General features: G+C 72.6%; 54 protein-coding genes (1 of these 54 cut by a window edge). 11 read left to right on the plus strand and 43 right to left on the minus strand.

Features of this window, described 5'->3' with window-relative positions:
* Positions 1 to 142: 142 nt before the first annotated feature.
* Entirely contained in the window at positions 143 to 709 is a 567-nt protein-coding gene (locus tag DAE25_RS20865; protein WP_107768049.1) for a TetR/AcrR family transcriptional regulator, read from the minus strand.
* A 54-nt stretch (positions 710 to 763) separates the two neighbouring features.
* On the opposite strand from DAE25_RS20865, the gene DAE25_RS20870 reads away from it, so the two are divergent.
* From DAE25_RS20870 to DAE25_RS20880, 3 genes are read left to right on the plus strand one after another with little or no spacing between them, the layout of a single operon-like run.
* Positions 764 to 1252, plus strand: coding sequence for an FBP domain-containing protein (locus tag DAE25_RS20870; RefSeq protein ID WP_107768050.1), 489 nt, complete (start codon positions 764 to 766; stop codon positions 1250 to 1252).
* A gap of 52 nt (positions 1253 to 1304) precedes the next feature.
* Complete coding sequence (locus DAE25_RS20875) at positions 1305 to 2645, plus strand: TrkH family potassium uptake protein (protein WP_234411178.1); 1341 nt, start codon at positions 1305 to 1307, stop codon at positions 2643 to 2645.
* Positions 2638 to 3309 (plus strand): potassium channel family protein, encoded by a 672-nt coding sequence (locus tag DAE25_RS20880; protein WP_234411179.1) that lies wholly within the window; start codon positions 2638 to 2640, stop codon positions 3307 to 3309. The genes DAE25_RS20875 and DAE25_RS20880 overlap by 8 nt, the downstream gene beginning before the upstream one ends.
* A gap of 19 nt (positions 3310 to 3328) precedes the next feature.
* On the opposite strand, the gene DAE25_RS20885 is transcribed toward DAE25_RS20880, so the two are convergent.
* The 5 genes from DAE25_RS20885 to hisD are packed head-to-tail and all read right to left on the minus strand — an operon-like array spanning position 3329 to position 7711.
* Positions 3329 to 3970 (minus strand): hemerythrin domain-containing protein, encoded by a 642-nt coding sequence (locus tag DAE25_RS20885; protein ID WP_107768052.1) that lies wholly within the window; start codon positions 3968 to 3970, stop codon positions 3329 to 3331.
* 57 nt (positions 3971 to 4027) lie between these two features.
* Positions 4028 to 4666 (minus strand): imidazole glycerol phosphate synthase subunit HisH, encoded by a 639-nt coding sequence (hisH, locus tag DAE25_RS20890; protein ID WP_056885421.1) that lies wholly within the window; start codon positions 4664 to 4666, stop codon positions 4028 to 4030.
* Positions 4663 to 5286 carry an imidazoleglycerol-phosphate dehydratase HisB gene (hisB, locus tag DAE25_RS20895; RefSeq protein WP_107768053.1) on the minus strand — a complete coding sequence of 208 codons (624 nt, stop codon included), beginning with the start codon at positions 5284 to 5286 and terminating at the stop codon, positions 4663 to 4665. The genes hisH and hisB overlap by 4 nt, the downstream gene beginning before the upstream one ends.
* The gene (locus DAE25_RS20900) at positions 5283 to 6413 is read right to left on the minus strand and encodes a histidinol-phosphate transaminase (RefSeq protein WP_234411180.1); all 1131 of its coding nucleotides are present in this window, start codon (positions 6411 to 6413) and stop codon (positions 5283 to 5285) included. Before DAE25_RS20900 ends, hisB begins: the two co-directional genes overlap by 4 nt.
* Positions 6410 to 7711 (minus strand): histidinol dehydrogenase, encoded by a 1302-nt coding sequence (hisD, locus tag DAE25_RS20905; protein WP_107768055.1) that lies wholly within the window; start codon positions 7709 to 7711, stop codon positions 6410 to 6412. Before hisD ends, DAE25_RS20900 begins: the two co-directional genes overlap by 4 nt.
* Positions 7712 to 7784: 73 nt before the next feature.
* Here hisD and DAE25_RS20910 point away from each other — a divergent pair, with 73 nt between their 5' ends.
* A complete protein-coding gene (locus DAE25_RS20910; RefSeq protein WP_107768056.1) occupies positions 7785 to 8450 on the plus strand; it encodes an LON peptidase substrate-binding domain-containing protein in 666 nt (221 codons plus the stop codon).
* Positions 8451 to 8457: 7 nt separating this feature from the next.
* Entirely contained in the window at positions 8458 to 8949 is a 492-nt protein-coding gene (gene ybaK / locus DAE25_RS20915; RefSeq protein WP_107768057.1) for a Cys-tRNA(Pro) deacylase, read from the plus strand.
* 6 nt (positions 8950 to 8955) lie between these two features.
* On the opposite strand, the gene DAE25_RS20920 is transcribed toward ybaK, so the two are convergent.
* From DAE25_RS20920 to mraZ, 28 genes are all read right to left on the minus strand, one after another.
* Entirely contained in the window at positions 8956 to 10596 is a 1641-nt protein-coding gene (locus DAE25_RS20920) for a DUF3352 domain-containing protein (protein WP_107768058.1), read from the minus strand.
* 39 nt (positions 10597 to 10635) lie between these two features.
* Complete coding sequence (locus DAE25_RS20925) at positions 10636 to 11253, minus strand: hypothetical protein (RefSeq protein WP_107768059.1); 618 nt, start codon at positions 11251 to 11253, stop codon at positions 10636 to 10638.
* The gene (dnaE, locus tag DAE25_RS20930) at positions 11250 to 14807 is read right to left on the minus strand and encodes a DNA polymerase III subunit alpha (RefSeq protein ID WP_107768060.1); all 3558 of its coding nucleotides are present in this window, start codon (positions 14805 to 14807) and stop codon (positions 11250 to 11252) included. The genes DAE25_RS20925 and dnaE overlap by 4 nt, the downstream gene beginning before the upstream one ends.
* Before the next feature lie 182 nt (positions 14808 to 14989).
* On the minus strand, positions 14990 to 15958 hold the full coding sequence (locus DAE25_RS20935; RefSeq protein ID WP_107768152.1) for a DUF2332 domain-containing protein: 969 nt from the start codon (positions 15956 to 15958) through the stop codon (positions 14990 to 14992).
* A gap of 164 nt (positions 15959 to 16122) precedes the next feature.
* Positions 16123 to 16566 (minus strand): hypothetical protein, encoded by a 444-nt coding sequence (locus tag DAE25_RS20940; protein ID WP_107768061.1) that lies wholly within the window; start codon positions 16564 to 16566, stop codon positions 16123 to 16125.
* Positions 16567 to 16576: 10 nt separating this feature from the next.
* Positions 16577 to 17314, minus strand: a complete 738-nt coding sequence (locus DAE25_RS20945) for a GNAT family N-acetyltransferase (protein WP_107768062.1) — start codon at positions 17312 to 17314, stop codon at positions 16577 to 16579.
* Positions 17304 to 18242 (minus strand): RluA family pseudouridine synthase, encoded by a 939-nt coding sequence (locus DAE25_RS20950; RefSeq protein WP_107768063.1) that lies wholly within the window; start codon positions 18240 to 18242, stop codon positions 17304 to 17306. The genes DAE25_RS20945 and DAE25_RS20950 overlap by 11 nt, the downstream gene beginning before the upstream one ends.
* Complete coding sequence (gene lspA, locus DAE25_RS20955) at positions 18239 to 18796, minus strand: signal peptidase II (protein WP_107768064.1); 558 nt, start codon at positions 18794 to 18796, stop codon at positions 18239 to 18241. The genes DAE25_RS20950 and lspA overlap by 4 nt, the downstream gene beginning before the upstream one ends.
* Positions 18769 to 19848, minus strand: a complete 1080-nt coding sequence (locus tag DAE25_RS24055) for a TraR/DksA family transcriptional regulator (RefSeq protein WP_107768065.1) — start codon at positions 19846 to 19848, stop codon at positions 18769 to 18771. Before DAE25_RS24055 ends, lspA begins: the two co-directional genes overlap by 28 nt.
* Before the next feature lie 173 nt (positions 19849 to 20021).
* Positions 20022 to 20786, minus strand: a complete 765-nt coding sequence (locus DAE25_RS20965) for a DivIVA domain-containing protein (protein ID WP_107768154.1) — start codon at positions 20784 to 20786, stop codon at positions 20022 to 20024.
* A gap of 100 nt (positions 20787 to 20886) precedes the next feature.
* Positions 20887 to 21177 (minus strand): YggT family protein, encoded by a 291-nt coding sequence (locus DAE25_RS20970; protein WP_056885436.1) that lies wholly within the window; start codon positions 21175 to 21177, stop codon positions 20887 to 20889.
* An 8-nt stretch (positions 21178 to 21185) separates the two neighbouring features.
* Positions 21186 to 21671, minus strand: a complete 486-nt coding sequence (locus tag DAE25_RS20975; RefSeq protein WP_056885437.1) for a cell division protein SepF — start codon at positions 21669 to 21671, stop codon at positions 21186 to 21188.
* Positions 21672 to 21732: 61 nt separating this feature from the next.
* On the minus strand, positions 21733 to 22425 hold the full coding sequence (locus tag DAE25_RS20980) for a YggS family pyridoxal phosphate-dependent enzyme (RefSeq protein WP_199907706.1): 693 nt from the start codon (positions 22423 to 22425) through the stop codon (positions 21733 to 21735).
* On the minus strand, positions 22422 to 23111 hold the full coding sequence (locus DAE25_RS20985) for a polyphenol oxidase family protein (RefSeq protein ID WP_107768067.1): 690 nt from the start codon (positions 23109 to 23111) through the stop codon (positions 22422 to 22424). Before DAE25_RS20985 ends, DAE25_RS20980 begins: the two co-directional genes overlap by 4 nt.
* Positions 23112 to 23114: 3 nt before the next feature.
* A complete protein-coding gene (gene ftsZ / locus DAE25_RS20990) occupies positions 23115 to 24362 on the minus strand; it encodes a cell division protein FtsZ (protein ID WP_107768068.1) in 1248 nt (415 codons plus the stop codon).
* Between the two features lie 271 nt (positions 24363 to 24633).
* On the minus strand, positions 24634 to 25398 hold the full coding sequence (locus tag DAE25_RS20995) for a cell division protein FtsQ/DivIB (protein WP_234411181.1): 765 nt from the start codon (positions 25396 to 25398) through the stop codon (positions 24634 to 24636).
* Entirely contained in the window at positions 25391 to 26818 is a 1428-nt protein-coding gene (gene murC, locus DAE25_RS21000) for a UDP-N-acetylmuramate--L-alanine ligase (protein WP_107768069.1), read from the minus strand. Before murC ends, DAE25_RS20995 begins: the two co-directional genes overlap by 8 nt.
* The gene (gene murG, locus DAE25_RS21005; RefSeq protein WP_056885443.1) at positions 26815 to 27885 is read right to left on the minus strand and encodes an undecaprenyldiphospho-muramoylpentapeptide beta-N-acetylglucosaminyltransferase; all 1071 of its coding nucleotides are present in this window, start codon (positions 27883 to 27885) and stop codon (positions 26815 to 26817) included. Before murG ends, murC begins: the two co-directional genes overlap by 4 nt.
* 27 nt (positions 27886 to 27912) lie before the next feature.
* Positions 27913 to 29229 carry a putative lipid II flippase FtsW gene (gene ftsW, locus DAE25_RS21010; RefSeq protein ID WP_234411182.1) on the minus strand — a complete coding sequence of 439 codons (1317 nt, stop codon included), beginning with the start codon at positions 29227 to 29229 and terminating at the stop codon, positions 27913 to 27915.
* Between the two features lie 23 nt (positions 29230 to 29252).
* Positions 29253 to 30725: a UDP-N-acetylmuramoyl-L-alanine--D-glutamate ligase gene (murD, locus tag DAE25_RS21015; RefSeq protein WP_107768070.1), complete on the minus strand. Its 1473-nt coding sequence runs from the start codon at positions 30723 to 30725 to the stop codon at positions 29253 to 29255.
* Positions 30722 to 31834: a phospho-N-acetylmuramoyl-pentapeptide-transferase gene (gene mraY / locus DAE25_RS21020; RefSeq protein ID WP_107768071.1), complete on the minus strand. Its 1113-nt coding sequence runs from the start codon at positions 31832 to 31834 to the stop codon at positions 30722 to 30724. Before mraY ends, murD begins: the two co-directional genes overlap by 4 nt.
* A complete protein-coding gene (locus tag DAE25_RS21025) occupies positions 31831 to 33213 on the minus strand; it encodes a UDP-N-acetylmuramoyl-tripeptide--D-alanyl-D-alanine ligase (RefSeq protein ID WP_107768072.1) in 1383 nt (460 codons plus the stop codon). The genes mraY and DAE25_RS21025 overlap by 4 nt, the downstream gene beginning before the upstream one ends.
* Complete coding sequence (locus DAE25_RS21030; protein ID WP_234411183.1) at positions 33210 to 34736, minus strand: UDP-N-acetylmuramoyl-L-alanyl-D-glutamate--2,6-diaminopimelate ligase; 1527 nt, start codon at positions 34734 to 34736, stop codon at positions 33210 to 33212. Before DAE25_RS21030 ends, DAE25_RS21025 begins: the two co-directional genes overlap by 4 nt.
* A 13-nt stretch (positions 34737 to 34749) precedes the next feature.
* Positions 34750 to 36534 carry a peptidoglycan D,D-transpeptidase FtsI family protein gene (locus DAE25_RS21035; protein ID WP_234411184.1) on the minus strand — a complete coding sequence of 595 codons (1785 nt, stop codon included), beginning with the start codon at positions 36532 to 36534 and terminating at the stop codon, positions 34750 to 34752.
* A gap of 115 nt (positions 36535 to 36649) precedes the next feature.
* Positions 36650 to 37255, minus strand: a complete 606-nt coding sequence (locus tag DAE25_RS21040) for a hypothetical protein (protein WP_107768073.1) — start codon at positions 37253 to 37255, stop codon at positions 36650 to 36652.
* Positions 37255 to 38229, minus strand: coding sequence for a 16S rRNA (cytosine(1402)-N(4))-methyltransferase RsmH (rsmH, locus tag DAE25_RS21045; protein ID WP_107768074.1), 975 nt, complete (start codon positions 38227 to 38229; stop codon positions 37255 to 37257). Before rsmH ends, DAE25_RS21040 begins: the two co-directional genes overlap by 1 nt.
* 4 nt (positions 38230 to 38233) lie before the next feature.
* Positions 38234 to 38392 (minus strand): hypothetical protein, encoded by a 159-nt coding sequence (locus DAE25_RS23315; RefSeq protein WP_157559491.1) that lies wholly within the window; start codon positions 38390 to 38392, stop codon positions 38234 to 38236.
* 238 nt (positions 38393 to 38630) lie between these two features.
* Positions 38631 to 39059 (minus strand): division/cell wall cluster transcriptional repressor MraZ, encoded by a 429-nt coding sequence (gene mraZ / locus DAE25_RS21050; protein WP_107768075.1) that lies wholly within the window; start codon positions 39057 to 39059, stop codon positions 38631 to 38633.
* Between the two features lie 494 nt (positions 39060 to 39553).
* On the opposite strand from mraZ, the gene DAE25_RS21055 reads away from it, so the two are divergent.
* The 3 genes from DAE25_RS21055 to DAE25_RS21065 are packed head-to-tail and all read left to right on the plus strand — an operon-like array spanning position 39554 to position 44107.
* Positions 39554 to 40492 (plus strand): AAA family ATPase, encoded by a 939-nt coding sequence (locus DAE25_RS21055; protein WP_234411192.1) that lies wholly within the window; start codon positions 39554 to 39556, stop codon positions 40490 to 40492.
* Positions 40485 to 41741, plus strand: a complete 1257-nt coding sequence (locus tag DAE25_RS21060; protein WP_107768076.1) for a DUF58 domain-containing protein — start codon at positions 40485 to 40487, stop codon at positions 41739 to 41741. Before DAE25_RS21055 ends, DAE25_RS21060 begins: the two co-directional genes overlap by 8 nt.
* Positions 41738 to 44107: a transglutaminase family protein gene (locus DAE25_RS21065; protein WP_107768077.1), complete on the plus strand. Its 2370-nt coding sequence runs from the start codon at positions 41738 to 41740 to the stop codon at positions 44105 to 44107. The genes DAE25_RS21060 and DAE25_RS21065 overlap by 4 nt, the downstream gene beginning before the upstream one ends.
* 372 nt (positions 44108 to 44479) lie before the next feature.
* Here DAE25_RS21065 and DAE25_RS21070 read toward each other — a convergent pair whose 3' ends face one another.
* The 7 genes from DAE25_RS21070 to DAE25_RS21100 all read right to left on the minus strand — a co-directional run bounded on the left by DAE25_RS21070 (position 44480) and on the right by DAE25_RS21100 (position 52338).
* Positions 44480 to 44923 carry a DUF3040 domain-containing protein gene (locus DAE25_RS21070; protein WP_107768164.1) on the minus strand — a complete coding sequence of 148 codons (444 nt, stop codon included), beginning with the start codon at positions 44921 to 44923 and terminating at the stop codon, positions 44480 to 44482.
* Positions 44924 to 45030: 107 nt separating this feature from the next.
* A complete protein-coding gene (gene dinB, locus DAE25_RS21075; protein ID WP_107768078.1) occupies positions 45031 to 46233 on the minus strand; it encodes a DNA polymerase IV in 1203 nt (400 codons plus the stop codon).
* A gap of 63 nt (positions 46234 to 46296) precedes the next feature.
* Positions 46297 to 47034 (minus strand): methyltransferase domain-containing protein, encoded by a 738-nt coding sequence (locus tag DAE25_RS21080; RefSeq protein WP_107768079.1) that lies wholly within the window; start codon positions 47032 to 47034, stop codon positions 46297 to 46299.
* Between the two features lie 49 nt (positions 47035 to 47083).
* Positions 47084 to 50908, minus strand: a complete 3825-nt coding sequence (locus tag DAE25_RS21085) for a DNA polymerase III subunit alpha (RefSeq protein WP_107768080.1) — start codon at positions 50906 to 50908, stop codon at positions 47084 to 47086.
* The gene (locus DAE25_RS21090) at positions 50898 to 51356 is read right to left on the minus strand and encodes an SAV_6107 family HEPN domain-containing protein (protein WP_107768166.1); all 459 of its coding nucleotides are present in this window, start codon (positions 51354 to 51356) and stop codon (positions 50898 to 50900) included. The genes DAE25_RS21085 and DAE25_RS21090 overlap by 11 nt, the downstream gene beginning before the upstream one ends.
* A gap of 13 nt (positions 51357 to 51369) precedes the next feature.
* On the minus strand, positions 51370 to 51717 hold the full coding sequence (locus DAE25_RS21095) for a DUF6504 family protein (protein WP_107768081.1): 348 nt from the start codon (positions 51715 to 51717) through the stop codon (positions 51370 to 51372).
* Between the two features lie 165 nt (positions 51718 to 51882).
* On the minus strand, positions 51883 to 52338 hold the full coding sequence (locus tag DAE25_RS21100) for a hypothetical protein (protein ID WP_159083878.1): 456 nt from the start codon (positions 52336 to 52338) through the stop codon (positions 51883 to 51885).
* Between the two features lie 59 nt (positions 52339 to 52397).
* On the opposite strand from DAE25_RS21100, the gene DAE25_RS21105 reads away from it, so the two are divergent.
* The 3 genes from DAE25_RS21105 to DAE25_RS21115 are packed head-to-tail and all read left to right on the plus strand — an operon-like array spanning position 52398 to position 54841.
* On the plus strand, positions 52398 to 52871 hold the full coding sequence (locus DAE25_RS21105) for a YbaK/EbsC family protein (protein WP_056885457.1): 474 nt from the start codon (positions 52398 to 52400) through the stop codon (positions 52869 to 52871).
* Positions 52871 to 53458 carry a DUF4126 domain-containing protein gene (locus DAE25_RS21110; protein ID WP_107768083.1) on the plus strand — a complete coding sequence of 196 codons (588 nt, stop codon included), beginning with the start codon at positions 52871 to 52873 and terminating at the stop codon, positions 53456 to 53458. Before DAE25_RS21105 ends, DAE25_RS21110 begins: the two co-directional genes overlap by 1 nt.
* 39 nt (positions 53459 to 53497) lie before the next feature.
* Positions 53498 to 54841 (plus strand): phytoene desaturase family protein, encoded by a 1344-nt coding sequence (locus tag DAE25_RS21115; protein ID WP_107768084.1) that lies wholly within the window; start codon positions 53498 to 53500, stop codon positions 54839 to 54841.
* Position 54842: 1 nt separating this feature from the next.
* On the opposite strand, the gene DAE25_RS21120 is transcribed toward DAE25_RS21115, so the two are convergent.
* Complete coding sequence (locus DAE25_RS21120) at positions 54843 to 55451, minus strand: SIMPL domain-containing protein (protein WP_107768085.1); 609 nt, start codon at positions 55449 to 55451, stop codon at positions 54843 to 54845.
* Positions 55452 to 55491: 40 nt separating this feature from the next.
* Positions 55492 to 56314 carry the 3' portion of a methylenetetrahydrofolate reductase [NAD(P)H] gene (gene metF / locus DAE25_RS21125; protein ID WP_107768086.1) on the minus strand. It continues 68 nt past the right edge of the window, so 823 of the gene's 891 nt are visible here — the last part of the coding sequence; its start codon lies beyond the right edge, outside the window; it ends in the stop codon at positions 55492 to 55494.

The raw sequence follows: 56314 nt of genomic DNA on the forward strand, positions 1-56314 counted from the left end.
CACACCAACTACGACGAGCACACCGCCTGGGCCCACCGCACTGCCACAGCAGACCCCACCGCCGCTTGACGGCCTAGACCCGTGGGATGTCTAGGAGGCGCGGTGCCTCCTCCGTCCTCCCGGTGCGGGTGCGAGACGCGCCTCACCCGGCCCAGGAGCGGAGCATGTCGTCGACCCCGTCGAGGATGCGTGGCCAGGTCCGGTCGGGCGGCGGGTTGCTGTGGTCGAAGCTGCCGGCCAGCTCGAGGCTCGTGAAGCCGTGCACCACGCTGCCGATGAGCCGCACGGCGTGGGTCTGGTCGGCGCCGGTCAGGCCGTAGCCGCGCAGGATCGCGCGGGTCAGGTCGGCGTGCCGGCCGCCCGGTCCCGACGCGGCCGCCTCGGGCGAGAGCCGGAGACGGGTCGCGGCGTAGCGGCCCGGGTGCTCGCGGGCGAAGTCGCGGTAGGCGCCGGCGAAGGCCACCAGCGCGTCCTTGCCGGCCCGGCCCGCCAGCGCCTCGGACGCCCGGTCGGCGAGCTCGTCGAGCGCGAGCAGGGCGATGCGCGTCCGGAGGTCCTCGGAGCCGCCCACGTGGGAGTAGAGGCTGGCCACCCGGACGCCGAGCCGGCGCGCCAGCGCGGAGACCGTCACCTGCTCGAAGCCGACCTCGTCCGCGAGGTCCGCCCCGGCCCGGACGACCTTCTCGCTCGACAGTCCCGCCCGTGCCATCCTGACTCCTTTACTGTTTTGCCTAATACCTTTAGGTAGCCTAGCGTCCTTCTCGTGAAGCCGTTGACCGAGTCCGAGATCCGCGCGTCCTTCGTGAACTGCTCGAAGGGCGAGGCGAAGCGCCTCAACGTCCCGCGGGACCTGGCCGAGCGGCCGTGGGACGACCTCGACTACCTCGGCTGGACCGACCCGCAGGCACCGGCGAGGCGCTACCTCGTCGCCCCGGTCGACGGGGCGACGTACGGCATGGTGCTCCGCATCAACGAGGCGAGCGTCGGTGCCGCCCGCAAGAGCATGTGCTCGCTGTGCATCACCGTGCGCTCCGGCGGGGTGTCGCTGATGGTGGCCCCGCGTGCGGGCAAGGCGGGCCAGCAGGGCAACTCGGTCGGGACCTACATCTGCTCGGACCTGGCCTGCTCCCTCTACGTGCGCGGCAAGCTGCGCACCGGCACCCCGGGGATGCACGAGACGCTGAGCGTCGAGCAGCGGATCGAGCGCCTCGTGGGCAACCTGGAGTCGTTCGTGTCGAAGGTCCGCTCCTAGCGCTGCGCCGCTACCGTGTCATGGTTTGTCGGGCCAGCACGGAGGTGGACGGGTGAAGGGCATCGCAGGTGGGGTGACGCACCCCGCTCGGGTCGTGCCGCTGGCGTTCCTCGCCGCCGTCGTCGTGGGCACCGCGTTGCTCTCGCTGCCGATGTCGACCCCCGGCCCGACCCGACCACCGGTCCTCATGGCCGCCTTCACCAGCGTGTCGGCGGTGTGCGTCACCGGCCTGACCACCGTGGACACGGCGACGTACTGGTCCCCCTTCGGCCAGGTCGTCATCATGGGCCTCATCCAGGTCGGCGGCTTCGGGATCATGACCCTGGCGACCCTCCTGGGGCTGCTGGTGGTCGGCAGGCTCCGGTTGACGTCCTCGCTGATCGCCCAGGCGGAGACGCACGCGCTCAACATCGGCGACGTACGACACGTGGTGCGCCGGGTGGCCGTCACCATGCTCGCCTTCGAGGCCGCGTTCGCCGCGGTGCTGACGCTGCGCTTCCGGACCCGGTACGACGACGGGTGGGGCGAGGCCGCCTGGCACGGCGCCTTCCACTCCGTCTCGGCCTTCAACAACGCGGGCTTCGCGCTCTACAGCGACAACCTCATCGGATTCGTGGACGACGCCTGGATCATGTTCCCGATCTGCCTCGCCGTCGTGGTGGGCGGCATCGGCTTCCCGGTCCTGTTCGAGCTGCGCCGACGATGGCGGCAGCCACGCGGGTGGACGGTGCACACGCGCCTGACGGTCTGGGGCACGCTCATCCTGCTCGCGACCGGCATCGTGGCCTTCCTCGTCCTCGAGTGGGCCAACGGGGGCACCCTCGGGGGCCTCAGCCCGTGGGGCAAGGTCGTGGGGGGCGTGACCGGCGGGGTCGTGCCGCGCACGGCGGGCTTCAACAGCATCGACTACGCACAGATCACGCCGGAGACGATGGCCGTCAACTACGTCCTCATGTTCATCGGCGGTGGCTCCGCCGGCACGGCGGGTGGCATCAAGGTCACCACCTTCTTCCTCCTCGCCTACGTCATCTGGTCCGAGGTGCGCGGCGAGCGGGACACCAACGTCGCCCACCGCCGGGTCGGGGGCGAGACCGTGCGCCAGGCGCTCACGGTGGTCCTGCTGGCGCTCGCGGCGATCGCGGTGGGCACCATGGTGGTCCTGCTGGTCACCGACCTCGCCCTGGACGTGGTCCTCTTCGAGACCATCTCGGCCTTCGCCACCGTCGGCCTCTCCACCGGGATCACCCCCGACCTGCCGCCGGCCGCCCAGCTCACCCTCATGGCCCTCATGTTCGTCGGCCGGGTCGGCACCATCACGGTCGCCTCCGCGCTCGCGCTCAAGTCCCGTCAGCGCCACTTCCATCTGCCCGAGGAGCGACCCGTCATTGGTTAAGTTCAGGAACCCCGCCCCCACGTCCGTGGTCGTCATCGGCCTCGGCCGGTTCGGCTCGGCCGTCGCCAGCTCCCTCGTGCGCATGGGGACCGAGGTCCTCGCCATCGACGAGAACCCGGTCCTGGTCGAACGATGGGCCGACGAGCTGACCCACGTGGCCCAGGCCGACAGCACCAATGAGCAGGCGCTGCTCCAGCTCGGCGTGGCCGACCTCGACCGCGCGGTGGTCGCCATCGGGACCGACATCGAGGCCAGCGTCCTCACCGTGCTCGCCCTGGCGGAGGCCGGCGTCGCCGACATCTGGGCCAAGGCGATCACCCGCAAGCACGGGCAGATCCTGGAGCGGGTCGGTGCGCACCACGTCGTCTACCCCGAGTTCTCCATGGGCGAGCGCGTCGCCCACATGCTCACCGGCGGGATGATGGACTACATCGAGTTCGACGACGACTTCTCGATCGCTCGCACCCTGGCCCCACCGTTCACCTGGGACCGGACCCTGGCCGAGTCGGCGCCACGCAGCCGGCACGGCGTCACGATCGTCGGCGTCAAGCGCACGGGTGAGGACTTCACCTACGCCCGTCCCGAGACCTCGGTGAGCCGCCACGACCACCTGATCGTGTCCGGGCCGACCCGCAAGGTCGAGAAGTTCTGCAACCTGCGCTGAGCCCGCGCCAGCGCCGCTGTCAGCGCGACGCGACGCGCCAGGTCGGTGCGACCTCGCGACGGTAGCGCCGGCCGAAGACCGTCGTCATCATCGCGATGACGGGCGCCGGGATGGTGGCACGCAGCGAGGCGCGCTCCTGCTCCCCTGCACCGTCCTGCATCCAGGCGAGCGCGTCGCCCGCGTCGGTCAGCCGCGCGGGGCGCATCCCCTTGGCGGCGGCCTTCCACTCGGGGTCGTCCTCGTACGCCGCGATGAGCGGCTCGACGTCGTCCTCCTCGTGTCGCAGGTGCGCGTCGATCACGGTGCGGGCCCGGGCCACCTCGTCGGCCGCCTCACGGGCACGGGACGTCGTCGGGTCGACCAGCAACCCGTCGATGGCCCGGCTCGCGGCCGCCAACGCGTCCCTCATGGCTCCGTGCTCGCCCTCCATCGTCGCCATCAGGTCGGGATCGACTCCGCGTGAGAGCAGGAACGGCCAGGCGAGGGAGTCCTCCGCCTCGTGGTGGTGGGTGAGCTCCTTGACCAGGTGCTGCCAGGCCCGCTGCACCTGGCGGGCCCGCTCGCCGTCCCCGTCCGGCAGCCCACGCAGGGCCTGCTCGGTGCGCGTCACGTCGCGTCGTACGGCGGCGTGGATGATCTTGTTCATGCTCATCGTGGCCATGCCGGGACGGTAGCCCCGGCACCTGCCGCGAGGCGACCCTGATTTCGGGCAAGCGCCTCAGAGCGTGGCGACCCAGTTGCGCAGCAGCGCGGCGCCGGCGTCGCCGGACTTCTCGGGGTGGAACTGGGTCGCCCAGAGGGGGCCGTTCTCGACGGCGGAGACGAAGCGGTCACCACCGTGGGTCGTCCACGTGACGAGCGGCGCGCGGGTGCGGTCGTTGGTGACCAGCGGCCAGTCGCGGGCGGCGTACGAGTGGACGAAGTAGAAGCGCTCGTCCTCGACCCCGGCGAAGAGCTGCGATCCCTCGGGCGCTTCGACGGTGTTCCACCCCATGTGCGGGACGACGGGTGCCTGCAGGCGCTCGACCGTGCCGGGCCACTCGCTGCAGCCCTCGGTCTCCACCCCGTGCTCGACGCCGCGGGCGAAGAGGACCTGCATGCCGACGCAGATGCCCAGCACCGGACGCCCACCGGCGAGGCGACGCCCGATGATCCGCTCACCCTTGATCTCGCGCAGGCCGGCCATGCAGGCGGCGTACGCCCCGACGCCGGGCACGATGAGGCCCTCGGCCTCCAGCGCGGTGGTGAAGTCGCTGGTCAGCGTGATCTCGGCCCCGGCGCGCTCGGCGGCGCGCACGACCGAGCGCAGGTTGCCCGACCCGTAGTCGAGGACGACGACCTGCCGGGGGCGGCTCAAGAGGCGTCCCCGAGCGTGCCCTTGGTCGACGGCACGCCCGTCTCGCGCGGGTCGAGGGCGACCGCGTCGCGGAACGCCCGGGCGAACGCCTTGAACTGCGCCTCGACCAGGTGGTGCGGGTCGCGACCGGACAGCACGCGCACGTGCAGCGCGAGGTGGGCGTGGAAGGAGATCGTCTCGAAGACGTGCCGCGTCAGCGAGCCCTGGTAGGCCGCGCCGTCGCCGCCGATCGCCACGTAGGCCTGGCCCTCCGGCTCGCCGGTGTGCACGCAGTAGGGACGACCCGACACGTCGACGACCGCCTGGGCCAGCGCCTCGTCCAGCGGCACGGTGGCGTCGCCGAAGCGGCGGATGCCGCGCTTGTCGCCGAGCGCCTCACGCAGCGCCTGGCCCAGCACGATCGCGGTGTCCTCGACGGTGTGGTGGGCGTCGATGTGGGTGTCGCCGACGGTGTGCACCGTCAGGTCGACCAGCGAGTGCCGGGAGAAGGCGGTGAGCATGTGGTCGTAGAAGCCGACCCCGGTCGAGACGTCGGCGCGACCGGAGCCGTCGAGGTCGACCGCGAGGGTGACCTTCGACTCCGAGGTGGTGCGCTCGATCCTGGCGGTGCGGTTGCTCATTCTGTGTCCTCCATGACCTGGATCAGTGCGTCCTTGAATGCGTCCATCTCGGCGGCTGTCCCGATCGACACCCGCAGCCAGCCGTCCGGTCCGGTCTCCCGGATCAGCACGCCGCGGTCGACGAGACCCTGCCAGACCGCGTGCCGGTCGGCGAACGTGCCGAACAGCACGAAGTTGGCGTCGCTGTCGGCGACCTCGAGCCCGCGGCCGCGCAGCCAGTCGACCGTGGCGTCGCGCTCGACGCGCAGCTCGTCGACCCGGCCGAGGAGCTCGGGAGCGTGCCGCAGCGCGGCCAGCGCGGTCGCCTGGGTGACCGCCGACAGGTGGTAGGGCAGGCGGACGACGCGGATCGCGTCGCAGATCTCCGGGGCCGCGGCGAGGTAGCCCACCCGGGCGCCGGCCAGCGCGAACGCCTTGCTCATCGTGCGGGTGACGACGAGGTTGCGGTGCGTGTCGAGCAGCTCGAGGGCGCTGGGGGTGCCGGAGCGGCGGAACTCGCCGTACGCCTCGTCGACCACCACCAGCCCGTCGCCGGCGGCCGTGCACAGCATCGAGACCGCCTCGGGCGGCAGGGCCGTCCCGGTCGGGTTGTTGGGAGACGGGAGCAGCACGACGCTGGGCCGCCGCTCCTCGACGAGCGCCCGGGCGGCGTCGAGGTCGAGCGAGAAGTCGTCCTCGCGGCGGCCGGCGACCCACTCGGTCACCGTGTCGCGGGCGTACTCGGGATACATCGAGTACGTCGGCGCGAAGCTGAGCGCCACCCGCCCCGGCCCGCCGAAGGCCTGCAGCAGCTGCAGCATGATCTCGTTGGAGCCGTTGGCCGCCCACACCCGGTCGGCGGTGATGCCGCTGCCGCCGGAGGTGTTGAGGTAGGCCGCCAGCGCCTCGCGGAGCTCGACGAACTCGCGGTCCGGGTAACGGTTGAGGGTCGTCGCCGCCCGGCCGACCGCCGCGGCGATGTCGGCGGCGGCCTCCGCGGAGGGCCCGTAGGGGTTCTCGTTGACGTTGAGCTGGACGGGTACGTCGAGCTGCGGGGCGCCGTAGGGCTCGATGCCGCGCAGCTCCTCACGCAGGGGCGGCCACACCGACGGCGGCGACCACTCCTGCGGGGACGACCCCGCGCTCACCGCTCGAACCGCACGGAGACCGCGGTGCCGTGACCCGGGAGGTCCTCGGCCTCGGCCAGCGTGACCACGTGTCCGGCCACCTCGGCGAGGGCCTCGCGCGAGTAGTCGACCACGTGCATCGACTTGAGGAACGCGCGCACGCTCAGCCCGCTCGAGTGGCAGGCGCAGCCGGCGGTCGGCAGCACGTGGTTGGAGCCGGCGCAGTAGTCGCCCAGCGACACGGGGGCGTAGGGACCCACGAAGACGGCGCCGGCGTTGGTGATCCGGGCGGCGTGGGCGGAGGCGTCGCGGGTCTGGATCTCGAGGTGCTCGGCGGCGTACGCGTTGACGACCTCGAGGCCCTGCTCCATGTCGTGGACCATGACGATCCCCGACTGGGGACCGGTCAGTGCCTGCTGGATGCGGCCGGTGTGGCGGGTCGCGAAGACCTGCTTGTCGAGCTCGGCGACGACGTCGTCGGCCAGCGTCTCGGAGTCGGTCACCAGGACCGAGGCGGCGAGCGGGTCGTGCTCGGCCTGGCTGATCAGGTCGGCGGCGACGTAGGCCGCGTCGGCCGAGTCGTCGGCCAGGATCGCGATCTCGGTGGGTCCGGCCTCGGAGTCGATGGCGACCGTGCCCCGCACGAGCCGCTTGGCGGCGACGACGTAGATCGAGCCCGGTCCGGTGATCAGGTTGACCGGCCGGCACGGCCCCGCCCCGTAGGCGAACATCGCGATCGCCTGGGCGCCGCCGACGGAGTAGAGCTCGTGGACGCCGAGCAGCTCGCAGGCGGCCATGATCGTGGGCTCGGGCAGGCCGCCGGTGTTCTTCTGCGGGGGGCTGCTCAGCGCGATGCTGCGCACTCCAGCGACCTGGGCCGGGACGACGTTCATGACGACGCTGCTCACCAACGGGGCCAGGCCGCCCGGGACGTAGAGCCCCACGCGGTTGATCGGCACCTTGCGGTGGGTCACGACGGCACCCTCGCCGAGCCGGGTGACCACGTCGTGCTCGAGCTCGGCCTCGCACGTGATGCGCAACCGGCGGATCGACTCCTCCAGCGCGGCCCGCACCTGCGGGTCGAGCTCCTCGAGGGCCCGGGTCATGGCCTCGCGGGGCACCGCGATGTCGTCGATCTCGATGCGGTCGAACTCGGCGGAGTACTCCAGGATCGCCTCGACGCCGCGGGTCTTGACCGCGTGCAGCACCGGGGCCACCAGATGCGTGGCCGCCTCCACGTCGAACTCCGCGCGCGGCACGGCGGCGCGGTAGTCGACGGAGGCACGGTCGGCTCCCCTGAGGTCGATGCGGCGGATCATGGGTCCAAGTCTAGGGACCGCGCCACGCCCCGACCGAACCCGCGCCCCGACTGGACACCGCTAGGGTCGGGGCGTGAGCACTCCCCTGCCGATGTTCCCGCTCAGCACGGTGGTGTTCCCGGGCGTCTCGCTGCCCCTCCACGTGTTCGAGGACCGATACCGCGCCCTCGTCCACCACCTCCTGAGCATCGACGACCCGGCCGAGCGGGTGTTCGGCACGGTGGCGGTCCGGGAGGGCTACGAGGTCGGCGACCACGGGTCGCAGTCGCTCTACCGGGTCGGCGTCCGCCTCCAGCTCACCGACGTCGAGGCCAACGTCGACGGCACCTTCGAGATCGAGGCGGTCGCCCGCGAGCGCATCGTGCTCGAGGGTCTCGACCCGTCCGGGGAGTTCGCGGTCGGCGACGTCGCCGAGCACCCCGACGCGGAGGGCCCGGTGCCCGACGAGGTCCTCACCCGCGCCCGCGCCACCTTCACGGCCTACCGGACCGCTATCAGCGAGCTGCAGGGCACCACGTTCTCCGGCTCCCTCCCCCGCGACCCCGGTTACCTGTCGTGGACCCTGGCCGCCCTCGCGCCGCTCCCCATGGCCGAGCGCCAGTCGCTGCTCGAGGCCGACTCGCCGCGCGACCGGCTCGAGCTGGTCACCTCGTTGCTCCGCGAGGAGCTGCGCGCCATCAACGTCATCCCGTCCCTGCCGGCCACCGAGGTGGCCCGCACGGCCTGGTCCCCCAACTGAGCCGCCCGTGGCCAGGAGGAAGGGGCTCGGTGGCGGGACGCCGGCGACCGTCGCGCTGACTGCGGCGGGGGTCGACTTCACGCTGCACGCCTATGAGCACGACCCGCGCGCGGCGTCGTACGGCCTGGAGGCGGCCGAGGCGCTGGGCGTGGAGCCGGGTCGCGTCCTCAAGACCCTGCTCGCCTCGCTCGACGGAACTCTGGTCGTCGGGATCGTCCCGGTCGACGGCCAGCTGGACCTCAAGGCCCTCGCACGGGCCCTGGGCGGCAGCAAGGCGGTGATGGCCGACGTCGCGGCGGCCGAGCGGGCGACGGGGTACGTCGCGGGCGGGATCTCCCCGATCGGGCAGAGGAGGGCGCACCCCGCCGTCGTCGACGTGTCGGCGACCGGCTGGCCCACCGTCTTCGTCTCGGGCGGGCGTCGCGGCCTGGACGTCGAGCTGTCACCGGCCGACCTGATCGCGGTCACCGCAGCGACCACGGCCCCGATCGGCCGGTGAGCAGGCTCAGTCCGTCGTCAGCTTGACGACCGAGTGGGACACGCCGTCCTCGAGCCAGCCGGTGACGCCGAAGGCCGACAGCGGCTCGATGTTCTCCGCGATCTCCGGGTCCTCCTCGCCGGCGAGGCGCGCCAGCCAGTTGTCGTCGGCGTCGAAGTCGACGAACAGCACCGCCGCGGCCTCGTCGGCGTCCTCGACGACCTCGTCGAAGGCCTCCGAGTCACCGAGCGATCCGCCGCCGGCCAGCGTGGCGCGGTAGTCGGCGTTGGGGCTGAGCGTGACGCGGTCGCCCTCGACCTCGGTCTCGAGCATGTCGGCGTCGGGGCCCATCTGGGCCTTGACCTTGTCGAGCGCACCCTCGATCGCGTCGGGGTCGCCCTGGATGGTGACGCCGACCGGGAGCTCGCCGGGACCGCCGTTGAAGAAGGCCTCCAGGTCGAGGCCCGAGCCCATCGAGACGGCCATCGCATCACCGGCCAGCGCCTCGGCGTCGGTCGGCAGGTCGAGGCCGGACGCCTCGGACATCTCGGCCATCAGCTCGTCGGCGGTCATCTCGGCGCCGCCCAGCTCGGCGAAGGTGTCGACCATCTCGGTGAACCAGCCGTCGGAGAAGCCCAGCGCGAACGCGGCGACGGTGTCGTCCGGCAGGGTGGAGACGAGCTCGGAGCCGCCCTGGTCGAGCCCGGACATCGCCATCATGGACTGGCCCGGGTCGGCGGCGGTCTCGACCTCGAGGGCCCCGTCGTCGAAGCGGACGGTCACCGCGGCCCCACGGAAGTCGGCGAAGGCCTCCTCCATCTCGGGGGTCACCGAGTCGGTCGAGCCGGGGTCGATCTCGCCCATGCCGCTCATCGAGCCGAGCGACTCGCCGTAGATGCCGGACATGTCCGCGAGGTACTGCCCGGCGGCCGGGGCGGCGTACATGCTCACGATGCCGGGGTCGCCCGCCTCCTCGGTCCACCGCTGGAAGTCGGAGTCGTCGGCCAGCGACCCGTCACCGGCGTCGGCGACGACCTGGTCGGTGATCTCGACGGTCTCGCCGATCACCGCCCAGTCGCCCTCGACGGTCCAGGCAGCGGTGGTGGAGTCGACCTCGTCGCCACCGCAGGTCTCCTGCAGGGTGGCGAGGCCGTCCTCGGCCGCGTCGGTGTCGCTGACCTGGAGGACGAGCACGGGCGCCGGAGTCTCGGCACCGGTGTCGATGGCGGCGACAGCCGTGCGGTCGCCCATCCACGGCTCCACGTCGGCGGCGTAGTCGAGGCCCTCGCACTCCCCCGACTCGGTCAGCTCGGTGAAGAGTCGCTCGCGCAGGTCGTCGTCGGTGTCGAGGTCGACGTTGTCGGCGAACGCGGGGAACTTGCGCAGCGTGCGGATCGCCTCGATCTTCTGCTCGCCGCTCGGGTCGAGGTCGAGGCTCGCGTAGGCGATGGTGCTCGCGGGCAGCGCCTGGGCGGGCTGGTCACCGGTGCTGAGGAAGCTCGAGGCGGCCCAGGCCGCTCCGCCGCCCACCGCGAGGAGTCCGAGGATCCCGCCGAGCACGATCACCCGCTTGCGGGAGTCTGACGACCCGGTGGTGCCGGCGACGGGACTGCCCGCCGACGACTCGAGGTACTCGGGACCCGAGGGGCCCTGCGGTGTGGTGGACATGTGGAACCCCCGTGTGTGGCGTGAGCAGACGGCCGGATCCTACCCAGCGGAGGTGGACTCAACCTTGCGAACACGGCGACCGTTGGTGGTGAACCAGACCAGCGACAGGCCGAGCACCGTCCCCAGCGGGAAGGCGAGGAAGGCGCTGCCCGCCAGCGAGTACGCCGACTGCTCCGGGTCGTCGCCGGCCACCCGCAGGTCGCTGGGCAACCGCTCCAGGTCGTCCATCGCCGCGGCGAGCGGACGCGGGTCGGGCGGGCCGAGCGTGTGGCCGACGGTGAACATCAGCCAGCCCGCCAGCACCGACCCGACCACTGCGGACGCCAGGGTGGTCAGCTCCCCGGCCACGAGCACCCAGCCCAGCACGGCGGCGGTGAGCAGTCCGGCGCCGAGCGCGATCACGACGTACCACCCGGTGCCGGAGAAGTCGTAGTCCGGACCGGACGGCTCCAGGATCCACTCGCCCTGGAAGACGATGCCGACGGGCGGCGTCCAGACCCACTCCCACACGACGCCGGCGATCGCCCCGACCACCGCGAAGGTGGCGAGCACGATGGCGACCCGGACCACCGCGGCGCGGCCGTGGAGGCGGTCCGTCCGGGCATCGGCCGGACGGGTGTCGATCGGCTGCGAGTCGGTGGGCCGGGCGTCGCTCATCCCGCCAGGCACCCGGGGCCCAGCAGCTGCTTGAGGTCGGCGAAGAGCGCCGGGCTCGGGGTCACGCGGTGGTGGTCGCCCACCTTGAGCACGATCGTCCGGTCCCGCATCCGCACGTGCAGGATCACCTCGGTCACCCCCGGGTGGGTCGCGAGGACCTCCTTGAGGCTGTCGACCGTGCCGGGGTTGACCCGGGTGTGCGGCAGGTTGACCGCGACCGGGCCGCTCGGGCCGTCGGAGATGTCGGGGACCGAGACCTCCTGGGCGCGGAGCTCGGGCTGGTCCTTGTCGCGGGACAGCTGGCCCTTGATCCGCAGGATCGCGTCCTCGACGAGGTGGTTGGAGGCCAGCTGGTAGGCGCTCGGGAAGAGCAGCACCTCGATCGCCCCGTCGAGGTCCTCGAGGGTGACCGTCGCCCAGGCGTCGCCCTTCTTGGTGATCTTGCGCTGCACGCTGGTGACCAGCCCGCTGATGGTGAGCGTGCTGCCGTGGGCGCGCTCCTCGTCGAGCATCAGCTGGCCGATGGTGCAGTCGGTGCCGTTGGACAGCACGTGCTCGAGGCCGAGGAGCGGGTGGTCGGAGACGTAGAGGCCGAGCATCTCCCGCTCGTGGCCCAGCAGCGTCATCTTGTCCCAGTCGTCGATGTCGGGGATCGCGATGCTGGTGCCGAAGCCACCGTCGGACTCGTCGAGCCCGCCGAAGAGCGAGTCCTGGCCGATGGCCTCGTTCTTCTTGATGTCGATGTACTGGTCGACGGCCGTCTCGTGGATGGTGACCAGCGCACGGCGCTTGTGCTTCATCTCGTCGAAGGCACCGGCCTTGATGAGGGACTCGACCACGCGCTTGTTGCACACGTGGACCGGGACCTTCTCCATGAAGTCGTTGAAGTCGGCGTACCGGCCCTTCTCCTCCCGTCCGCTGACGATGCCGTCGACGACGTTGGCGCCGACGTTGCGCACGGCGGTGAGGCCGAAGCGGACGTCGTGGCCGACCGGGGTGAAGTTGGCGTGCGACTCGTTGACGTCGGGCGGGAGCACCTGGATCTTCATCCGGCGGCACTCGTTGAGGTAGATCGCCGACTTGTCCTTGTCGTCCTTGGTGCTGGTCAGCAGGGCCGCCATGTATTCGGCCGGGTAGTTGGCCTTGAGGTAGGCGGTCCAGTAGGAGACCAGGCCGTACGCCGCTGAGTGGGCCTTGTTGAACGCGTAGTCGGAGAAGGGCAGCAGGATGTCCCAGAGGGTCTGCACGGCCTTCATCGAGTAGCCGCGCTCGATCATGCCGCCGGAGAAGATCTCGAACTGCTTGTCGAGCTCCTCCTTCTTCTTCTTGCCCATCGCGCGACGCAGCAGGTCGGCCTGGCCGAGCGTGTAGCCCGCCAGCTTCTGCGCGATCGCCATGACCTGCTCCTGGTAGACGATCAGGCCGTAGGTCTCACCGAGGATCTCCGAGAGCGGCTCGGCCAGCTCGGGGTGGATCGCCTCCACCGGCTCGCGACCGGTCTTGCGCCGGGCGTACTTGTTGTGGGAGTCGGCACCCATCGGGCCGGGCCGGTAGAGGGCACCGACGGCCGAGATGTCCTCGAACTTGTCGGGGCGCATCGAGCGGAGCAGGGCCCGCATGGGCCCGCCGTCGAGCTGGAAGACGCCGAGGGTGTCGCCGCGCTGCAGCAGGTTGTACGTCGCGGGGTCGTCGAGGGTGAGGTCCTCCAGCACGACCGTCTCGTCCCGGTTGACCTTGATGTTCTTGACCGCGTCGTCGAGGACCGTGAGGTTGCGCAGCCCCAGGAAGTCCATCTTGATGAGGCCGAGCGCCTCGCAGGTCGGGTAGTCGAACTGCGTGATCATCGCGCCGTCGGCGGGCCGCTTGAGCAGCGGGATGACGTCGATGAGCGGCTCGCTCGACATGATCACGCCCGCCGCGTGCACGCCCCACTGCCGCTTGAGGCCCTCGATGCCGATGGCGGTGTCGACGACCCGCTTGACGTCGTTGTCCTGCTCGTAGAGGCCGCGGAACTCGCCGCCCTCGCCGTAGCGCTTGTGGTTGGCGTCGAAGATGTCCTTGAGCGGGACGTCCTTGCCCATCACCGCGGCCGGCATGGCCTTGGTGATCCGGTCGCCCATGGCGAAGGGGTAGCCGAGGATGCGGCTGGAGTCCTTGACGGCCTGCTTGGCCTTGATGGTGCCGTAGGTGACGATGTAGGACACCCGGTCGTCGCCGTACTTGTCGGTGACGTAGCGGATGACCTCGCCGCGCCGGCGCTCGTCGAAATCGATGTCGAAGTCGGGCATCGAGACGCGGTCGGGGTTGAGGAAGCGCTCGAAGATCAGGCCGTGCTCGAGCGGGTCGAGGTCGGTGATCCGCATGGCGTAGGCCACCATCGAGCCGGCGCCCGAGCCGCGGCCCGGTCCGACGCGGATGCCGTTGTCCTTGGCCCAGTTGATGAAGTCGGCGACGACGAGGAAGTAGCCGGGGAAGCCCATCTGGGTGATGACGCCGAGCTCGAACTCGGCCTGCTTGCGGACGTCGTCGGGCACCCCTCCCGGGTAGCGGACCTGCAGGCCGCGCTCGACCTCCTTGACCAGCCAGGAGTCCTCGTTCTCGCCCGGGGGGCAGGGGAAGCGCGGCATGTAGGTGCCGTTGCCCTCGGTGAACTTGACGTCGCAGCGCTCGGCGATCCACAGCGTGTTGTCGCAGGCCTCGCGCAGGTCGTACTTGTCGACCCACAGCGAGCGCATCTCGGCGGGCGACTTGATGTAGTAGCCGTCGCCGGAGAAGGCGAAGCGCTGGCCGGGACCGTCGCCGGCCGGGATGTCCATGTTGGAGCCGGAATTGATGCAGAGCAGGTGCTCCTGGCTCTTGGCATCGGCCTGGTGCACGTAGTGCGAGTCGTTGGTCGCCAGCAGCGGGATCCGGAGGTCCTTGGCGAGCCGGAGCAGGCCGTCACGCACCCGGCGCTCGATGTCGAGCCCGTGGTCCATCAGCTCGAGGAAGTAGTTGTCGCGGCCCAGGATCTCCTGGTAGTCCGCGGCGGTCTGGCGGGCGGCCTCGTAGTTGTTGTGCCGCAGGTGGACCTGGACCTCGCCCGAGGGGCAGCCGGTCGTGCCGATGATGCCGGCGCCGTGCTGGGACAGCAGCTCACGGTCGGCACGGGGGTGCTGGAAGAAGCCGTCGCGCCACGCCCCGGTCGAGAGGCGGAACAGGTTGTGCATGCCCTCGGTCGACTCGGCCAGCAGGGTCATGTGGGTGTAGGCACCGCGACTGGAGACGTCGTCGGGCCCGCCCTTGTAGAAGTTGACGCGCTTGCGCTCGTAGCGGCTGATGTTGGGCGTGAAGTAGGCCTCCATGCCGATGATCGGCTTGACCCCGGCGGCGGTGGCCTTCTTGTAGAACTCGTAGGCCCCGAACACGTTGCCGTGGTCGGTCATCGCGATCGCCGGCATGCCCAGCTCGGCCGTGTGGTTGGCCAGGTCGCCGAGGCGCGCCGCGCCGTCGAGCATGGAGTACTCGGTGTGGACGTGCAGGTGCACGAAGTTGTCGTTGGAGCCGGCCGACATCGGGGTCTTCCACACCTTCTTCGAGGGTCGCAGGAACAGTCGCGACTGACGGCCCAGCAGGCCTCACTGGGTGACACGGGGTCATCGCGGAGGGGAAGAGCAGTCAGCCTACGTCAGTCTGACAGGGGGTTCCGACAACGCCGTCGGCGTGCCGCCCGACCCCCGGCCCGCGGGCTGCGGCGCTATGAGGAACGCCACTCCAGCGCGTGGCCGTGACCGTGGGCGGCGGCCACGGGGACCCCGTCGCGGGCCAGCACGAACCGCCCCGGACCGGGGTCGAAGCCGCCCGTGACCCGGGGCAGCACCTGCGGCGCCTCGTTGCTGATCCAGTGGCAGGCTCCGTCGTCGACCAGTCCGGTCATGAGGTCGTGGAAGCGCTCGCGGTCGGCGTCCTCGAGGTAGGCGATGACGGCGCTGTGGAAGACCACGGGGGTGCCGTGCCGCCCGGCCTCGTCCAGCAGGGCGGGGAGGTGGTCGAACAGGTCGCCGCGGACGACGCACGGCGGCTCCCGGCGCGCCACCGCGACCGCCGCGCGCAACCGCTCGCGGCGCTCGTCCTGCTCGGGCCACACGAGGGTCTCGAGCCAGGCCATCGCATCGCTGTCGGTCACGTCCAGCGGGTTGAGGTCGACGCCACCGCGCCACGCGACGTCCGGGTGCCGGACCGGGACCGGCACCGGGCCGGCGGCCGTCGCGGTGAGCGTCGGTCCCCCGCTGCCGCTCAGTGCGCCGGCGCCCGGCCAGTCGTAGTCGTAGCGGTCCGGGAAGAGGCACAGCCCGGCGCTGGCCCCGACCTCGATGAGCGCGAGTGGCCCGTCGAGGGTGCCGAGCACCGGGGTGAGGGCGGCGAGCCTGCCGACCTCGTTGGTCTGGGTGGCCCGGTCGCGGATGGTCTGCTTGACCGCCTGCTCCTGCTCGAGGAGCACCGCCCTGAACGCGGCGTACTCCCCCGGCGCCGGCGCCCCGTGCCGGCGGGCGGCGGCGAAGACGAGGTTGGGCTGCAGCTTGGGCTCCGGCAGGTCGGCCAGCCAGGCGTGCACCTCGGGGTCGTCGGCGACCCCGAGCGCCCACGCCTCGAACGTCGGGCTGTCGCCGCGGGCGTACGTCGCGAAGTCGCGGTAGCGGTCGGCGATCTCCCCACTCATCTGCATGGTGCCCACGCTAGACCGAGCGGCCACTGCGGCCGCCGGCACCTGAGTCACCGGGTGACTCAGGTCGTAGCCCCCGCGAGGAACCCGCCGACCGCCTCACCAGTGTGCGTGGAAGCACGTCGGGAGCCCCGACACCAGTGCGTCCACGCACACTCGTCGCTCGCTCAGGAAGCGGCAGGGTCTCCCCACCACCTGATGCCTGAGGCGTCGGTGGTGGTGCGCGCCGATCCCAGCGGCTCCTCGAGCTCGATGCGCAGCATGGTGGTCATCTCTTCGACCGAGTTCTCGTGGACGGCAAGGGCGTGGTGCGGGTCGTCCGGAGGCACCCCCACCTCCTTCTCGCTGACGTCGCGCGTCAGCCCGAGCAGCCCGTCGTACGAGGGGTGGCGGTAGACCACCTCCACCAGGTGCGGACCCAGCTGGCGTGCCTCGACGATCTCCACCTCGAAGATCCTGGCGAGGGCCGTCAGCTGACGGTCGAGCTCGGCGAGCACCTGGCCGGCTCGGGTGGCCGCGTCAAGGATCACGCCCGCGGGAAGGCCTCTCGGGTCGCCCTCGGCGCGAGGCAAGGACTCGGGCACGAACCTCGCCACTCCCTCGCCGTCCATGCCAGCGCCCTCAGGAGCCCTCGCGTGCGGCGTCGATGGACTCCGAGATGACCGCGTGCATGATCCGACCGACCCGCTCCTCCCCCAGCTCGGGAGCAAGCTCGGCGACCCGGGCGACGATCTCGCGCTCCCGGGTGGCGTCGCGTGCGGGGTCGGCGACGGCGGAGACCTCGCGCTTGTGGTCCTGGACCACCCGGGTGAGCGCGACGCGGCGGGCCAGGGCGTCACCGAGGACGAGGTCCACCTCGTCGATCATCGCCCGGTAGAACGCGAGCGGATCGGTCCCCGGCCAGGCCATCCGCACGTCAGGCCGGCGCTCCTCGTTGGCCGAGCCGTCGGTGCGCTCCAGCTCGACGAGGCCGTGGCGGGCGTAGAACGCGCGGGCCGCGACGTTGGACTCGAACACCCACAGCGCGAACCCGTCGGGACGCTGGGCCTTGGCCAGCGCGAGCAGGGCCGACCCGATGCCCTGCCGCTGGGCGGATGCGGCGACGTACAGGGACTCGAGCCAGGTCGGGGTCAGGGTCGCGAAGCCCACGAGGGCCGGGTCGCCGTCCGTGCCCGACTCGGCCAGCCACACGTCACGCGTCGAGAGGTCCCAGGACCCCACCCAGCGGCGTACGTCGTCGTCCGGGTGCACGCCGGGCGGCATGAGGGGTACGGCGGCGCGGCGGACCGCGAGGTAGAGCTCGGCGACGGCGGGCAGGTCGTCCGGCCCGGCCAGGCGGAGCGACACCTCAGTGGGCATCACGGATGACCTCGAGCGCGTGGGCCAGGTCGTCGGGGTAGGTCGACTCGTACTCGACGTACTCGCCGGTGTCCGGGTGCTCGAAGCCCAGCTTGACGGCGTGCAGCCACTGCCGCTCCAGGCCGACCCGCTGGCCGAGGGACGGGTCGGCGCCGTAGGTGATGTCGCCGACGCAGGGGTGCTTGAGGGCGGCCATGTGCACGCGGATCTGGTGGGTGCGGCCCGTCTCCAGGTGCACCTCGAGCAGCGAGGCGAAGCGGTGCGCCTCGAGCGTCTCGTAGTGGGTGACCGAGTGCCGGCCGTCGGCCATCACCGCGAACTTGTAGTCGTGCCGGGGGTGGCGGCCGATCGGCGCGTCGATGGTGCCCTGCAGCGGGTCCGGGTGCCCCTGCACGAGGGCGTGGTAGGTCTTGTCGACCGTGCGGTGGCGGAAGGCGTTCTTGAGGACCGAGTACGCGCGCTCGGACTTGGTGATCACCATGACGCCCGACGTGCCGACGTCCAGCCGCTGCACGATGCCCTGGCGCTCGCTGGCGCCACTCGTGGAGATCCGGAAGCCCGCACCCACGAGGTGACCGACGACGGTCGGGCCCGACCAACCGGGCGAGGGGTGCACGGCCACGCCGACGGGCTTGTCGATCACCACGATGGAGTCGTCGTCGTGGATGATCTTGATGCCCTCGACCAGCTCGGGGACCACGACGAGCGGGTCCACCTCGGCGGGGATCGAGACCTCGAGCATGGAGCCTGCGTGCAAGCGGTCGCTCTTGCCGACGTCGCCACCGTCGACCTGCACCAGGCCGGCCGCGATCAGGTCCGCCGCGCGCGTGCGGGAGAAGCCGAACATCCGCGCCATCGCGGCGTCGACGCGCTCACCGGCGAGGCCGTCGGGGACCAGCACGGTCCGCTGGTCGACGAAGCCGCTCACGACTCGTCCTTCTCGATGCGCGCACCGGAGAGCATCACGCCGCGGAACGACTGGAGGATGATGACCGCCGCCGCCGCGTTGATGCAGATGTCGGCGACGTTGAACACCGGCCAGTTGGGCAGCATCAGGAAGTCGACGACGTGACCGCGCATGAAGCCGGGCTCGCGGAAGATCCGGTCCGTGAGGTTGCCGGCGACACCTCCGAGGAGCAGACCGAGACCGACCGCCCACAGCGGGCTGCCGAGCCGCCGACTGAGCCACAGCACCACCAGCACGGCGATCACCGCCAGGCAGCTGAAGACGATCGTGAACTCGGTGCCCGTGCTGAAGGCTGCCCCCGGGTTGAAGACCAGGTGCAGCACCAGCCAGTCACCGAGGACCGCGATGTCGCCGTCGTCGAGGTTGACCAGCGCCCACTGCTTGGTGGACAGGTCCAGGGCGTACGCCGCGAGCGCCACGAGGGCGAAGAGCCCCCAGGTCCTGCGGGGTCGCGCGGACGCCTCGTGGGTGTCCTGGTCGCTGGAGCTCAGCGACGCTCCTCGCGCTGCTTGCATGTCATGCACAGTGTGGCACGGGGGAAAGCCATGAGACGCATCTTGCCGATCGGCTCCCCGCAGGACTCACAGATGCCGTAGCTGCCGTCGTGGATGTGCCCCAGGGCCCGGTCGATCTGGGCCAGCATCTCGCGCTCGTTGTTGAGCACGGTGAGCTCGTGGTCGCGCTCGAAGCTCGTCGCGCCCATGTCGGCCTGGTCGTGACCTGCCCCGTCACCGGCGTCGCGCATCAGCCCGGCGAGGTCGTGCTCGGCCTCGTCGAGGACGTGCACCAGCTTGTCGCGCTGAGTGTGGAGCTCGTCGAGGACCTCGTCGAGCTCGGCCTTGGTCCACGCGCCCTCGCCCTCCTTGACGACGAGCGAGGACATGGGCGCCTTCTTGGCGGATGCCTGGGTGGCGGTCTTCTTCACGGCGGCCTTCTTCGTTGCAGTCCTGGTGGCGGTCTTCTTCGCCGGCGCCGCGGCCGCAGGGGCCGTCTTCGTCGCCGTCGTCCTGGTGGTGGTCGACTTCGTGGCGGCGGCCTTCGTGGCCGTCTTCTTCGCCGGAGCCGACGCGGCCGGGGCCTTCTTGGCGGGAGCCTTGGTGGCCGGGGCCTTCTTGGCGGGAGCCTTCTTGGCGGGAGCCTTCTTGGCTGCGGCCTTCTTCGTCGCGGCCTTCGTCGCAGCGGCCGGGGTCTTCTTCGTCGCTGCCGCCTTCGTGGCGGGTGCCTTCTTCGCCGCCGCCTTCGTGGCGGGTGCCTTCTTCGCCGCCGCCTTCGTGGCCGGTGCCTTCTTCCCCGCCGCCTTCGTGGCCGGTGCCTTCTTCGCCGCCGCCTTGGTCGCGGGGGCCTTCTTCGCTGCCGCCTTCGTGGCGGGAGCCTTCGTCGCCGGGGCCTTGGCGGCCTTGGCCGGAGCCTTCTTGGCGGTCTTCGTGGCGGTCTTCTTGGCGGCGGCCTTGGCTGCCGCCGGCTCGACGTCGGCCGGGGCGGTCTTGCCGCTCGACCGGCGCCCGATCACCTTCTTGGCCGCAGCCGCAGCAGTGCCGGCGAGGGACTTGCGGGTGCTGCTGGCCATGAGCGGGCCTCCTGGGGGCCAAGGGTGTGTGCTGCCACACGGTGGCAGGGAGGGTAGCCCCTGCCCGGGGCCCCATCCAAGCGGCTCGCCCACAGGGGTGTGAGAACGGCCGGTCCCACGGAGGAACCGGCCGTTCTCGAGGTCGTACGACGGGCCGTGCGCGGCCCGGTGGATCAGTTGTTGTTCTCGTCCTCGCCCAGGATCGAGCGCAGCCGCTTGGGCGCCGGAGCACCGTCGGCCGGCATGTCGGCGACGGAGCCGGAACCCTGCAGGGCCTCGAGCTGCTGGGTGAAGTAGCTCTTGAGGCGGGAGCGGTACTCGCGCTCGAACGAGCGGAGGGTCTCCACCTCGCTGCTGAGCTTGTCGCGCTCCTTCTCCAGGTCACCGAACATCTGCTGGCGACGCTCGGCGGTCTCGGAGTCGAGCATCTGCGAGCGCTGGCGGGCGTCGGCCTCGAGGCGGTCGGCCTTGGTCTTGGACTCCGCCTCCAGGCGCTCGGCCTTGGTGCGCGCGGCACCGACGATCTTGTCGGCCTCGTTCTTGGCCTCGTCGACGAGCTCGTCGGCGTTGCGGGTCGCGAGCTCGAGCAGGCGGGCGGCCGCGTTGGACGCCTGCGGGACGGTCTCGACGCGGATGGTCTCCATACCGGGCGCGGCAGCCGCAGCGGCCGGAGCGGCGACGGGGGCCGGGGTCGGCGTCGGGGCGGGCTTCTCCTCGACCTTGGCCGGCTCGGGCTCAGGCGTGCGGGCCGGGGCCGGCGTGCTGCCGGTCTGGGCCGCGGAGAGCTTCGACCGCAGGTCGTCGTTCTCCTTGGTGAGCCTGGCGAGCTCCGCCTCCACCTCGTCGAGGAACTGGTCGACCTCGCCCATGTCGTACCCCTCGCGGAGGCGCACGGGCGTAAAGCGCTTGTTGCTCACGTCCTCAGGCGTCAGCGGCATGACGTCACCCAAACTTTCACGTTGATGGCAAACCGGGCTGTTCCCGGACACACTAGCGCCACGATGTGGCGCTCCGTCAGTGACCCGTGTGGCTGCTGGTTCAGAGCAGCGCCGAACGGATCACGACGAGGAGAAGGTAGGCGCCGAGCATCACCAGGAGGAAGCTCAGGTCGAGCATGATCGACCCGAGCCGCAGCGGCGGGATGACCTTGCGGAGCGCCTTGATGGGCGGATCGGTGATGGTGTAGACCACCTCGAGCACGACCAGCAGGATGCCCGAGGGCGACCAGCGGCGCGCGAACACCTGGACCCAGTCCACGACGAAGCGGACCCACAACAGGGCGATGAAGACCCAGACGAGTCCGTAGAGGATCCCGCCGACAAGATTCACGAAGTCGCTCAGCTCTGGTTGAAGAACCCGTTCTCCGCGATCCGCTCCTTGTCCTCGGTGGACACCGAGACGTTGGGCGGGGAGAGCAGGAAGACCTTGTTGGTCACGCGCTCGATGCTGCCACGCGTGGCAAAAATCAGGCCCGCGGCGAAGTCGACGAGGCGCTTGGCGTCGTTGTCGTCCATCTCGGAGAGGTTCATGATCACGGGCGTGCCGTCGCGGTAGTTCTCACCGACGAGGCGGGCCTCGTTGTAGTTGCGGGGGTGAAGCGTGGTGATGCGGCTCAACTCGGCGACCACTCCAGGAGAGACCGAGGCCGGACGACGGCGCTCGGAGATGTCGGACACGGGGGCGGGACGACGGTCCCGGGACTCGCGAGCGGGCTGCTCGTCGACCACGTCGTGCTTGGTGGTCTCGTCGTCGAATTCGTCGTACTGGCCGGTGTCCTCGAGCAGGCCGAGGTACTCGCCGATCTTGCGCATCGCGCCGCTCATGAGACAGATCCTCCGGTAGACCGGGCGCCCGGGTCCGGGCGCCACTTGACTGATGTGGACATTACTTGACCGCAGGCCTCTCACCGAGGACCGCGGACCCGACACGCACGTGTGTCGCACCACGCGCGATCGCCTGCTCGAGGTCTCCGCTCATCCCGGCCGACAACGCGGTCGCCCCCGGATGGACCTCGAGGAAGCCGGCACGGATGTCGGCCAGCCTCGCGAAGGCCTCCGCCGGGTCCTCGCCCAGCGGCGCCACGGCCATCAGGCCGCGCAGCCGCAGGTGCTCGGCCGCCTCGACGGCGGCGCCCAGGTCGACCAGGGTCGCGGGGTCGGCGCCGGCCCGGTGGTCCGACCCCGGCGGGTCGAGGCTGACCTGCAGGAGCACGTCGACCGTGCGCTCCCCCGCCCCGCGCTCGAGCGCACCGACCAGCTTGGGCCGGTCGACGGACTCGACGACGTCGGCGTACGACGCGACCGCGGCGGCCTTGTTGCTCTGCAACGCTCCGATGAAGTGCCACCGCAGGCCGAGGTCGGCGCACTCCGCCGCCTTGTCGGACGCCTCCTGGTGGCGGTTCTCCCCCACGTCGGTGACGCCGAGGTCAGCCAGCATCCGGACGTCGGAGGCCGGGAAGAACTTGGTGACCACGACGAGCGACACGTCGTCGGACGAGCGGCCGGCGGCGTCGCAGGCGTCGGCGATGCGGCGGCGTACGACGGCGAGGTTGGCCGCGAGGTCGTCGGCGCGCGTCACGAGACCCACACCAGCCCGGCGAACCGTCCGGCGGCGGCCCCGTCGCGACGGTAGGAGTGCAGGCCGCGCTCCTCGAGGGTGCAGCCGGCGACGTCGACGACCTCGACGCCCTCGCGGGTCAGCTGGGCACGCACGCCCGCACCGATGTCGAGGGCGGGGGTGCCCCACGAGGTCTCGGCCCAGGCCTCGGGGACCGCGGCGCTGACGTCGGCGCGCATCTGCTCGGGCACCTCGTAGCAGGACCCGCACACGTGCGGTCCCACCCAAGCGACGATGTCGGAGGCGCCCTGGGCGCGCATCACCTCGACCGTGCGGGTGGCGATGTCGAGCACGAGCCCGGGCCGTCCCGAGTGGACGGCACCGATGACGCCGGCCTCGGCGTCGGCGAGCACCAGCGGCACACAGTCGGCCACCCGGACCATGAGGCCGAGGCCCCGCGTCGTGGTGACCAGGGCGTCGCCGTCGGGCGCCTGCCCGAGCGGCATCGGGCCGTCGACCACCAGCACCTCGTCGCCGTGCACCTGCGACAGCCGGGCGAGGGGCACACCGACGGCGTCCTCGACACGCGCCAGCAGCTCGGGGAAGTCCTCGCGGAGGCCCTGGAGGTCGAGGGAGGAATCAGTGAAGGCGACGTCCACCCGGAGCCGGGAGACGTCGCCCTCACGAGAGTCGCGGAATGCGAACACGTGCTACTTCAGGAAGTCCGGGACGTCGAGGTCGTCGTCGTCGAACTGGACGGGACGGCTCGGGCGGGACGGCTCCTGGCGGGCCGGCGCGGCCTGCTGGGCGGGCTGCCCCGACTGCTGGGCCGGTCGCGGGGCGGACTGCTGGGCCGGCTGGGCGGCCGGGCGGGAGGGCTCGAAGCCCTGGCTGGCCGTCGACGTGGCGGGCCGCTGGGTGGCGACCTGCTGCGCGGCCGCCCGGGTCTCGGCCTGCGACTGCACCGGGGTGTTGGGACGCAGGACGTTGCCCTCGGCGCGACGCTTGGGCATTCCGCCGTCGAAGCCGGCCGCGATCACGGTCACCCGCACCTCGTCGCCCAGCGCGTCGTCGATGGTCGCACCGAAGATGATGTTGGCCTCGGCGTGCGCGGACTGCGACACCAGGGCCGCGGCCTCGTTGATCTCGAAGAGGCCGAGGTCCGAGCCACCGGCGATGGAGAGCAGCACGCCGTGGGCACCCTCGATGCTCGCCTCGAGCAGCGGGGAGGAGACGGCCATCTCCGCGGCCTGGACCGCGCGGTCGTCGCCGCGGGCCGAGCCGATGCCCATGAGGGCCGAGCCGGCGTTGGCCATGACGGACTTGACGTCGGCGAAGTCGAGGTTGATCAGGCCGGGGGTCGTGATCAGGTCGGTGATGCCCGAGACACCCTGGAGCAGCACCTGGTCGGCCTGCTTGAAGGCGTCGAGGATCGACACGTTGCGGTCGGTGATCGACAGCAGCCGGTCGTTGGGGATCACGATGAGGGTGTCGACCTCCTCGCGGAGCTGGCTGATGCCCTCCTCCGCGGAGTTGGCGCGACGACGACCCTCGAAGGCGAAGGGGCGGGTGACGACACCGATGGTCAGGGCGCCGAGCGACCGGGCGATGCGGGCCACCACGGGCGCGCCTCCGGTGCCGGTGCCGCCGCCCTCGCCGGCCGTCACGAACACCATGTCGGCGCCCTTGATGACCTCTTCGATCTCGTCGGCGTGGTCCTCGGCGGCCTTGGCGCCCACGTCGGGGTTGGCGCCGGCACCGAGGCCGCGGGTGAGCTCGCGGCCGATGTCGAGCTTGACGTCGGCGTCACTCATCAGGAGGGCCTGGGCATCGGTGTTGATCGCGATGAACTCGACACCCTTGAGGCCGACCTCGATCATGCGGTTGACGGCGTTGACGCCGCCTCCACCGATACCCACGACCTTGATGATCGCCAGGTAGTTCTGTGCTGCTGCCACGGCTGCAGGCCTCTCTCGGGTGTGGTTCCGGCGGGGTGCCGGAGCGGGTCTGGGTTGTCGGGCTGGGTGTATCGGGGAAGGTGCGTGGCTGGCATCCCCTGCCCTCGGGATCCGGAACTCTAACCGTGAACCTGAGGGTTATAGTTATGTCAACCTCGCGTTGCAGAAGAACATAGGCACGCGACGACGACCGTTCTCGCCGACACGCCCACGACCCCGGAAGTTTCGGCGGACTTTTGTGTGGGTCGCGCCGTGTCGTCCTGCTGGAAGCTCAGCTGGGTCGGGTGATCGGGCTCTCCGGCACGCTCACGTCGTAGACCTGCGCGCGCTGCGCGGCGAGCAGCTCGGGCAGCACCCGCGCCTTGAGCTCGGACTGTTCCGCGCTCCCCCACAGCACCTGGCGGCCGTCGCGGAGCACCAGGGTGATCTGGTCGATGGTCTGCACTTCGACGTGGTCCACCCGGGCGGCGAGGTCGCTGGGGAGCACCGCGACGACGCCCGCGGCCTCGGCCAGGGCGTCGGAGCCGGTGGAGGTGGTGGGCCGCACCCGCGGCATGCCCTTGGGCGCGGTCCGGTAGTCACGGAAGACCACGCCCTCGGCGTCGAGCCCGCGCAGCCGGCCGCCGAGCTCGACGACGGCGATGGCGGTGCGCTCGGTGACGTCGATCCGGATGCCGTCGGGCCAGGAGCGGGTCACGTCGACGTCCTCGATCTCGGCCAGTGCCGCCACCCGGCGGGAGATGGCCTCGAGGTCGACCAGCGCGAGCTGCTCCCCCATCGGGACCTCGGCGACCGCGAGGACGCGGTCCGGGCCGAGCAGGCGGTTGCCGTCGACGTCGACCTTGCCGATGGCGAGCACCGCTGAGAAGAACACCAGCCAGACCGACGTGGCGACGAGCGCCACCACCGCGAGCACGGCGACGACGACCCGCCAGTGCATCCAGCGTCGTGCCCACTGCCGGCGCGCGAAGCGCTGCCGGACCCGCTGCTCGCGGCGCTCCTCCTCCGAGGGACGGGTGCGGGTCGCGCTAGCCACGGGCTCCCCGCAACAGGTCGAGGACCCGGGGGCCGAGCTGGGTGATGCTGCCCGCACCGAGTGTCAGCACGAGGTCGCCGGGGCGCGCGCGGGCCACGAGGGCCGCGGGCACCGCGTCGAAGTCGGGCTCGAAGAGGACGTGCTCGGCGTCGAGCGGCACGGCGTCGGCGACCAGGGCCCCGGTCACCGACGGGTCGGCGTCCTCGCGCGCGAGGTAGACGTCGAGGACGACCACCTCGTCGGCAGCACCGAGCGCGACGCCCATCTGCTCCCCGAAGATCCGGGTGCGGGAGACGAGGTGGGGCTGGAAGGCGACGACGATGCGGCCGTCGCCGGCCACGGCCCGGGCGGCCTGGAGGTCGCCGGCGATCTCGACGGGGTGGTGGGCGTAGGAGTCGTAGACGCGCACGCCCGACCCCTCGCCCTTCAGCTCCATCCGCCGGCCCGTCCCGGTGAAGCCGGCCAGCCCGGCCAGGAGGCCGTCGGCGTCGTGCCCGAGCCGGAGGCCGAGGGCGAGCGCGGCCAGGGCGTCGAGGAGGTAGTGCCGGCCGGGGATGCGGAGCACCAGGTCGCCGACCTCGACGCCGTCGCGCAGCACCCGGCCGCGGGAGGTGGAACCCTCGAAGGCCACGTCGACGAGCCGCAGGTCGCAGGACTCGCCCTCACCGACGGTGATGACCTCGAGCCCGTCGGACCGGGCGTACGTCGCCAGAGCCGCGGCCCCGGCGTCGTCACCGACCACGACGAGGAACCCGTCGCGGTCGATCGTGCCGGCGAACTCGTCGAACGCCGCGTGGTAGGCCTCCTCGGTGCCCCAGTTGTCGAGGTGGTCGGCCTCGACGTTGGTCACGATGGCGGCGTACGGGCGGTAGACGAGGAAGGCGCCGTCGCTCTCGTCGGCCTCGGCGACGAAGAGGTCGTCGGAGCCGGCGTCGGCGTTGCGACCGGTCGCGGTGAGCACCCCGCCCACGGCGTACGTCGGGTCGGCGCCCGCGGCGAGCAGCGCACTGGTGAGCAGGCCGGTGGTCGTCGTCTTGCCGTGCGTGCCGGCGACGGCGAGCACGCGCCGTCCGGCCATCACGGCGGCGAGGCCGGCCGAGCGTGGCAGCACCCGCAGGCCGCGACGGCGGGCCTCGAGCACCTCGGGGTTGTCCTCGCGCGCGGCAGTGGTGACCACGACGGTGTCGTCGGGCCCGAGGTCGCCGAGGTGGGCGGCGTCGTAGCCGAGGTGGCAGGTGACGCCGACCTCGCGCAACGACGGGAGGAACGGGGTGTCCTGGTCGTCGCTGCCACTGACCGGCACACCCTGCGCGGCCATGATCCGGGCGATCGCGGAGAGGCCCGCACCGCCGATGCCGATGAAGTGCACCCGGCCGAGCCGGTCGGCGGGGAGCAGCTCGTCGGGGACGGGCACCCTCACCGGGCGACCTCCACGATGATGCGGGCCAGCGCCTCGTCGGCGTCGCGGGGCACCAGCGCGGCAGCGGCGGCGCCCATCCGGGCCAGCCGGTCGGTGTCGTGGAGCAGGCCGGGCACGGTCGCGCGGACCCACTCCGGCGTGAGGGCCTCGTTGCCGACGAGCAGCGCTCCCCCGGCGTCCACGACGGTGCGGGCGTTGAGGGTCTGCTCGCCGTTGCCGATCGGCAGCGGCACGAACACGGCGGGCAGCCCGACGGCCGCGGCCTCGGTGAGGCTGGACGCGCCGGAGCGACAGATGACGAGGTCCGCGGCGGCGTACGCGAGGTCCATCCGGTCGACGAAGTCGAGCACCTTGTAGGGCACGCCGGTCGCGACCGGGCTGGCCTCGCCCTTGGGGCCGACGACGTGCAGCACCTGCACCCCGGCCTCTCCGAGGGCCTCGGCGGCCGCGGAGACGGACTGGTTGAGCTGCCGGGCGCCCTGGGAGCCCCCGGTGACGAGCAGCGTCGGGCGGTCGGCGTCGAGGCCGAAGAAGCGGCGGGCGCCGGCGCGGGCCGCCTCGCGGTCGAGGGTGGAGATCATCCGGCGGATGGGGAGGCCGACGTACTCGGCCTTCGGCAGCGGCGTGCCGTGGAAGCTCACCGCGACCCGGTCGGCCACCCGCGCGCCGACCTTGTTGGCCAGGCCCGGCAGGGCGTTCTGCTCGTGCACCACCAGCGGCAGCCGTCGGCGGCGGGCCGCGAGGTAGGCCGGCATCGAGACGTAGCCGCCGTAGCCGACGACGACGTCGGGCTGGACCGTGTCGAAGACCTCGAGCGTGCGGCGTACGGCGTCGCGCAGCCGCAGCGGCACCCGCAGCAGCTCGCCCGAGGGCTTGCGCGGCAGCGGCACCGGCGGGATCAGGTGGAGGGGGTAGCCGGCCCGCGGCACGACGGTGTTCTCCAGGCCGCGGGGCGTGCCGAGGCAGTGGACCTCGACCGTCGGGTCGAGCCGCCGCAGGGCGTCGGCGGTGGCGATCAGGGGCGAGGTGTGGCCGGCGGTGCCACCGCCGGCGAGGAGTACGCGCATCAGGAGAAACCTATCGGGGAGGGCCGGTCAGCGCGTGCCCGGCGCCGACAGCCCGGCCGAGCGGTTGCGACGACGCGCCGCCAGGGCCGCGGCGGCCTCCGGCTCGCGCCGTGCGAAGCCGACCAGGAGCCCCAGCGCGACCAGGGACGGCAGCAGGGCGGACCCGCCGTAGGAGACCAGCGGGAGCGGGATGCCGATGACCGGCATCACGGCCAGCACCATGCCGACGTTGATGATCATCTGGCCGAGCAGCCACACCACGATGCCGAAGGACATGTAGCGCACGAACGGCTCGGCGGTGCGGGACGCGATGCGGATCGCCGCGAAGGCGATGGTGAAGAACAGGCCGATCACGAGCAGCGTGCCGACCAGGCCGAGCTCCTCGCCCAGGACGGCGAAGATGAAGTCGTTGTGGGCCTCGGGCAGGCCGCCCCACTTCTGCGTGGAGGCGCCGATGCCCTGACCGAACCACCCGCCCGTGGACAGCGCGTAGAGCCCGTGCGCCGGCTGCCAGCCGGTGTCGAGGTAGTCCTTGAACGGGTCGGAGAAGTTGGTGATCCGCTGGAGGCGCTCGGCGTCCATGGCGGCCAGGAACATCACCGCGACGCCGATGATCGAGATGCTCAGCACGAAGAAGCGCGGCGGCGCGCCGACCACCCAGAGCATCCCCAGCAGGATCGCGAACAGCACCAGCGCGGTGCCGAGGTCGCGACCGAGGATGACCAGGCCGGTGGCCAGGAGCATGCCCGGCACGACCGGGATCATGATCTCGTGCACGCGGCCCAGCCGGCGCTCCTTGCGGGCGTAGATGTTGGCGGCCCACAGCACCAGGCCGAGCTTGGCTACCTCGGAGGGCTGGATCGCGAGGGGGCCGACGGCCAGCCAGTTCTGGTTGCCGTTGCGCTCGACGCCGAGGAACGCGGTGAGCAGCAGCAGGGTCAGCGACAGGAGGTAGGCAGGCCAGGCCAGCCGGCGGATCCAGGCGTGCGACATGCGGGAGGCGATGAAGGCGCACGGCAGGCCGAGGAGCACCCACATCAGCTGGCGCTTGACGATCGCGTAGGAGTCGCCGGTGGTCTTGTAGGCGTCGACGCTCGAGGAGCTCAGCACCATCATCAGGCCGATGGTGAGCAGCAGCGTCGAGGCGCCGAGCAGCAGGTAGTAGCTCGACAGGGGCCGGTCGAGCGCCTCGCGCAGGGCGTGGAGGCCACGTAGGCCGGGCAGCCCGGAGAGCCCGGGACGTCCCGGCACCCGCGGCATGAGCCGGGTCGGCGTCTCGGCGTCGCCGGTCGTGGCGTCGGTGCCGGTGGACTGGGGAGCCGGGCCCGGCGACAGGGTGGTCATCGCGGCCGCTCCCTCCTCCCGGCTCAGCTGCCGGGACCCTCGATCCGACGGTGGACCGCGGCGGCGAAGGCGTCGCCACGGGCGCCGTAGTTGGCGAACATGTCCATGGAGGCACATCCCGGCGCCAGCAGCACGGTGTCGCCCTCGCGGGCGAGCCGGGCAGCCGCGTCGACGACGCGCTCCATCGGGTCCCCAGTCTCCCCGTCGCCGATCTCGATGACGGGCACATCGGGGGCGTGTCGCGAAAGGGCGTCGGCGACCACGTGGCGGTCGGCGCCGAGCAGCACGACGCCCCGGAGACGACCCCGGACGGCCTGCACGAGGTCGTCGAAGCGCGCCCCCTTGGCCAGGCCGCCGGCGATCCAGACGACCTGGTCGTAGGCCTGCAACGACGACTGGGCGGCGTGAGGGTTGGTGGCCTTGGAGTCGTCGACCCAGGTCACTTCCCCGTGCTCCGCGACGTGCGCAATGCGGTGGCCGTCGGGGCGGAAGGCGCGCAGCCCCTCGCGCACGGCGGCCTGCGAGACACCGTGGGACCGGGCCAGCGCGGCCGCCGCCAGGGCGTTGGCGACGAAGTGCGGCGCCGGGGACGCGAGGTCGGCGATCGTGCAGAGCTCGGCGGCGCTGGTGGACCGCTCCTCGATGAAGGCGCGGTCCGCGAGGATGTCCTCGACGACGCCGACCATGCCGACCGAGGGCATCCCGAGGGTGAAGCCGATCGCCCGGGCCCCCTCGACCACGTCGGCCTCGGCCACCAGCCGCTCGGTCGCCGGGTCCGCGACGTTGTAGACGCAGGCACGGCTGACCCGCTCGTAGATCCGGCCCTTGTCGGCGGCGTAGTCGTCCATGCCGCCGGGATACCAGTCGAGGTGGTCGGGCGCGACGTTGAGCACGGCGGCCGACTCCGCGCTCATCGAGTGCGTGTAGTGGAGCTGGAAGCTGGAGAGCTCGACGGCGAGGACGTCGTACGGCTCGGGGTCCATGACCGCCTCGACGATCGGGCGCCCCACGTTGCCGACGCACGCGCTGCGCAGCCCGGCGGCCCGCAGGATCGAGTCGAGCATCTGCACCGTCGTGGTCTTGCCGTTGGTGCCGGTGACGGCCAGCCACGGCGTGGCCCGCCCCAACTCGTCCGTGTCGCGCAGGCGCCACGCCAGCTCCACCTCGCCCCAGACGGGTACGCCGCGGGCGGCGGCCTGGGCGAGCAGCGGCGCGTCGGGGCGCCAGCCGGGCGAGGTGACGAGCAGGTCGACGTCGTCGGGCAGCGTGGCCGTGGCCCCGGGCTCGAGGCGGATGTCGCCGCCGAGGCTCTCGAGGAGGGTGGCCTTCTCCGCCTTCTCGTCGCTGGTCGCCTCGTCGAGGGCGGTGACGCCGGCGCCGAGGAAGAGCAGGTTGTCGGCGGCGGCGAAGCCGGAGACGCCGAAACCGGCGACCACGGCCTTCACGCCGTCCCAGGGGGTGTGTCGACCCAGCTGGTCGAGGTCGGGGTGGTTCATCCGATGCCCGCGACCCACTCGGCGTAGAAGATCCCCACGCCGGTCGCCACGCACAGGCCGGTGATGATCCAGAAGCGGATCACGATGGTGACCTGCTCCCAGCCGAGCATCTCGAAGTGGTGGTGCAGCGGCGTCATCCGGAACACCCGGTGACCCGGCTCGACCCGGAAGACCGACCGGAAGGCCCCGCTGGCCCGGCTCACCTTGAAGACCGACACCTGGATCATCACCGAGAGGGTGACGGCGACGAAGAGCCCGCCGATGATGACGAGGAGCAGCTCGGTGCGCGTCATGATGGCGAAGCCGGCCATGGCGCCACCGAGGGCGAGGGAGCCGGTGTCCCCCATGAAGATCTGGGCCGGCGAGGCGTTCCACCACAGGAAGCCGAAGCAGGCACCGGTGATCGCGGCGGCGATCACCGCGAGGTCGAGCGGGTCGCGCACCTCGTAGCACTTCGGCCCGGCCTCGATGGCGCAGGACTGGGAGTTCTGCCAGATGTTGACCAGCGTGTAGGCCGCGAAGACCAGGATGCTGCACCCCGTGGCCAGGCCGTCGAGGCCGTCGGTGAGGTTGACCGCGTTGCTGAACCCAGTGACGAAGAACCAGATCAGGACGATCACCACGACGGTCGGCAGCGCGAACGCCTCGTAGTCGCGGATGAAGGAGATGTGGTGGGAGGCCGGCGTCTGGCCGCGGTCGTCCTCCAGCGCGGGAGAGAGCGCCAGGAACCCGAACACCACCGCAATGACGGTCTGCCCGATCATCTTGGCGCGGCTGCGCAGGCCGAGGTTGCGCTGCCGGCTGATCTTGATGAAGTCGTCGAGGAACCCGACCACGCCGAGCCCGACGAAGAGGAACAGCAGCAACATCGCGGAGGCCGACGGCATCTGCAGGGTGATGAGCTTGGCCGTGAAGTAGCCGACCACCGTGGCCAGGATGATCACGAGCCCGCCCATGGTGGGCGTGCCCCGCTTGGTGTGGTGGGTCGTGGGCCCGTCGTCGCGGATCTCCTGGCCGTAGCCGCGGCGCGCGAGCACCTTGATCGCGTAACGGGTGCCGATCAGCGAGATCAGCAGCGAGAGCCCGCCACCGAGCAGGATCGCTCTCATGCGTTGCTCCCTTCGGTGCCACCCGGGTCGGGGGCCAACAATCCTTCGACGACGACTTCGAGCGCCGCGCCTCGCGATGCCTTCACCAGGACGACGTCGGCAGCCGACACATTCTCCCGCAACCAGACCAGTGCCTCGTCACGCCCCGCCGTGATGATCGCCTCACGGGGCCACCCGGTCGCCATGTGGGCAGCCATCTCGCCGACGGTCACCAGCACGTCCACGCCGGCGGCCTGCGCGAAGTCCCCGACGCGGCGGTGGGCCTGCTCGGCGTCCGGGCCGAGCTCGAGCATCTCGCCGAGGACGGCGACGGTACGACGCCCGGAGCTGCGGCCGATGACCTGCAGCGACTCCAGCGCGGCCTCCATCGACTCGGGGTTGGCGTTGTAGGCGTCGTTGACCACCACCGCCCCGTCGGAGCGCTCGCTGACCTCCATCCGCCAGCGACTGGCCGACTGCGCGTCGGCGAGCGCGTCGGCGACCGTGTCGAGGTCGACCCCGGCGGCCAGCGCCATGGCGGCGGCCGCTGCAGCGTTGCGCCACTGGAAGGCACCGACCTGCGCGAGGTGCACGGTGGCCCCGGATCCGAGGTGGGTCAGGTCGAAGGACTGGCGCCCGAGCTCGTCGCTGACCAGGTCGCTGACCGCGACGTCGGCGGGCGGCGGCCCGAAGGTCCGCACCTGCGCGACGGTGCGCTCCGCCATGGCCGCGACGAGCGGGTCCTCCGCGTTGAGCACGGCGGTGCCGTGGGCGGGCAGCGCCTCGACGATCTCGCCCTTGGCCTGGGCGATGGCCTCGCGGCTCCCGAACTCCCCGATGTGGGCGGTGCCGACGTTGAGCACGGCGGCCACCGTGGGCGGCGCGACGGTGCAGAGGTAGCCGACGTGGCCGATGCCCCGTGCGCCCATCTCGACGACGAGGTAACGGGTCTCCTCGGTCGCCCGAAGGACCGTGAGCGGCACGCCGATCTCGTTGTTGAAGTTGCCGCGGGTCGCGACCGTCGGCCCGGCGGCCTCGAGCACGTGGGCGAGGTAGTCCTTGGTGCCGGTCTTGCCCTGGCTGCCGGTGAGGGCGAGCACGGTGGTGTCGGGGAGCTGGTCCACGACGTGACGGGCCAGCACACCGACGGCCCGGACGACGTCGTCGACGACGACCGTCGGGGCCTCGGTCGGCCGGCTGCCGAGGACGGCGGCGGCGCCGGCCGCGAGCGCCGTACCGGCGAAGTCGTGGCCGTCCACCCGCTCGCCCTCGACCGCGACGAACAGGCCGCCGGGCTCGGGGGTGCGGGTGTCGACGAAGGCACCACCGGTGACGGTGGCCTCGCCGTGGGCGACGCCGCCCACGGCCTCGGCGATCTCGGCCAGGGTCATCTCGATCATCGGCGGGCCTGCGCGATCTCCTCGGCGGCGACCACGCGGTCGTCGAAGGGGTGCACCTCTCCGTGCACCTCCTGCCCGGTCTCGTGGCCCTTGCCGGCGATGAGCACCACGTCCCCGGGACGCGCGCGGCGTACGGCGTCGCGGATGGCCGCGCGCCGGTCGCCGATCTCGACCACCTCGGCCGCTCCCTCGCCGGTCCCGGCGACGACGGCGGCCCGGATCGCGGTCGGGTCCTCGGTGCGCGGGTTGTCGTCGGTGACGATCACGACGTCGGCCAGACGGGCGGCGATCTCGCCCATGATCGGCCGCTTGCCGGGGTCGCGGTCGCCACCGGCGCCGAGGACGACGACGACCTGCCCGTCGGTGAGCGGACGCAGGGTGGCGAGCACGGCCTCGACCGCGTCGGGCTTGTGGGCGTAGTCGACGACCACGGTGAAGTCCTGTCCGGCGTCGACGCGCTCCAGCCGGCCCGGCACTCCCCCGCCGGCCGCGATGCCGCGCGCGACCTGGTGGGGGTCGAGGCCGGCCAGCGCCGCGGAGGCGATCGCCGCGAGCGCGTTGGAGACGTTGAAGGCGCCGGGGACGGGCACCCCGGCGTCGACCCGGAGGCCTTCGGGGCCGGTGACGGTGAAGCGGGCGCCGTCGCCGGCCAGCTCCACGTCCACAGCCCGCCAGTCGGCGTCGCGACCCTCGCTCGAGAAGGTCTGCATGGGGATGGCGGCCCGCTCCAGCAGCAACCGGCCGTGCTCGTCGTCGACGTTGGTCAGCCCGAGCCGGGCCCGCTCGGGGGTGAAGAGGGACGCCTTGGCGGCGAAGTAGTCCTCCACGTCCGGGTGGAAGTCGAGGTGGTCGCGACCCAGGTTGAGGAAGGTCGCCACGTCGAAGACGACTCCGTCGACCCGGCCGAGGACGAGGGCGTGGCTGGAGACCTCCATCGCGCAGGCGACGACGCCCTGCTCGCGCATCACCGCGAAGAGGCCGTGGAGGTCCGGGGCCTCGGGGGTGGTGAGCGACGTCTTCACGTCGACGCCGTGGATGCGGGTGCCGACGGTGCCGACGACGGCGGCGGGTACGCCGGCCTGCTCGAGACCCGCCTCCAGCAGCCGGGTCGTCGTGGTCTTGCCCTGGGTGCCGGTCACGCCGATCACGGTGAGGTCGGCGGTGGGATCGCCGTAGAGGTGGGCCGCCACGCGACCGAGGACCGCGCGGGGGTGCTCGACGACCAGCACCGGCGTGCCGGGCGGCAGGCGGTCGGCGCCGTCGGCGTCGGTGAGCACGGCGACGGCTCCCGCGGCGAGGGCCTGGTCGGCGAAGTCGGCGCCGTGCGCACGGGTGCCCGGGAGGGCGGCGTACAGGTCGCCGGGGAGGATGCGCTGGGTGCTCAGGGAGATCCCGGTGACCGCGACGTCGAGGTCGCCGTCACCGCGCACGGGGGTCAGGGTGCCGAGCCAGTCGACCAGGTCGGCCAGTCGGGTCACGACGGGCTGTCCGGGGCGGGTGCCGGTCTGGGGGTTGCCGATCACGTGGCGAGACTAGTCACCACTCGACGGGCAGGCGCGAGGGCTTGCCGTCGGTCGGCGGGACGCCGTAGCGGCCCAGGGCGTAGCCGAGGATCCGGGAGAACGCCGGACCGGCGATGGTGGCGCCACCGCCGTCGACCTGCGGCGCGTGCACCGCGACGTAGACCGTGAAGCGGGGGTCGTCGGCGGGGGCGAAGCCGCCGAAGGAGACCGTGGTGGAGCCGTCGTAGCAGCCGCACTCGTCCTCCACGCGCTGGGCGGTGCCGGTCTTGCCGGCGGTGAGGTAGCCGGGGACGGCGGCCATCGGCGCGACGCCGGCACCCTCGTGGGTCACCCGCTCCATCATCCGGGCGGTCTGGCGTGCGGCCTGCTCGCTGACGACGCGGGTGGCCTCGGCGTGGTCGGTGCCGACCTCGACGCCCTCGTCGGTGGTGGCGCTGCCCTGGACGAGGCTGGGCGCGATGCGGACGCCGCCGTTGGCGATCGTGTTGACGGCCGCGGTCATCTGCACCGCGTTGACCGACAGGGACTGGCCGAAGGCGACGCGGTCCTTGGTCTGGGACGTCATCAGGTCGCCGTCGGTGAGGATGCCCGGCGACTCGCCGCGGACGCCGACGTCGGTGCGCGACCCGAGGCCGAAGGAGCGCAGGTAGGTCGTGAGCTCCTGCGGCGTGAACGCGTCGGCGGCGAGCACGGTGCCGATGTTGGACGACTTGGCGAGGATGCCGGTCAGCGTCAGCTTGATGTTGCCGTGGTCGAACCAGTCGCCGATGGGACGGTCCTGGCGGTGCAGCAGGGCGGGCACCCGGAACTTCTGCCGAGGCGTGACCTTGCCGGCGTCGATGAGCGAGGCGGCGGTGAGGACCTTCTCGACCGAGCCCGGCTCGTAGGCCTCGCTCAGGGCGCGGGACCCGAGGTCCTCCTTGTCGGCCTCGAGCGGGGCGTTGGCGTCGAAGGTCGGACCGTCCGCCAGGGCGAGCAGCTCGCCCGTGCGAGTGTCCATCACCAGCGCCACGCCGCTCTGCGCGCGGTACTTCTGGAGGGTCTGGGCCAGGACGCGCTGGGTGAACCACTGCAGGTCGAGGTCGATCGTGGTGCGCAGTGCCTCGCCGTTGCGGGCCGGCACGACGCTGTTCTCCCCCAGGGGCACCCGGTTGCCGCCGCCGACCGTGTAGCGCGCGGTGCCGTCCTCGCCGGCCAGCTGCTGGTCGAAGGTGCGCTCGAAGCCGCCGAGCGGCTCGTCGGTGCCCATGAAGCCGAGCACGTTGGCGGCCACGTCGTCGGCCGGGTAGTCGCGGATCGGGTCGTCCTCGGTGGTGACGCCCTGGTAGCCGGCCTCGGAGAGCTGGGCCAGCACGTCGGTGGCCGTCGTGCTCGGCACCCGGCGGGCGACGTACTCGTAGCGGCTGCCCTCCTCGCGCCCCCGCAGGGCGCGCAGGGTGCGGAAGTAGTCGACGTCGAGGCCGGCGGAGAGGATCTGCGCGATCGCCGGGGCGTCGTCGGCGGTCATCACCGGGTCGGCGATGACCATCTTCCCCTGGATCGAGTCGGCCAGCGGGACGCCGTTGCGGTCGAGGATGTCCCCGCGCTCGGCGGGGAGGATGACCGTCTGCACGCCCTCGGCGGCCGCCATGGCGGCGTACGACTTGGGGTCGATGCCCTGCAGCTGCACGAGCCGGGCGCCGAAGAACGACAGCACCATCGCGATGAGGACCAGGCCCACCCGCAGGCGCAGCTGCGGCGACCCGCGCCGGGCGGTGGTCCGGCTGGCGGTCCGGTTGCTGGTCCGGTTGGCGGGCACTCCGTCTCCGTCCTGGGTGGTCTGCGTGGGGGTGGTCTGCGTGTGGTTGGTGTGACTGGTGGGGTCGCTCCCATTTCTACCGGGAACGACCGGGGTTGGCCGTCAGGCCGCGCCGTCAGCGACGGGTGCGGTTCTTCTTGCGGGCGTCCGTCGTGGCGTCGGGCGTCGTCCCCGCAGCAGCAGCAGCGGCAGCGGCCGCCTCGTCCTCCGCCGTCGTCTCCGGGGCCGGGACCTCGGCCGCGGGGACCTCGACGATCGTCGGCGCGGGGGCGAGGATCTCGGGCTTGACCGGGGCGGGCGGGGTGAGGTTGAGGCGGTCCTCGGGGGTGGCCGGGGTCTTGACGCCCTCGACCGCGCCACCGCCGAGCGTCAGGAAGGTCGGCGCCGCCGGCACGACCATGCCCATCTGCTGGGCCTGGGTGGCGACCCGCTGCGGGTTGCGCAGCTCGTCGAGCTCCATCTGCAGCGTCTGCTCGCGGGCGGCGAGGTTGGTGGCCTCCTCCTCGAGCGCGGTCGCGGCGAAGGACGCCTGCTGCATCGAGGTGTTGAAGAGCAGCAGCCCCACGATGCCCCCGACGAGCACCAGGCTGACCAGGGTCACGAAGGGGACCTTGGGTGCCCGGGTGCGGGTACGCGGGACGACCGAGAGGCGGGCCCGCTCGACGGCCTCCTGCGCGATGCGCGGGACGCGGTGGCGGATCTGGGTGGCCGGGCTGCTCATCAGGCGACTCCTCGGTGGGGACCTCGGTGGGGAAGGACTCGCTCGAGTGCACGGAGGCGCACCGAGGCTGCTCGCGGGTTCTGCTCGATCTCGTGCTCGTCGGCCTGCTCGGCACCCCGGGTGACGTTGCGGAACGCGGGCTCGCTGCCCTCGGGGATGAACGGCAGGTCGTCCGGCACGTCGAGGCGGGTGACAGCCGTGAAGGCCCGCTTGACCAGCCGGTCCTCGAGGGAGTGGTAGGACTCGACGACGACGCGGCCGCCGACGTTGATCGCGTCGATGGCCGCGGGGATCGCCCGCCGGAGGACGGCGAGCTCGTCGTTGACCTCCATGCGCAGCGCCTGGAAGGTCCGCTTGGCGGGGTGTCCCCCGGTACGCCGCGCCGGCGCCGGGATCTCGGCGTACAGCAGCTCGACGAGCCGGGCGCTGGTGGTGAAGGGCTCGGTCTCGCGCTCGCGCTGCACGGCGCGGGCGATCTTGCGGGCGAACTTCTCCTCGCCGTACTCCTGGAGCACGCGGGTCAGGTCGCCGACCGAGTAGGTGTTGAGGACCTCGGCGGCGGTGATGCCGGTGGTCCCGTCCATCCGCATGTCGAGGGGGGCGTCGACCGCGTAGGCGAAGCCGCGCTCGCGCACGTCGAGCTGCATCGAGGAGACGCCGAGGTCGAAGAGGACCCCGTCGACGGCCTCGAGGCCCTGGTCGGCGAGGACGTCGGGGATCTCGTCGTAGACCGCGTGCACGCCGGTGAAGCGGTCGCCGAAGGTCGCGAGGCGCGCGCCGGCCATCTCGAGAGCGGCGGTGTCGCGGTCGATGCCGATGACCCGGGCCCGGGGCAGGCGCTCGAGGACGGCCTCGGTGTGTCCGCCGAGGCCGAGGGTGCAGTCGACGAGGACGGCGCCCTCGCGGTCCAGCGCAGGCTGGAGGAGAGCGACGACCCGGTCGAGGAGCACCGGGGCGTGGCTGGGGGTCGTCATCCGCTCAGCCCTGCCGGCCCAGGTGTGAGAGCAGGACGAGCGCGGCGGCGATCGCACCGGACGTGGCGGCGGAGAACGCCATCACGGTGACGGCGTCGCGGGCCTGGTCGCGCACGCGCGGCGGACGGCCGGCGACGGACTGCCCCCTGACGGCTGTGCTCATGAACTCGACCCCACTGACGCGGTTGGTGGTGCTGACGGGTGGTGCTGGTGCTGCCGGGTGCTGATGTGCGACTGATCCGGAGCCACCTCGCCAGGTCCCTGCCCGCTCCCCCGATGGGGAAGGCCATCTGGTGCACGGGGAAGTTGCCCCAGATGGCGACGGGAGAGCGGGCACGAGACCTGGTGCTGTGGTGCCGGATCAGCTGTTGAGTTGGTGGTGCGGGGTGGAGCGGGCGGTGCTAGATACCGGGGAAGACCTCGTCGCTCAGCTCGGAGAACTTCTGCTCCTGCTCCTCCGAGTAGGCCGTCCACGCCGCCGGGTCCCAGATCTCGATGCGGTTCATCGAGCCGATGACCACGACGTCCTTGGTGAGCGACGCGTATTCGCGCAGCGGCCCCGGGATGGAGATGCGGCCCTGCTTGTCAGGGACCTCCTGCGACGCCGCCGCGAACAACATGCGGACGTAGTCACGAGTGCCCTTGTTGGTGACCGGCGCCTGGCGGAGCCGGTCGGTCAGGGAGGAGAAGTCGTCCATCGACCAGACGGTCAGGCAGCGCTCCTGTCCCCTGGTCACCACGAGTCCCTCCGTCAGCTGGTCCCTGAACTTCGCGGGGAGGAAGAGCCGGCCCTTCTCATCGAGCTTGGGCGTGTAGGTGCCGAAGAACATCTGGCACCCACCTCTCCGACCCTGTTCCCCACTTTCCACCACTCTACTCCACATCGCTCCACCGTCAACCATTCCACGCGTGTTTCGCCGCCCGGATGGCGCGTTCCTCCACGCGGCGACCGGCGGGTGCCCGGTGGCCGTCGGTCGGCGTCCGCGAGCGGCGTACGGCGTCGAAACCGCAGGTCAGCGGCCTGCGGACGGGTCCGGTGCAGCGACCGGGGAGCACCGGTGGAGCGCCGGTGGGGAGGAAAGGGGCTGTCCCGGTGGCCGGTGGTGGAGGAAAGTGGGGCGAAAGGTGGGGAATCCCGCTCCGGTCTCCGCTCTCGGCGTCAGGGCGCGGGTATGTTGCGCCCACGTCATACGGTGGGGAGGACGTGGGGCCGGCGTCGTGCTGGTCCCCTCCTCGGTCAGGGAGTGGGGAACAGCACGTGAGTACGTCGATCCAGGACGGCACCGGCAACGGGGCCCACGGCGGAGGTTCCGACCTCGACACGCTGGCACGCGTCGTCGGCCGGGTCCGCGCCAACATCGAGCACGTCATCGAGGGCAAGCCGGACGTGGTCAACGCCGCGCTCGTCGTGCTGCTGGCGGAGGGTCACCTCCTCATCGAGGACGTCCCCGGCGTCGGCAAGACCCAGCTGAGCAAGGCCCTGGCCCGCAGCATCGACTCGACCGTGCGACGCATCCAGTTCACCCCCGACCTGCTGCCCTCGGACGTCACCGGCGTCTCCGTCTTCAACCAGGACACCCGCGAGTTCGAGTTCCGCCCCGGCGGCGTCTTCGCCAACATCGTGGTCGGCGACGAGATCAACCGGGCCTCCCCCAAGACGCAGTCCGCGCTCCTGGAGGCCATGGAGGAGCGCCAGGTCACGGTCGACAACACGACGTACATGCTCGAGAAGCCGTTCATGGTCATCGCGACCCAGAACCCCATCGAGATGGAGGGCACCTACGCCCTCCCCGAGGCGCAGCGCGACCGCTTCATGGCGCGCGTGTCCGTGGGCTACCCCGTCGAGGCCGCCGAGCTGGCGATGCTCGGCTCGCACACCACGACCAACCCGCTCGACGACCTCGAGGCGGTGACCGACGCCGGCGAGATCCGCAAGCTCATCGAGATCGTCGGCAGGGTGCACGTCGCCCCCGCCGTCCAGCGGTACGCCGTGGCGCTGTCCACCGCCACCCGCACCTCCACCGAGCTGCACCTCGGCGCCTCGCCGCGCGCGACCCTCCACCTCGTCCGCGCGGCCAAGGCGGCCGCTGCGATGCGCGGTCGCGACTACGTGCTCCCCGATGACGTCCACGGGCTGGCCCGCCCGGTCCTGGCGCACCGGCTGCTGCCCAGCGTCGAGGCGGCGATGGGCGGCCGATCCAGCGGGTCGATCCTGGACGCGATCGTGACCGGCGTCCCCGTCCCCGAGCCGGACCGTGCGTGAGGCGCTCGCCGGTCTGACCGTCCGCGGACGGGCCTTCCTGGCTGCCGGTGTCACGACGATCGTCTGCTCGATGATCGTCGGGCACCCGGCCCTGGTGCGCGTCGGCGTGCTCGTCACCGCGCTCCCCCTGCTGACCGCGCTGTGGATCGGACGGTCGCGCTACCGGCTCGCCCTGGTCCGCACCGTGTCCCCCCAGCTGGTCGCCGCCGGCCAGTCGTCGCGCATCCAGCTCACGCTCACCAACGAGGCGCGTACGCCGACGGGGGTGCTCCTGCTGGAGGACCACCTGCCCTACGTCCTCGGCCCGCGGCCGCGCTTCGTGCTCGAGGGCATCGGCCACGGCTGGCGACGGCACGTGGACTACACGGTGCGCTCCGACGTGCGGGGCCACTTCGACGTCGGACCAATGACGGTGCGGGTCACCGACCCCTTCGGCCTCATCGAGCTCGGGCGCGCCTTCCACACCACGGCCTCGCTCACCGTCACCCCGCGCACGGTCCCCCTCCCGGGCATCCTGCTGGGGGGCGCGTGGACCGGCTCGGGCGACAACCGGCCGCGCTCGTTCGCGACCGGCAGCGCCGAGGACGTCACCGTCCGCGAGTACCGTCGCGGCGACGACCTGCGCCGGGTGCACTGGCGCAGCTCGGCCCGGGTGGGCGAGCTGATGGTCCGCCGCGAGGAGCAGCCCTGGCAGTCGCGGGCCACCGTCTTCCTCGACAACCGGCTCATCTCGCACCGCGGGCAGGGCGTCGCGTCGTCGCTGGAGGCCGCGGTCTCGGCCGCCGCGTCCGTCGCGGTCCACCTCGCGCAGCGCGGGTACGCCGTACGCCTCGTCACCGCCGGGGGCGAGGAGCCCGGCACCGCCTGGCACTCACGCAGCGCGGCGGTCAACACCGCTCCCCTCCTCGAGGCGCTCGCGGTCGTGCAGATCGAGCACTCCCCCCGGCTCGACACCAGCTGGCTGGCCGAGGCCGGCCAGGGCGGACTGCTGGTCGCCGTGCTCGGCCAGGTCTCCGACGCCGACGCACCGTTCCTCAAGCGGATGCAGCACCACGCCAGCACGACGGCGGCGATCGCCCTCGACGTCGACCAGTGGGCCCCACACCTGCCGCCGTCGGCGACGGGCAGCACCGCCCAGGCGCTCGCCGCCCGCGGCTGGAAGGCCGTCACGCTGACGCCGCGCGACCACCTCGAGGTGGTCTGGCAGGAGCTCGGACGCCTCGGCAAGCGGGAGCGGGTGGGCGCATGACGCACCGCACCCGCCTCGGCCCCGCGCTGCTCCTCGCCGGTCTCGCGGCCGGCACGTCGTGGTTCACCCTGCTGTCCTGGCGCATCCTCACCTCCGACGCCGCATCGGTCACGATGCCGCTGTTCCTCCTCGCCATCGCGATCGCCGTCGGTGGCGCCACCGCGCGGTGGATGCGCGTGCCGGGGGCCGTCGTGGTCCTCGGCCAGGTCGCGTGCTCGGCCCTGTGGCTGCTCTTCGTCGTCACCGGGTCGATGCTGCCCACCGGGGCGACGATCGGTGCCTTCGGGGACGCCTTCTCCGCGGGGCTCGAGTCCGCCCGGCTGTACGAGGCGCCGGTGCCGCCCAACGTGCCGCCCGTGCACGCCCTGCTGCTGGTCGGCGGAGCCCTCACCCTGCTGGCCACCGACCTCTTCGCCTGCACCCTCCGGCGGGTGCCGCTGGCCGGACTCGTGCTGCTGACGGCGTACTCCGTGCCGGTCTCGGTCACCGGCGAGGGCACCTCGTGGTGGACCTTCGTGCTGGTCGCCGCCGGCTTCCTGGCGATGATGTTCATCGCCCACGAGGAGCAGGTGACCCGGTGGGGCCGCGAGGTCGAGGAGGAGGACGCCGACCCGACCGGCTTCGGCGTGCGCACCGGGGCCGTCCGCGGGTCCGCCGTCGCCATCGGTGCCAGCGCGACGGCGATGGCGCTCACGCTGCCGGTGCTGATCCCCACCCTCGACGTCGCGCTCTTCGACGGACAGGGCCCGGGCAAGCGCGAGATCCAGGTCGCCGACCCCATGGTGGACCTGCGCCGCGACCTGGTGCGCGGTGAGGACCGGCCCCTGGTCCTGGTCAGCACCGACGGTGAGCGGCCGACCTACCTCCGGTACTCCGTGCTCACCCGCTTCAACGGCGACACCTGGACCCCGGGCGACCGCGACATCCCCGAGACCCAGGTCGCGCGGGGTGAGCTGCCCGCCCTCGACGGCGTGGATCCGTCCGTGCCGCGCGAGGAGTCGGAGTACCGCGTGCAGGTCAGCACCGACTTCGAGTCGACGTGGCTGCCCACCACGGCCCACCTCACCGACATCCAGGCGACCGGCGACTGGCGTTACGACACCTCGACGATGGACTTCATCAGTGCCGACGACGAGGTGACCACGGCCGGCAAGTCCTACGACTTCACGGCCGTCTCGCTCGAGCTCGACGGCGCGGCCATGGACCGGGCCGTCTCCGGCGCCGCCGAGGTCCGGGCGGCCTACCTCGAGGTGCCGCCCAGCGTGTCCAGCAACGTGCGCACCCTCGCGGCCGCCGTCACCGGCGACGCCCCCACCCGATTCCGCAAGGCGCGGGCGCTCCAGCAGTGGTTCCGCGAGGACGGCGGCTTCACGTACGACGTCAACGCGGCCGAGGACGCCGCGGACGGCGACCTCGACTCCTTCCTCGACGCGAGCACGGGCCGGGTGGGCTACTGCGAGCAGTTCGCCGCGTCGATGGCGATCATGGCCCGGATCATCGGGATCCCGTCGCGCGTGGCGGTCGGCTTCCTCGAGCCGCAGGCGGCCGGCCCCGACACCTGGGAGTTCTCCTCCCACGACCTGCACGCCTGGCCCGAGCTCTACTTCCCCGGCTCCGGCTGGGTGCGGTTCGAGCCCACACCGGGTGGTCCCGGCGGCCGGGCCGAGACAGTGCCCGTCTACACCCGTGGCGAGCTGCCCACCATCGAGGAGCCGTCGGCCTCCCCCGGCGCCACCCGCACGTCGGAGGCACTGCCGGACCGCGGCCAGACCCCGGAGGCCGACGCCGCGGCCGACGCGGACGACGACGGCACCTCGATCCCGTGGGTGCCGATCGTGCTGGTGCTCCTGGTCCTGCTGCTGGTCGCCGCGGTGCTGCTGGTGCCCGGCCTCGTCCGACGCCAGCGGCGCGAACGCCGCCTCACGGGCGGCGTCGAGGAGGCGTGGCAGGAGCTGCGCGACCTGGCCATCGACCTGGGCCACGGCTGGCCCGGAGGTCGGTCGCCTCGCGCCATCGGCACCTGGCTCGGGGAGCGCTTCGGTGCGCCCGGGGTCGAGACGGAGCGCTCGGACCGGCCGCGCCGGGGTCGGGACCTCGCACCCGAGGGCGCCGCTGCGCTCGACCGGCTGGTGACCGAGCTCGAGCAGAGCCGCTACGCCCGCTCGTCGACGCCGGGTGACTCCCACGTGCGTGCCGCCGACGTGGCCGCCGTCGAGGAGGCCCTCGTCGCCGGGGTCGCGCCCCGGGTCGCCCGCCGGGCCCGACGGTGGCCCCGGTCGCTGCGCCCCGCCCCGCACCGGCCGGCCACCGAGGTCGTCACCCGGGCGCCCGCCGAGGAGCGCGAGCTCGCCGACCACCCGGGCTGACGCCGCGGGGCCGGGCTGACCCGGCGGGATCATCGCGTCAGCCGGTGGGCCCCGTCAGCTCACGGAGGCTGAAGTTCCACGCAGGAGTGCGGAAGTTCGGGCGCCACGGCGTCGCCCGGCTGAACTTCCACGCAGGGAGGCGGGAGTCCAGGAGAACTCGGCATCCCCCGGCTGTGCTTCCACGCAGGTGCGTGGGAGTCTCCGGGGCCAGGGACTCGCCCGGCTGTACGTCCACGCTGGAGGCGGAGGTGCCGGGGTGACCACGGACATACGCCAGGCCGCTACTGCGGACGTCATGGAACCTGGCTGTCCGGACGACCAGGGCTCATGACGTCGTGCGGAAGCCCGTCCGGCGTGGTGGGCTCGTGTGCGTCAGAAGGGGCCGTTGTCGCGGCGCCGGCGCCAGCGCTCGTCCATGCGCTCCATGAACGAGCCGGAGGCCTTGGTGCGCCGGTTGCGCTGGAAGCGCGGCGACTTGGCGGCCTTGCCGCCGTCGACGACACCGAAGCCGTCGTGGCGGGTGTCGCGCATGTGTGGGCCGGAGCTGGAGGGGTGGCGCAGGGCGGTCACGACCACGACGGCCGCGGCCAGCATCACGAGGAAGCCCACGATGCCGAGGATGGTCTGGCGGAAGATGACACCACCGGTGAGCAGGGCCATGCCGGCGACGAAGACGACGCCCGAGGCGATCGCGCGACGGCGAGCGGCCCGCTGCATCGCAGTGCCACGCAGGGTGGACGCCAGCTTGGGGTCCTCTGCGACGAGCGCGCGCTCCATCTGCTCGAGCATCCGCAGCTCTTCCTCGGACAGCGGCATCATTACCTCCTCCACCAACACGTCGTGTGCCAGCCGTGTGACAAGTCTAGGCACCCGGTGGGCAACCGGGTAGCCGCCTCTCGAAATTCGCCCGTTTCGGGTGCTGATCACATCAGGCTCGCCGGCCGGACGGCCGCCGCGCCGAACCTGCGGGTGGCCCGGTCGACCGCCCGATCGGCTTCCGCCCACCCGTGCTCCGCCTCCCCCAGCACCAGCTGTCTGTGCACCGACCCGCGTGGGACGAGACCCTCCACCCTCACCCCGACGAGCCGGAGGCGGGCGCGCTGGAGGCCCAGCGCGTCGTAGAGGCGAGTGGCGACGCGGTAGACGTCGACGGTGACGTCGGTGGCCTCGGGGAGGGTGCGCGAGCGGGTGATGGTCGTGAAGTCGGCGAACCTGATCCGGATCGTCACCGTGCGACCTGCCACCCCCGCGGTGCGCATTCGCCCGGTCACCCGGTGGGAGAGCCGGAGCAGCTCGCGGACGATGACGTCGCGGTCGTCGGTGTCGCGGGCGAAGGTCTCGTCGGCCCCCATCGAGCGGTCCGGCTCGAATGGCCCCGAGCGCGGGGTGAGCGTGCGCCGGTCGGTGCCCCAGGCCAGGTCGTGGAGCTGGCTGCCCAGGTGTACGCCGACCGCGCGCTGGAGGGTGCGCAGCGGGGTGTCGGCGACGTCCCCCACCGTGACCAGCCCGAGGCGGTGGAGCATCTCGCGGGTCTTGTCACCCACCCCCCACAGCTCCCCCACGTCGAGCGGGTGCAGGAAGGAGGTGACGCGCTCGGGTGGGACCACCACCACGCCGTCGGGCTTGGCCCGACGGCTCGCCAGCTTGGCGACCGACACCGAGGCCGCCACCCCGACCGAGCAGGTGATGCCCTGCTCGTCGTGGATCGTGGCGCGCAGCAGCCCCGCGATGTCCCGCGGCGATCCTAGGCGGCGGGTCGAGCCGCGGACGTCGAGGAACGCCTCGTCGAGCGAGACGACCTCCACCAGTGGGGTGATCCGGCGGAAGTTCTCGATCACCGAGGACGACACTGCGCTGAACGTCTCGAAGTCGGGGGCGATCACCACGGCCTGCGGGCACATCCGCCGGGCGCGGGTCATCGGGAGCGCCGAGCGGACGCCGTACTGGCGGGCGAGGTAGTTGGCCGAGAGCACCACCCCGCGGGTGCCGCCGCCGACGATGACCGGGACGTCGGCCAGGTCGGGCCGGTCCCGGGTGGCGACCGAGGCGTAGAACGCGTCCATGTCGACGTGCAGGAGCGGGGCGCGCCACGACGGGTCGGGCCGCCCGGCAGGCAGTCCGGTCATGGCGACCGCCGGTCGTCCGGCGCCGTCCCGGGCAACCGGGCGGGCGGCAGGGCCGGTGACCGGTCAGGCGCGGGCGAGGACGTGCAGCTGGGTGGCGAGGGGGAAGTACTCCGGACGGGTCGACACCGCCTGCTCGAGCGCCACCAGCGCAGCCGTGGCGCCCGGCTCGAGGTCGAGCAGGGAGCCGGGGACGAGGTCGGCGAAGACGCGCACGGCGTGGACGGAGGTGGTCTCCAGCCCGGCGCCCGCGAGCAGCGGCTCGAGCTCGTCGCGGGTGAAGCGGTGGCCGGCCCGGCCGGGGTGGCCGCTCGGCGTGCCTGCGTCGAGGAGGTCGCGGGCGGCCTGGAAGTGACCGGCCATCGCCCGGGCCACGACGGCCGCGTGGCGCTGGGCGACCAGCAGGCTGAGGTGGCCGCCGGGGCGCAGCACACCGGCGATGGCCGCCAGCGCGGCGGCCGGGTCGTCCACGACCTCGAGCACGCCGTGGCACAGGACCAGGTCGACGCTGCCGGCCTCGACGAGGCCGGCGAGGTCGCCGAGGTCGCCCTGCTGGCCGGTGACCCGGTCGGCGACGCCGCTCTCCCGGGCCCGCCGGTCGAGGGCGGCGAGGGCGTCGGGGCTGGGATCGATGACCTGGACGTGGTGACCCAGCTCGGCCAGCGGGACGGCGAACCCGCCCGTGCCCCCGCCGATGTCGACGATCCCGGCCTGGGGGGCGCGGTCGGTGGACCCCAGCACCTCGCGGACCGCTGACCACACCACGCCGGTGCGGACGGACTGGCGGCGCTCGCTGGCTGACATGGGGCCAACCCTAGTGGGATCGCCGGGAGGACCGGGGGCACGTCCGGCGTCATCCCGGGCTCCCCGGGCTGCGGTGCCACAGGTTGCGGGACGGGCGCTGGGCGCCCTCCTCGACCCACAGCTTGCGCGCGACGTCCCTGGTGTCGTCGCCGGCCGGCTTGATGTCGGCGTAGGGAGACATCTGGAAGCCGCTGGAGTGCACCAGCACCCGTCGGTGCCCGGGCTCGTCGGGATCGGTCCACCCCACCGGGACCCGGCCGATCTCGGCGAGCACCGCGGCCAGCGCCGCCTCGCGGGTGCGCTCGCGCCGCCACAGCGCATGCAGGTCGGGCAGCGCCCAGGCGCCGGTGGCGCGCAGCGAGACCCCGCGCCGACCCGTGCGCCGCAGCTCGCCGCGGACCACGAGCAGCCACGAGTGGAAGACGGTGGCGGCGTAGGGACCCTGGGCGTCCTCGAAGAACGTGCAGTCGACCGGTCCGGTCCCGTCGTCGAGGGTCAGGAAGACGACCCGTCGCCCCGACCGGATCGGCGGCGTCTGGGTCGCGACCTTGACCCCGGCGACCAGCAGCTCGGCGCGGCTGCGCCGGCGCAGCAGGTCGCGGCTGCGGGTGGTGCCGAGGTCGTCGAGGAAGTCGGCGTAGGGCGCGACGGCGTGCTGGCTGACGTCGAGCCCCAGGATCTCCAGCTCGGCCCGCATCCGCTCGTCGGTGGTCATCTCGGGCAGCCCGGTGACCGGCTCCCCCGCCCCCGGCTCGTCGCCGAGCTCGAGGGTCAGCTGGACCGAGTCGGCCTCCCGGACCGGCCGGGCCGCTTGCGACTGGGCCGCCGCCCGCACGGCCGGGTCGGAGCTCGTGCGCCGGGCGGCTTCCTGCGCGGTCTGCTCGGGTCGCACCATCGCCGAGACCCGCCGCGCCGCCAGGCCCCGGCCCCGCGAGGTGCGGTCGAGCATCCGGGTGTGCCGGTCGAGCTCGGCGACCTGGAGCAGCAGGTCGCGGCGCGTCAGCCGGCCCCGCGGTCGGACCTCGTGCTCGCCGCTCGCGATGCGGTAGAGGTCGTCGAAGGCACCGGCCAGCACGAGCCGCTCCAGCACCGGTCGGGAGACCCGGGCCCGGGCGTGTAAGTCGCTGAGCGACGCGTAGGGGGTCGTGCAGTCCGCGCCGGTGCCGCCGCGGGCGGTGACGATGCGCGACACCTCGGCCTCGCTGATGCCCTTGAGCTCGGCGAGGGCGAGCCGGATCGCGTAACCGTCCCCGAGGCGCTCGACGACGTACGACGCCTCGGAGGCGTTGACGTCGAGGCCCAGCACCCCGACCCCGAACTGGCGAGCGTCCTCGAGGATCAGCCGCTTGGGATACATGCCCGGGTCGTGGGTGAGCACCCCGGACAGGAAGTGCGCCGGCCAGTGGGCCTTGAGCCACGCCGACTGGTAGGTGGGCAGCGCGAAGGCCGCCGCGTGGGCCTTGCAGAAGCCGAACGACGCGAACGCCGCGACGACCTTCCACATGCGGGTCACCAGCGCGAGGTCGTAGCCGCGGGCCAGGGCGCGTGGGAAGAACCACACCTCGGTCTCGGCCATCCCCTCGACGTCGCCGAGCGCGCGCCGCTTCTCGTCGGCCTCGGCGTAGGAGACCCCGGCGAACCGGGCGATGATCTCGATGACCTGCTCGTGGAAGACCACCACCCCCTGGGTCTGCTCCAGGATCGGGCGCAGGTCCTCGTGGATGTAGCGGACGGTCTTCCAGCCCTGCTTGGCCTCGAGGTAGGGCGTGATCATGTCGCTCTTGACCGGTCCCGGCCGGAAGAGCGAGATGTCGGTGATGATGTCGCTGAAGGACTCGATGCCCGACTTGCCCACCAGCTCGCGCTGGCCCGGGGACTCGATCTGGAAGACGCCGAGGGTGCGCGCCGAGCTGATCATCGTGTAGGTCCTGTCGTCGTCGAAGGGCACCTGCACCTCGTCGTCGAGGTCGACCTCGACCCCGTCGACGCGGGAGATCTCGGACACCGCGTGCGCCATCGCCGACTGCATGCGGATGCCGAGCACGTCGAGCTTGAGCAGCCCCAGCGCCTCCACGTCGTCCTTGTCGAACTGGCTGATCGGGAAGCCGGCGTACGACGCCTCGACCGGCGTGCGGGAGAGCAGGGTGTCGTCGGAGAGCAGCACCCCGCACGGGTGGACGGCGATGTGCCGGGGCAGTCCGTCCAGGCGCTCGACCAGCCGGAACATCAGGTCGAGGCGCTCGCTGGCCAGGCCACTGGCCCGCAGCTCGGGGAGGTCGCGCATCGCGGTGCGGGCGTCGCGCGCCCGGATGTGCGGGAACGCCTTGGCGATCGCGTCGACCTCGCCGGGCGGCATGCCCAGCGCGGCGCCGACGTCGCGGACCGCGTGCCGGACGCGGTAGGTGTCCATCATCGAGACGCACACGCAGCGGTCGCCGCCGTAGCGGGCGAGGATCGCCTCGTAGACCTCGAGGCGGCGGGCGGACTCCACGTCGATGTCGATGTCGGGAAGCGAGGCGCGCAGCGGTGACAGGAAGCGCTCCATCAGCAGTCCGTGACGGATCGGGTCGACCCCGGAGACGCCGAGGAGATAGTTGACCAGGCTGCCCGCCCCCGAGCCGCGCGCGGCCCGGCGCACCCCCATCTCGCCGATCAGGTCAGTGATGTCGGCGACGGTGAGGAAGTAGGAGGCGTAGCCCAGCCCGCGGATCAGCTCGAGCTCGTCGTCGAGCCGCTTCCAGATGCGCTGCCGGGGCGCCTGGCCGTAGCGGTGGCCGATGCCGGCCTCGCACCGGGCGCGCAGCGCCGCGTGCGCCGACTCCCCCGGCTCCCCCGCCCGGTCGAACTCGGGGAAGTGCACCTCGCCCAGCCCGAGGTCACCGCGCGGGTCGAGGGCGCACCGGTCCGCGACGGCCCGGGTGCGGGCGAGCAGCCGGCGGGCCTCGGTGTCGCTGTCGTGGGCCAGCCCGGCAAGCCGGCACACCTCCTCGGCCACCTCGTGCATCTGCTTGCCGGACTTGAGGAAGCCCTCGGCGTTGGCCCGGTCGACGTGGCGGCGGTCGAGCGCCACCAGCCGGCGGGCGGCGTCGAGCACGTCGACGGTCGGGGCGTCGAGGCGGTCGGCGTAGCGGACCGCGTTGGTGAGGACGGTGCCCAGGCCGGCCCGGCGGGCGACACCGGCCATCCGGGCGGCGTGCGGCGAGGTGCCCGGCCCCCACCCTCCCCCGGCGCTGCCCCCGCCGGGGAGCCGGTGGGACACCAGCTCGACGACGAGGTTGTCGCGGGGCACCACCTCGCGCCACGGCGCCAGCGCCGCCAGGGCGAGGTCGTCGCGGCGCCGGACCGCGGCGACCCCGAGCTCGGAGGTCGGACCGAGCAGGACCATGACGTCACCGTTGCCGAGGTGCGGGGCGAGCAGGTCGAGGGTGGCCACCGGCCGGCCCCGCTCCCCGTGGAGGTGGGTCTCGGAGACCATCCGGCAGATCGCCGCCCAACCGGCCCTGCCGCCGGCCAGGAACGTCACCCGGGGCAGGCCCCCGCGGTGGGCCGGCAGGTCACGGTGCGCGCCCCCGCGCACCGGGGCCCGCCCTGCACCGGCCGGGCCGGCGGGGGCGCCTGGCGCTCCGGGAGCGGCGGACGCACCGGGACCGACGGGCGCGACGGCCAGGTCGACGCCGAGGATCGGCCGGATGCCGGCCTGTTGGCAGGCCTGGGCGAACTTGACCGCACCGTAGGTGCCGTCGCGGTCGGTGAGGGCGAGCGCGTCCATCTCGTGCTCCACGGCGCGCTCGACGAGGACGTGCGGGTTGGAGGCGCCGTACTGCAGGGAGTAGCCCGAGGCCACGTGGAGATGGACGAACGGGTCAGGCGACACCGCTCTGGCCGGTCGTGTGGCTCACGGCTGCCGGGGCATGGGGCACCAGCCCGAGCGCCTGCTCGACCACGGCCAGGAACCGGTCGGAGTCGCGGACCAGGTCGTCGGCCTCACGCTCGGTGACCGCCCGGGTCGACCCGGCCTCGGCCGCCGCGCGCTTGCTCGCGCCGGCGGCGAAGAACCGCGCCCACTCCTCCATCTCGGGGGCCACCTCGGCCAGCAGGACCCAGGCGTTCTTCTGGCGGCGGGCGCGGGGCGCGGGGTGGGCACGCGCGGCCAGCAGGGCGGCGGCCGACCGCAGGGCCGCCACGTGCGCACAGGCGTAGCGGGTGGGCACGTCGCGCGCCGAGATCGCCTCCTGGAGGGACTCCGCCGCACGGGCGAGGTAGGAGTGGGTGGTCGCCGGCAGCAGGTGCGGGTTGAGGGGTCGGGTCGTCGTGGTCGTCATCTCGTCCTCCTCCTCAGTCCGCACAGCCGACGAGCTGCCAGCTGCCGTCGGTCCACGAGAAGGACAGGTCGAAGACCCCGGACCGCTCGGAGCCCGTCGCGCCGGAGCCACGGCCCGCCTCGACGCGCCACAGCTCGCGCTCGACGAGCAGGTCGGTGCCGCTCGAGCCGGCGGTCAGGGTGTCGCCGGCGTCGTCCGAGCCGATCACGGCCCGGGCACCGGTGGACTGCCACCACGGGGCCGTCTCCACCCAGTGGGCCAGCACCGAGCGGACCTTCCACAGGCGTCCGTGCCAGAGGAACTGGTCGGGTCCCTCGGTCTCTCCCCGTCGCACCTCGACGGGGTCGTGGTACAGCCTCATGCGTGCCTCCTCACCGCTCGTCGACCCCGCCACCGGCCTCGGTGGCGATGGGGGTCGAGGTCACCGCCACCGAGGCCGCGTCCGAACAGATGTTCGAACAAGGCCAAAGGTACACGCCCCCACCGACAGCGGGTCAAGAGGCGGACGGAGGAGCTGGGGAAAACCTCAGTGCGCGCGCAGGTAGGCGCTGGTGTCCTTGCGCCAGAGGAAGAACACCAGCGCGGCGTACAGGACCATCGAGACCGCGGAGAGGACCTCCAGCAGCACCGGCAGGTGGTTGAGCAGGCCGAGCGCGGCGACGAGCACCCCGAAGACCGCCATCAGCGTCAGCACCAGCCGTGACCAGCCGTGCCCGTCGACGAGGAACGCCGCGAGCACCACCGCGAGCAGCAGGAACACCACGAACGAGACCACCGCCAGCGGCACGAACTTCGGCACGATCGCGCTGTCCCGCAACGCCTCGATGCCACCGGAGGCCAGGATCTCCTGGGCGGACGGGTTGCCCTTGGCCCACGAGAGGATCACCTCGTCGCGCTGCACCCACGTGAGCAGCGCGGTGGCGGCGCTGAGGAGCACGATGGCGACGAGCACGCGCAGGGCGTGGGCGACGGAAGCGGGCACCTGGCGACGCATCAAGACATTTCCCCTCAGGAGTCGAACGGGTGGCTAGGCTCCCCGGCATGGCGAGCGAGCATCCGTCGGTCATCAATTTTCGAGACGAGCTGACCCGGCGCGGCGGCACCGGTGACGTGGTCATCCTGCCCGATGCCGTGCACACCGCCGCACTCGCCGCGGCCGCGCTCGGCTGCGAGGTCGGCGCGATCGCCAACAGCCTGCTCTTCGACGCGGGCGGCGTCCCCGTCCTCATCCTCACCTCGGGCGCGCACCGCGTCGACGTGGCCAAGGCCGCCGACGCCGTCGGCGTACCCGCCCTGGACCGGGCCGCTCCCGACTTCGTCCGCCGCCACACGGGTCAGGTCATCGGCGGGGTCTCGCCCTTCGACCACCCGACACCCGTGGGCACCTGGATCGACACCGACCTGCGCCGGTACGACGTCGTGTGGGCCGCCGCGGGCCACCCCGCCGCTGTCTTCTCCACGACCTTCGACGAGCTCGTCTCCCTGACCGGGGCCACCGAGATCGAGGTCGCGTGATGGAGTCCCTCTCCCTCGCCTTCACCGGCGGCTGGGCCAGCGGCATCAACGCCTACCTGGTCGTGCTGGTGCTGGGGATCACCGACCGGGTCAACGACGTGGCCGAGATCCCCGACGTGCTGGCCCGCTGGGACGTGCTGGCGGCGGCCGGCTTCATGTTCGCCATCGAGTTCGTCGCCGACAAGATCCCCTGGATCGACTCCACGTGGGACGCGATCTCCACGGCCATCAGGCCCACCGTGGGCGCCGTCATCGGTGTCCTGCTGGCCGGGGACGCCACCTCGCTCGAGACGGCCGTGCTCGGCGTCGTCGGCGGCGGCACCGCGCTCCTCTCGCACCTGGTGAAGGCCGGCGGGCGGCTGGCCGTCAACGGCTCCCCCGAGCCCGTGTCCAACACCGTGGCCAGCGTGACCGAGGACGTCACCGTGCTCGGGGTCGTGTGGCTCGCCGTCGAGCACCCGCAGCTGGCCGCGGCGATCGCCGCACTGCTCCTCGCGGGCGGGCTGGTGATGCTGGTGGTCCTCGCCCGCTTCGTGCGGCGGGGCTGGCGCAGGTGGAAGGGTCGCGAGCCGGTCGGCCAGCACTAGGCCGCGGGACCGCCCTGCCCAGGCCCTAGGGTGCTCGCCATGGCGCGCGTGGTGGTGGTCGGTGGGGGGTTCGGCGGGCTCGCCTCGGCCGCCCGGCTTGCCAAGCTGGGGCACGCGGTCACCCTCGTCGAGCAGGCTCCGACGCTCGGGGGTGCCCTGTCGACCGTGACCCGCGACGAGGGCTTCGCCTGGGACGCCGGGCCCACCACGACCCTGCTCCCCGCGGTGGTCCGTGACCTGTTCCGCAAGACCGGCCGCCCCCTCGAGCGGGAGCCGGGCGACGTCGACCTGGTTGCCCGCGACCTCGTGCGCGAGCACCGCTTCGAGGACGGGTCCGCGCTGCGGCTGCCGGGGGGCTCGCGAGCAGCACAGCTCGCCGCCTTCGACGCACTCGGCCCGGGACTCGGGGAGCAGTGGGTCGGCTACGTCGCGTCGCACTCCGACACGTGGGACCTGCTGCGTCGCGACTACCTCGAGCGACCGTGGGACCCGACGCTCGCGCCACGGGCGCTCACGGACCTGCTGACCAGCCGCGAGGTGCTGCACCGGCGGCTTCGCAGGACCTTCCGCGACGACCGCCTGCGCCTCGTCGCCGGCCACCCCTTCGTCGCCGACGGCCACGACCTGCGCAACGTCCCCGCCTGGCAGGGGGTGGTGTCGTACGTCGAGCAGCGGTTCGGCGCGTGGACGGTCCCGGGCGGCATCGCCGCGCTCGGGACGGTGCTGGCCGACCGGCTGGGGACCCGCGGTGTCACCGTCCTGACCGGCACGACCGCCCACGACGTGGTCCTGCGCGGGGGCCGGGTGGCGGCGGTCGCCACCTCGGCCGGCGAGATCGACACCGACCTGGTGGTCTGCGCGATCGACCCGAGGCGGCTGCCGGCCCTGGCCCGGCACGTCGAGCGCACCATGCCCGCGATCCCGCCGGTCGTGTGCCACGTCGGCCTCTCCGACGCCCACTCCCTGCCGGACCTGCCGCACGAGGTCGTGCTCCACGGCGACCCGATGCTCGTCGTCCGCACCGGCGGCCGGGCCCCGGACGGCGCGGCGGCGTGGACCGTCCTGGGCCGCGGCCGGCTCGCCGAGGACGTCCTCGACGCCCTGGCCCGGCACCGGATCGACCTCCGCGACCGCGTCGTCGTACGCGTGGACCGCTCGCCGCGCGACCTCGTCGACGCGTGGGGCGGCTCGCCGCTCGGCGTGCTGTGGCAGGGGCGTGCCACGACCCGCAGGCGCCTCGGTCCCACCACGCCCATCCCGGGTGTGTACGCCGCCGGGGCGCACGCGACGCCCGGCTCGGGGCTGCCGTTCGTCGGGCTGTCGGCCGCCCTGGTCGCCCAGGCGATCGGCCCGGCGGACCGGTCCGACCAGGGTCGGCCCTGACTCAGGCGAGCAACCAGGTGACGGTCACGGCACCGTGGACCGAGGTCTCACCGGGCTCGAGCCGGGCCGTGGCCTCGGCCGCCCTGAGGGCCAGCGGCGGCGGCCCACCCGGTCCCTGCGACCCACCCTCGGCGATGGCCACCACCTCCCCCAGCGACGCCCCGGCCAGGGCGGCGAGGTGGACCGCGTGCGCCCGGGCGTCGTCCCACGCCGCCTCGGCAGCCGTCGCGCGAGCGGCGGAGGTGTCACCCACGTCCAGCGAGACGCCGTCGACCACGAGGGCGTCGCCGACGGCCTCGGCCAGCTCGGACAGCAGCTCGCCCGCCTCCTCGACGGACTCGCAGCGGACGGCCAGCGAGTGGCGCGCCTCGAAGCCCCCGGCCCTGCCCTCGTGGTCGTGCCACGGCCACACGCTCAGTCCCGTCGACCCGGGCACCAGGTCGCGTGCGCGGGCGACCTCGACCACGCGGTCGGACGACGTCGACACCCCGGACAGCGCCTCGGCCACGCCGGCTGCGCGACACGCCGTCGCGACGCGCACCACGGCCGAGTCGGGCACCACGGTGGCGGTGCCGTGGCCGGTCACGGTGACGGTGCGGGAGGGGTCCATGCGTGCACCGTAGCGATCCCCTGCCCGGGCGGGACGGGAATCAGACGCTGATGCGCAGGGCGGAGAAGATCTCCCGCGTCGCCCGGGACCGGTTGAGCGTGTAGAAGTGCAGCCCCGGGGCGCCGGCGTCCAGCAGGGCCTCGCACAGCTCGGCGGCCATCGCGATCCCCTCGGCTCGCAGGCCGGCCGGGTCGTGCTCGTACGGCGTGAGCCGCGCGCGCACCGCGTCGGGCACCGGGTGGCCCGAGAGCTCGGCCATCCGGGAGACCTGGCGCAGGTTGAGGATCGGCATGATCCCGGGCAGCAGCGGGATGTCGACCCCGACCGCGGCCGAGCGCTCGAGCAGGCCGGCGTAGTCGTCGGCCGAGAACACCATGTCGGTGATGGCGAACTCGGCACCCGCCTGCTGCTTGGCCAGCAGCACCCGGGCGTCCTCCTCGAGGGACGCGGCCGAGGGGTGGCCCAGCGAGAACGCCGCGACCGCGACGGCGAAGTCGCCGCGCCGGCTGGCCAGCTCGACGAGCTCGCTGGCGTAGGACAGGCCACCCTCCGTGGGCGTCCAGTCGGCCCGCGGACCGTCCTCCGGGTCGCCGCGCAGGGCGAGCACGTTGGCGACACCGGCCTCGGCGTAGCTGTCGAGGATCGCCTCGAGCTCGTCGCGGGTGTGGCCCACGCAGGTGAGGTGGCCGACGGGCACCAGGGAGGTCTCGCGGGCGATCCGGCCGGTGATCCGCACGGTCGTGTCACGCGAGCTGCCGCCCGCGCCGTACGTCACGGAGACGAACGTCGGGTCGTAGGGCTCGAGCTCGGTGATGGCCCGCCAGAGCTGCTCCTCGCCCTCGGCGTCCTTGGGCGGGAAGAAC

The sequence above is a fragment of the Nocardioides terrigena genome (assembly GCF_003047265.1).
GTDB classification, from domain to species: Bacteria; Actinomycetota; Actinomycetes; order Propionibacteriales; family Nocardioidaceae; genus Nocardioides; species Nocardioides terrigena.

Bases quoted from the DNA above. Each gene is read 5' to 3' on its own strand.
- DAE25_RS21040 (WP_107768073.1), bottom strand. From the start codon at position 37,255: ATGAGCAGCCCGGCCACCCAGATCCGCCACCGCGTCCCGCGCATCGCG.
- DAE25_RS20965 (WP_107768154.1), bottom strand. From the start codon at position 20,786: ATGCCGCTGACGCCTGAGGACGTGAGCAACAAGCGCTTTACGCCCGTG.
- DAE25_RS21025 (WP_107768072.1), bottom strand. From the start codon at position 33,213: ATGATCGAGATGACCCTGGCCGAGATCGCCGAGGCCGTGGGCGGCGTC.
- DAE25_RS21090 (WP_107768166.1), bottom strand. From the start codon at position 51,356: ATGACGACCACGACGACCCGACCCCTCAACCCGCACCTGCTGCCGGCG.
- DAE25_RS23315 (WP_157559491.1), bottom strand. From the start codon at position 38,392: ATGAGCACAGCCGTCAGGGGGCAGTCCGTCGCCGGCCGTCCGCCGCGC.
- DAE25_RS21120 (WP_107768085.1), bottom strand. From the start codon at position 55,451: ATGGACCCCTCCCGCACCGTCACCGTGACCGGCCACGGCACCGCCACC.
- DAE25_RS20935 (WP_107768152.1), bottom strand. From the start codon at position 15,958: ATGCAGATGAGTGGGGAGATCGCCGACCGCTACCGCGACTTCGCGACG.
- DAE25_RS21065 (WP_107768077.1), top strand. From the start codon at position 41,738: ATGACGCACCGCACCCGCCTCGGCCCCGCGCTGCTCCTCGCCGGTCTC.
- hisD (WP_107768055.1), bottom strand. From the start codon at position 7,711: ATGATCCGCCGCATCGACCTCAGGGGAGCCGACCGTGCCTCCGTCGAC.
- DAE25_RS20865 (WP_107768049.1), bottom strand. From the start codon at position 709: ATGGCACGGGCGGGACTGTCGAGCGAGAAGGTCGTCCGGGCCGGGGCG.
- hisB (WP_107768053.1), bottom strand. From the start codon at position 5,286: ATGAGCAACCGCACCGCCAGGATCGAGCGCACCACCTCGGAGTCGAAG.
- DAE25_RS21110 (WP_107768083.1), top strand. From the start codon at position 52,871: ATGGAGTCCCTCTCCCTCGCCTTCACCGGCGGCTGGGCCAGCGGCATC.
- DAE25_RS20945 (WP_107768062.1), bottom strand. From the start codon at position 17,314: ATGCCCACTGAGGTGTCGCTCCGCCTGGCCGGGCCGGACGACCTGCCC.
- DAE25_RS21080 (WP_107768079.1), bottom strand. From the start codon at position 47,034: ATGTCAGCCAGCGAGCGCCGCCAGTCCGTCCGCACCGGCGTGGTGTGG.
- dnaE (WP_107768060.1), bottom strand. From the start codon at position 14,807: ATGTCGGCCGGCTCCAACGACAACTTCGTGCACCTGCACGTCCACACC.
- ftsW (WP_234411182.1), bottom strand. From the start codon at position 29,229: ATGACCACCCTGTCGCCGGGCCCGGCTCCCCAGTCCACCGGCACCGAC.
- DAE25_RS21095 (WP_107768081.1), bottom strand. From the start codon at position 51,717: ATGAGGCTGTACCACGACCCCGTCGAGGTGCGACGGGGAGAGACCGAG.
- DAE25_RS24055 (WP_107768065.1), bottom strand. From the start codon at position 19,848: ATGGCCAGCAGCACCCGCAAGTCCCTCGCCGGCACTGCTGCGGCTGCG.
- DAE25_RS20940 (WP_107768061.1), bottom strand. From the start codon at position 16,566: ATGGACGGCGAGGGAGTGGCGAGGTTCGTGCCCGAGTCCTTGCCTCGC.
- DAE25_RS21115 (WP_107768084.1), top strand. From the start codon at position 53,498: ATGGCGCGCGTGGTGGTGGTCGGTGGGGGGTTCGGCGGGCTCGCCTCG.
- murD (WP_107768070.1), bottom strand. From the start codon at position 30,725: ATGAACCACCCCGACCTCGACCAGCTGGGTCGACACACCCCCTGGGAC.
- DAE25_RS21105 (WP_056885457.1), top strand. From the start codon at position 52,398: ATGGCGAGCGAGCATCCGTCGGTCATCAATTTTCGAGACGAGCTGACC.
- lspA (WP_107768064.1), bottom strand. From the start codon at position 18,796: ATGCAAGCAGCGCGAGGAGCGTCGCTGAGCTCCAGCGACCAGGACACC.
- rsmH (WP_107768074.1), bottom strand. From the start codon at position 38,229: ATGACGACCCCCAGCCACGCCCCGGTGCTCCTCGACCGGGTCGTCGCT.
- DAE25_RS20885 (WP_107768052.1), bottom strand. From the start codon at position 3,970: ATGGCCACGATGAGCATGAACAAGATCATCCACGCCGCCGTACGACGC.
- DAE25_RS21070 (WP_107768164.1), bottom strand. From the start codon at position 44,923: ATGCCGCTGTCCGAGGAAGAGCTGCGGATGCTCGAGCAGATGGAGCGC.
- murG (WP_056885443.1), bottom strand. From the start codon at position 27,885: ATGCGCGTACTCCTCGCCGGCGGTGGCACCGCCGGCCACACCTCGCCC.
- DAE25_RS20975 (WP_056885437.1), bottom strand. From the start codon at position 21,671: ATGAGCGGCGCGATGCGCAAGATCGGCGAGTACCTCGGCCTGCTCGAG.
- DAE25_RS20920 (WP_107768058.1), bottom strand. From the start codon at position 10,596: ATGTCCACCACACCGCAGGGCCCCTCGGGTCCCGAGTACCTCGAGTCG.
- dinB (WP_107768078.1), bottom strand. From the start codon at position 46,233: ATGACCGGACTGCCTGCCGGGCGGCCCGACCCGTCGTGGCGCGCCCCG.
- mraY (WP_107768071.1), bottom strand. From the start codon at position 31,834: ATGAGAGCGATCCTGCTCGGTGGCGGGCTCTCGCTGCTGATCTCGCTG.
- DAE25_RS20925 (WP_107768059.1), bottom strand. From the start codon at position 11,253: ATGAGCGACGCCCGGCCCACCGACTCGCAGCCGATCGACACCCGTCCG.
- mraZ (WP_107768075.1), bottom strand. From the start codon at position 39,059: ATGTTCTTCGGCACCTACACGCCCAAGCTCGATGAGAAGGGCCGGCTC.